Here is a 54981-nt window from a genome sequence, read left to right on the forward strand (position 1 = left end):
ATCCACATGCGCCCGAACGAGCCGTGCAGCGCCAGTCGCAGCACGCCGCTCGGCCCGCCGCCGGCATGCGCCGACGCTGCAGCCTCGGCCTCGTCGACCGCGGCCAGGATGGCGCGGACGCGGACGAGAAATTCCGAACCCGCCTCGGTCAGCGACACGCTGCGCGTCGTCCGGTGCAGCAGGCGCACGTCCAGCCGCTCCTCCAGCGAGGCAAGGCGCCGCGACAGGATGGTCGCGTCGCGGCCGATGCGTGCCGCCGCCCTGGTGAAGGAGCGTGCTTCGGCGATTGCCGCGAAGGCGGCCATTTCGGCCAATGCTGCCGGTTCGTGCGATTGCTGCATCAGGCGCAGAACTCAAATGTGAAAAGCAAGGATTATATACCAATAGCGCAGCAGCTAGCTTCACTCAATCCCGGCCCGTCAATCGGCCCATCAACCGGAGTGAGACATGAAAGCGATCGAACTGACTGCCCCGAGACTGGACGCGTTTCGCGCGGCCACCGTTCCCACGCCTGAACCGCAGCGCGGCGAAGTGCTGATCCGCCTGCGCGCCGCAAGCCTGAATTTCGTCGACATCGCGGTGGCGAGCGGCAACTACCCAGGTCCGAGCTTTCCGCTCATTCCCGTCGTCGACGGCGCCGGCGAGATCGTCGGCATTGGCGAGGGCGTGTCGAGGCTCGCCGTCAACGATCGCGTCATCGCCCATGCAAAACCGCGTTGGATCGGCGGCCGCCCGCGGCCCTATGAGACCACCGAGATGCGTGGCCTGACGCTGCCCGGCTCGCTCGCCGAATATGTGGCGCTGCCGGCCAATGCCGTCGTGCCGATGCCGGCGCATTTGTCCTTCGAAGCGGCGGCGACGCTGCCGATCGCCGGAACCACCGCATGGAATGCGATCCGCGTCGCCGATGCCGGGCCGGGATCGGTCGTCGTCCTGCTCGGCACCGGCGGTGTCTCGATACTGACCCTGCAGCTGGCCAAGGCAGCCGGTGCCACGGTCATCATCACCTCGTCGTCGGACGAAAAGCTGGCGCGCGCCAAGGCGCTCGGCGCCGATCACCTGATCAACTACCGCATGACACCGGACTGGGACGCCAAGGTGCTCGAGTTGACCAACGGCCTCGGCGCCGACCTGATCGTCGAAACCGGCGGCTCCGCCACTTTCGCCCGCTCCATCAATGCCGCGGCGCCGGGCGGCACGGTGTTCGTCATCGGCTTCGTCACCGGCACGGAGGCCACCGCAAACCTGCTGCCGATTATCATCAAGGCGCTCAAGGTGGTGGGCAACAACACCGGATCGGTATCCGACCTGCGCAATGCCGCGCGCGCTATCGGCGCCGCCCGTATCGATCCGGTCATCGACACGGTCTACAGCCAAGACCAGGCAACCGAGGCCTACGCGCATATGGCAGCCGGCGGCCGGCATTTCGGCAAGCTTGCATTTGCGCTGTCGTGGTGAGCCTGGAAAGGCAGAGCGCTGTCCGCAAAGCTGCCAATCTCCCCCCTCGTGGGGGAGTTGTCCGGCAGGACAGAGGAGGGGCGCTGTCCCGCCGACCTATCAACCGATCGTAGTTCGCATACCCGCGCAAAGCTCTCGGCTGACCACAAGTTGAACTGAACGCTGGCGATCCTTCACGCCCCCCCTCTGCCCTGCCGGGCATCTCCCCCACGAGGGGGGAGATTGGCAGCCTCACGGTCTGCCCCTAAATCAGCTTCTCCAGCGTGATCGGCAAATCTCGCACCCTTTTCCCAGTAGCGTGGAACACTGCGTTGGCGATCGCCGGCGCAACGCCGACGATGCCCAGTTCGCCGACCCCCTTGCCGCCAAGAACGGAGGAATGCGGGTCGGGAATACCGACCGAGATCACCTCGATGTCTGGAATGTCGGCATTGGTGGCGATGAGATAGTCGGCGAGGTTGTTGTTGACGATGCGGCCATGCCGGCGGTCGACCATGCCTTCCTCGAGCAGCGCCTGGCCGATGCCCATGATGATGCCGCCCTTCCACTGGCTTTCGGCGAGCTTGGGATTGTAGAGCCGGCCCGAATCCAGCGCCGACACCACGCGCGATACCCGAACCGTGCCGAAATCTTCGTCGACGCGCACCTCGATGAAATGCGCGCACCAGCTGTGGCGCGAATAGTCGCCTTCGGTATGCGGCAGCGCCATGGCAATGGTGGTGTAGTTCTTGTAGCGGTCCTCGACCGTCGAATTGGCCGGCATGGTGTCGCCCTTCGCCTCGATATGCTCGCGTCCGATGCTCCTGAGCAGTTCCGCGATGGAAACTTCAGGGCCGTCGCCGCGCGGTGAGGAAATGCGGCCGCCGGCGACGACAAGCGTGTTGGCCTGCAGCGCCTGGAACGGCGAATTTGGATCGCTGATGGCGAGCCCAACAAGCTGGTCGAGCGCGGCAGTCGCCGCCTTGTGCACGGCGCCGGTCATCACCCCGGCCAGCCGCGAACCGCCGGTGACGCCGGCGCGGGCATAGCGGGAGTCACCCAGCTTGACGACGACATTGTCCGCCGGCACGCCCAGCACTTCGGCGGCGGTCTGCGCCAGGATCGTATAGGTGCCCTGCCCCATGTCGATCGACGAGCTTTCGACCTCGACCGAGCCGTCGGCCAGGATGCGCACGACCGCTTCGCCATAGGCGCGCCGCACCGGATAGGTGCCAGCGGCAACGCCCCAGCCGATCAGCTGGTTGCCGTCGCGCATCGAGCGCGGCTCAGGGGTGCGCTTCGACCAACCGAAGGCTTCCGCACCGGCCGCGAAGGCCTCGCGCAGCTGCCGTGTCGACCACGGCTTCTTCGCCTCCGGATCCTGCTCGGCATAGTTCCTGAGCCGGATTTCCAGTGGATCGATGCCGACCTCGTAGGCGAGCTCGTCGATCGCGCTTTCGATGCCGAAGGCGCTCGGGTTCTCGCCCGGCGCGCGCAACGCCCCCGGCACCACCGTGTTGACCCGCACGACGTTCTGCCGCGACGAGAAATTCGGCGTCGCGTACATGACCGAGGTGACCGAGCCGAGCGGCTCGACCCACATGCCGTCGACCGAGGTCTCGTTGACACCGCGATGCACGATCGACTGGATCTGACCGTCTGCGTTGGCGCCGAGCGCCACCGTCTGGCGCGTCGCCGCCCGTCCGCCATAGGCGGTGAAGGTCTGCGGTCTGCTGACCGCCAGCTTCACCGGCTGTCCCAGCATTTTCGCGGCCACCGCCGCTACCGCGCCGTAGCCGTAGGCGAACGCCTTGGAGCCGAAGCCGCCGCCAATATAGGGCGAGACCAGGCGCACATTCTCGAACGGCACGCCAAACCATTCGGCATACGTCCGCGCCATGCCGTCGAGCCATTGGCTCGGCTCCCAGACCGTGAGTTGGTCGCCCTGCCACTTTGCGATCAGGCCATGCGGCTCCATCGGCGCCTGGTATTCGCGCGGCGTGTTGTAGGCATTGCAGATCCTGACCGGAGCCGCGGCGAACGCTGTCTCCGCCTCGCCCCATTCCTTGGTCATCGCATCGACCGGGATGCCGTCGCCGGCTTTCGGATCGCTGAGGTCGACGATCGCCGGCGCCTCGTCATAGGCGATCTTGACCAGCGCCGCGGCGGCGACCGCCTGCTCAAAACTCTCGGCGATGACCGCCGCGACATGCTGGCCGCTGAAGGTGACGTCGCGCGCCAGCGGGCAGTAGGTAACGTCCGGCGGCGGCGTGCCCAACCAGTCCGTTGCGGTTTTCAGCGGCAGGAAATTGTCGGGCGTCAGCACCAGAAGCACGCCGGGCGCCGCCTCGGCCGCTGCCGTGTCGATCGACCGCACCCGGCCGGCGGCAATCGTGCTCTGGACCAGCACCGCGTGGGTCAGCCCCTCGAGCTGCTGCTCGACGGCGTATTTGGCGGCACCGGTGATCTTGGCCGGTCCGTCGATGCGCGACAGCCGGCCGCCGACCTGATCCGCGAGGACGGCGCCGTCCGAAGCGTCGCCGCGTTTGGACTCACCGGGCCTTGTTCTCAACTCGTGAACGGTCATGCCGTTTCTCCCATTTTGAGGATGGCGCGTGCGACGACGCGCGGCGCCAGTTCGATCTTGTAGTGGTTGGCGCCATGGTCGACGGCGCCCTCGACGGCGAGCAGGCTGGCTTGCCTGACGACCTCCGGCTCGAGCACCTTGCCTTTCAGCGCCTCTTCGACGGCGCGGGCGCGCCATGGCTTGGTGGCGACGCCGCCGAGTGCGACGCGCAGACCACGGATCGTCCTTCCGTCGGCCTCGAATTCGATACCAACGGCAGCACTTGCCGCGGCGAATTCATAGGACTGGCGGTCGCGGACCTTGAGATAGGTCGAACGGCGGGCGGCGGCCGAAGCGGGAATGCTGATCGCGGTGATCATCTCGCCGGGCTCGATCGCATGTTCCCTTTCGGGCGTGCTGCCCGGCAGGAGGAAAAAATCATCGACGGCGACCTGGCGGTCGCCGAGATGGACGATTGCGTCGAAGGCGACGAGTGCAACGGCCAGGTCGCCGGGATAGGTGGCGATGCAGGCCTCGCTGGTGCCGAGCACGGCATGGCTGCGGGTGACGCCGCCGATCGCCGAGCAGCCGCTGCCGGGCGAGCGCTTGTTGCAGGCCGGGAAATTCGAGGGATCGCGGAAATAGGGGCAGCGTGTACGCTGCATCAAATTGCCGCCGATCGTCGCCATGTTGCGCAGCTGCGCTGATGCGGCCTGCCACAAAGCTTCCGAGACTGCGGGGAACCGGCTCTTGATATCGGCATGGTCGGCGACGCGGCTCATCCTGGCCAGCGCGCCGATCGTGGCGCCCCGGTCATCGACGGCAATCGTATCCAGTCCCTTGAGATGGGTGATGTCGACCACAGTGTCGGGTTCGATGACGCCGCATTTGGCGAGATCGATCAGCGTGGTGCCGCCGGCCAGGAGCATGGCGCCCGGAAGTGCTGCTGCCTGACGGGCCGCGTCGACGGATCCGGCCCGGAGATACGAAAAGTCCCTCATGATGCGGCCTCCACGGCCGCCTGGCGCACGGCGGCGACGATGTGCGGATAGGCGCCGCAGCGGCAGAGATTGCCGGCCATGTATTCGCGGATCTCCTCGTCGGAGCCGGCATGGCCTTCGCGGATGCAGGCGACCGCCGACATGATCTGGCCCGGCGTGCAATAGCCGCACTGGAATGCATCCTGTTCGAGGAAGGCGGCCTGCACCGCATTCAGCATGCCATCCTCCCCGGCAAGCCCTTCGATTGTGGTCACCGCCCTGCCTTCGACCTGCGCGGCAAGCGTCAGGCAGGCGAGCACCCGCTGGCCGTCGACATGCAGGGTGCAGGCGCCGCATTGGCCCTGGTCGCAGCCCTTCTTGGTGCCGGTCAGGCCGAGATGATCGCGCAAGGCGTCGAGCAGCGTCACGCGTGGCTCGACCTCCAGTTCATGTCGATGTCCGTTGATTTGAAGTTGGATTGGAGTTCGGGTTTTGCTTGTCATGGGGCGTCTGGCTCCAGTTGCTTGACGCGGGAGGGGATGATCCGGTGCCCGGCCGGCGAGCGGCAAGGTCAGCTTATGGCTAAGTGTGAACGGGCGAAGGCGGGGGTGACGGCCAATCTCCCTCCCTTGCGGGCCTCGCTAATCTCGGGATGCGGCTTGCGGAGTCGAAAGACGTGACATACCGGTTCCCCCGATTATATGATGAAGGCGCTCCACAAATCGGAGGCACCTCCGTTTGTTAGCTAGGAGCCTGCCCTGCCCTGTTCAAGCCCCGGATCGAAATTGATCGATGTTGGAGAAAAAGTGGCAGGGCAGCCAGCCGCGATGCTTGGAGACAAGGCGGAAGCCGCCGCGGCAACCGCTTGCGCGCCGACAGCGACTTCGAATTCAGCCGCGCCATTCAAACCAGAACGTCGGCGGTGCCGAGCAGAGCAACGAGCGGACCATTGGGGCGCCGAAGGGGCTGGCAAAGCACCACCGGCCGAAGCCGGTGGTGCTCCTGGACTGTCTGTAGGGGCAGGACAGTCCAATGATCCTGAGGGGATCGTGCTCAATGTCGGCTCATTTTTGCTTGGAGGCATCGGCCGAACAGATGAGGAGTGCCGGCCGCGAGGACATATTCTCCGTCGTCCTCCACCGGTCGTCCACCGGAGACGGGCAAGATACCTCGCTTGCCGGAACGCCGGCCCAGACTCGATTCTGTGACTATATTTACTTGTGATTATATTTGTCGGAGACGTAACGAAGGTGGAGGCGTCTCCGTTGTTGAAACGGGGCCTGCCCTGTTTCGCCTCGGATCAACACTGGAGAAAAAATTGGCCGCAGAGCCGCCCGTCGCACCTGGAGACAAGGCCGAAGCCGCCGCTGCAAAACCGCTGCGCGCCGACGCGCAGCGCAACCGCGACGCGCTGGTCGAGGTCGCCGCGAAGGCCTTTGCCGCACATGGCGTTGACGCCTCGCTGGAGGAGATTGCGCGTCAGGCCGGCGTCGGCATCGGCACGCTCTACCGGCATTTCCCAACCCGCGAGCATCTGGTCGAGGTGGTTTATCGGCGCGAAGTGGAAGGGCTGTGCCAGGCGGCCGACGAGTTCGCCCTCGATCATCCGCCCGACGTGGCGCTCGAACAATGGATGCAGCGCTTCGTCGACTACATCGCCACCAAGCGCGGGCTGTCGACAAGCCTGCGCATCCTGCTCACGACCAACTCCACCCTGTTCTCCGACGTTTCGGGCAGGGTGACGCTCGCCTTGCGGCGGCTGATCGATGCCGCGGTCGCCCACGGCTCGATCCGCAGCGACGTCGATGCCTCCGACGTGCTGCATGCGCTGGGCGGCATCTATTCGGCCCCCGACACCAAGGACTGGCGCGACCGCTCGCGTCGGCTGGTATCGCTGCTGATGGATGGGCTGCGGTTTGGGGCGGCGAAGGGTGATGGGTGAAGGCGATCAGCTTTGCCGCCTCCTGAAAGCGGACATTGTATGCGCGCCACAAACTGGATGGGACCGTGGATGCTGCGAGCGTTGCTCGGATACGCCAGGGTCAAAATGTCCGAGAAAAGCTTCCATGAGGCCGGCATAACGAAAGCCGGTGACAGGGTCGCGCCTGTATCCCTGGCCCCGGTAAAGCAGGGCGCTCGACTCTGCGGTCGAACGGCACTCCCTTACTTCACCGTGATGCTCATACCACTGAGATCGGCGTTGATTTGCAGGCCTACCTGCCTGCCTGTGAGTTCAAGCTGGGCACCCTTGTCATTGGTCATGACGATCACCTGAGCCCCTTTGCCGAGCGCGCCGCCACCGCCCGCTGCACCGTACACCCCCGTCACATCCCGGGCGCGGCGTATGTGGCGCACCGTACCTTTGAAATAGGTCTTGGAGGCACCGAAGGCGAGGCCGCCCGAGATGCCACCGACCGAGATGGGATATCGGTGACCATGGAAGGTCAGCGTGCCCTCGCCTCCGGCGCCACCGATGAAGAAGGCCGCCTTGTAGATGGCGAAGCGGATCGTACCGCTGTCAGCATGTGCGACGCTGGCAAAGCTAACTCCCGCGGCGGCGATGACGGCAACCGCGACTGAACGAAATCTGGACGAAATCTTCATGGTGAGAGACTCCTTAAGATCGCCGCATGCCCAGCTGGCCGGGCACGTCAGCGTCGTATCAAAGTCATAGCTGAACAGTCTCGCCCGTCATTGGTTCCAAACACGCGGCCTGAATCCGGCTGCGAGAAGACCGCCACGCAACGAGGCGGATGGCGAGCATAGTCTTGGCTGTGAGAACAGTGGCCGAATAGTGGGGACCTGTCGCCGCCGTTCCTACGAAAACGTAGGTGTTGAAGAGGAATGGTATTAGTCTGCGCTGTCTGGGGTTTTGGGAGCGCGGCAAAAGAATGGATTTGAGCTCGGGCCATGGCTACCTCCTCATCGGCGGCCTGATCCTGGTCGGTGCGGGGCTCCTGGTCCTTTCGCTGATCGTCAATCTTCGCGTGGCGCACAGTGTGCGCGACGACGTGCGCCATCGTGAAAAGCTGCTGGAATATTATCGCAACATCTTTTCGCAGCTTGGCGTGATCATGATCGGGATTGGCGTGTCCCTGTTCATCTTCTTTTTCCAGCAGAATTATCAGGACCAGCGCAAACGCGAAACGGAACTCCAGCAGGTTCTCGCCAAACTGGCGGCGCGTATTGCCCGCGGCAGCGCCGTCGTGGAGGCCCTCGGCGAATTCGATGCGCTGCTGGATGATGGCGGCGCCTATGTCAGTCCGGAACTCGGCGGCAACAATGCCGCCGTCAGCGCCCACGGTACAGAGGTCGCCAAGCAGGTCGCCCAGATCCTTCTGGTCGAGCGCGACGTCGATGTTCAGGGGTTCGATATCCTGAATTTGTCACGCGATTTCGAAGCATCGTTCGTCGTCAACGAGATCAACACCACGCTATGGTTCAACATCGTCCGGGACGAGAGCGACATCAAATATGCCACCACTCAGATCGCTCTGGACTACAAGGACCTGCAGGATGCGATCGGCGGCGAGCCGATCGAGGTTGCGATCGCCAATCCCGAAAAGGAGCGGAAGATCAAGCAGGAGGTGCTCGACATCTTTTATGATGCCGACCTCCTGCGCCAGCGCAGCAGGCGGTTTCTCGGCCGCGCGTGCTGGCTTTTCAGCAAGGGGCGCGGCTTCGTCAAGCTTGCACCGGCCAATGAGATCGAAGCCGACGCCAGGTCGCACCAGGAGTGGATCGATCGGTCAAAACCCCTGCTGACGCAGGCGACCTCGGGCAGCGGCGATTGCTTCAAATTGGTCCAGTTCGGCCCGGCGTCCTGAACAGGCAAAGGCCCCGCCCGCCGGTGGCTAGTCTCCCACGCGCTGCAGCGTGCCGAGATGATTGTCGTCGAGAAAGTCGATGGTCATGGTTGACGCCTCGCCGTCTGGGCCGACTGCAAAGCTTACGGCCGAGGGCCTGTCCGGCGTCTCGGCATCAGGGAAAGTCACGAAGAGGTCGCGGTCGAAATGCTTCAATGAATAGGACCGCGCACCGGCGGGCCCGACCTTAAGGACAAGAGCGTCTCCTTCGCCCGACACAACCGCATCGCCGATGAAGTCGTTGAAGTAACGGCCTGCATAGGCACTGGCCGGCCCGGCCGGACTTGCCGGAGAGGGCGGACTTGCCGGAGAGGGCGGCGCGGCATAGGTGGCCTTGGCCGCCGCAACCACCGGGCCGAACATGCCTGCATAGATATCATTCCATGCCTTTACCTTATCCTTGCCCAGCGTTCCGTCGAAGACGAGATCGGCGAAGCTGTCGGACAGCCCCTCCGGCACGCCTGTCGGAAAGGCGTTGGCGATGACGACGATGCCAAGCTTCTCCTCGGGGAAGAGCATCACCAGGCTGCGTGCGCCGGCGCTGAAGGCGCCCGCATGACCCCAGATCAGCCCGTGCCGGCCGAATTCGACATTCCAGCCGAGGCCGTAGAAGGCCTCGCCTCGGGAGACGGGGTTCTTGCCGCGAGCCGTCAGAGGAACATGCATCTGGTCCAGCGCATCGGCCTTAATGAGCGTCTGGCCGGCGTAGATGCCGTTGCCGAGCACAAGGCGCATCCATTGCGAGAGATCGCGTGCGGTGGAGCTGACGCCGCCTGCTGGCGCCTGCGCATCCGGATAGCGCTGGACCTTCGCTGCCCAGGCGCCATCGATTTTGGCGTGGAGCTCGGCGCGATTCGCGTGCTTGATGAAGTCCGAATGACGCGAGCTGGTCGAGGCCATTCCAAGCGGACGGTAGAGCTTCTCTTCGGCGACCTCTTCCCACGGCTTGCCCGTCGGCTTCGCGGCAGCGACTGCACCCTCGGTCAGTCCGAAATTACTGTAGGAATAGCCGGCACGAAAGCTCGATGACGGCGGCACGAACCGCAGGCGACGCAGGATCTCCGCACGATCATAGCCAATGTCCTCGAGGTCGTCGCCCGCGGTGCCGGGAAGTCCGCTGCGGTGCGCGAACAGATCGCGGACGGTGAGTTCGCTGGTCGGATAGGGCGCGGCGAGCCTGAAGGCCGGATCGAGGTCGGCGATCTTCGAATCCCACGAAGCAATTCCCTCGCTGACCAGCGCCGCCACGACGGTGGCGGAGACCGGTTTGGAGAGGGAGGCGATCTGGAACACCGTGTCGGCATCGACGGCCCCCGGCTTGCCGGCCTCGCGATGCCCGAACCCCTTGAGGAAGATCACCTCATCGCCATGCACGACCCCGATGGCGAGACCGGGTACGGCACCATCCGCGACGGCGCCTTCGGCGAGTAATTCGAGCTTCGCAAGGGCCGCGGCGATCCTGTCGGGTGGGATGGTATCGGCCGACGCCGCTTTCGGCGAAAGCACCATGACGATGATGAAGGCCAACATCCTCCAACGATGCAGATTCCGATCCAGCCGCATGCTCCAGCCTCCTCCATGTCGCCCGCATACACTATTGCAGCCTGACGCAGGGGAGGCCAGCCCTCACGAACGATCCGCCTCCATCAATGAATGTCCGATTCACACCAGTCGAAATTTAAACGGCCGCGCCTGAGCTACGATGCAGCGCGCAGGCGAAGGCGCCGCCTGCTGGCGCGGGCCTTCTCCGCCACCGTAGCGGTGATCTCGACCACGCCGTCTTCACGCGGTCTGGCGTTGGTGACCTTGTGGAGCCGCTCATAGGGCAACAGTTCCTTGACCCGGGCTTGAAGGGACGCGACTTCGGCTCGCAGATCCTCGCATTCCTGCCGCTGGACGTCGAACTGTATCTGTTCGGATGCCTGCTGCAGGGAAAGCTGCGAAAAATTCGCGCTGACCGCGGAAAGGTTCATCTTGTCGTGTTCGCTCTCCTTCATGAGAGCAGACAATTTTTCCTCGGCAATTTGCTTTTCGGCTACCGCGTCGCTCGCTTGAGCCTTGAGCCTGGCGATCTCGGTGACGGCTTCGCTGTTGTGGTTCGAGGCAAGCTCCAGTCGCGATCGAAGATCCTCGATTTCAGAACGCAAGCCGGTCATCTCCGCGACACCGCGTGCAAGCTCGGCTTCCCTGTCACCGTCCCTGATGCGGGCCGCTTCCGTCATTTCCGACAGCTTCGTCTGCGCCATATCGAGCGATTTCTGCAGCCGCATTTCCTCTTTCTCGCTCTTGCCAAGCGCGGCCAGCAGTTCCGAGACTTGCGCGGCGTCATTGGCATGGACAGTCGAGAGTTCGTCCAGCCTGTGCCGCGCCTCAGCCTCCCGTTTTTGCGCCTTGTCGAGGTCGATCGACAGGCTGACATGTTTCTCCCGCAGCGTCTCGTTCTCGCGCGAGCGTCTGTTGGCCTCGACCGCTCTGGCCGAGAGCGTTTTGACAAGCTCGCCGAACTCGGCTTCGCGTTTTGCGCTCGCATTGCCTGCCACGACGAGTTCCAGCCTGGCTGCAGCCAGCGCACCGCGAAGTGCTTCCTTGTCCTCGACCAGGCTCGCCTCGTGCTGCTGCAGGGCCTCGATAGCGCTGTCGCGCTCGCGTTGCTTTCTGGTTGCGTCGTGGAGCTGTTCGGACAGCACTCTTTGTTGCGCGGTCAGGCTGGTATTTGCCAGCTCCATTTCGTTGGCGCGAAGAATGTCGCCGTGGAGGAGCTTCAGGAATTCGCCTGTCAGATGATGCGAGGTCGCGATCTCCGACAGTTTCGCATTGATTTCCCCCAGATATTCCTGCGCGTCGTGAAAGAGCCCATCGACCGCACTTAGTGCAGCCAGCCGGGTTTGCGTATGGGGAGTCAACCGTCGCGCGGTCTCGAAAGCGTCCGCATTGTCCTCGAGTTGCGAGCTGTCATCCATTGCCGCGAGATTCTCATCCGACACAGTGAGGTTGTTCAACGGCGACTGATCGTCCACGTTGAGACATTCGCTAAACGCATCCGCCAAATCGGTTTCGAGCTCCTTGAACGCTCTCTCCACAGTCTCGGCACGCTTGATCAAACCTTTGAAATTCATGACCGAATATCCCTCTCGTGCAGCGCCGTTAGTGAGCGAACTTTCAACACTTGATCCTCGCCTCCCCCGAATACGGGTTTATCCCCCTGCCCGTGCGCGCTGGCCGCGTGAAATGACGGACTGTTGGCCCCGCTGCCGTGGTCCGGTCTCCTGCGCGCAGGAGGCCGACGCCACGCTAGGGAGAGGCTTGGCTACTGTCCTCGTGTGTTTGAATGACGCAAGGCCGTGTTCTGCCGCGCTCCGCACCTGAACCGTTGGCACCGCTGGCAAAATGCTAACCTCCGTTTCACCCGAAACGGCGCGAAACGGATATGAAGCAGCGCAAGCCTGACGACTGCCTGGCGATTGCCTGGCGATGGTTGTAACGACGCACCGGCAGCCTCGGTCGTCCGCGGCAGCTACCAAGTCACGGCCTCATACGACGCGTGTCACTGCCGGAAAGCCTGATCCAATAAATGATTGTGTTGAATACGTTTCACTGATTAGCTGCTCTGCATAAACCAGGGACAAAATCGACAAATGTTGTCCCGGGAGGACCGCGATGCCGGTGCTTGAGGTTCGCAACGTTTCCAAGAATTTCGGAGCTATCCAGGCCCTGACCGACGTCAGCTTCCAGGTGGAGCGAGGCGAAGTCGTGGGTCTGATGGGGGATAACGGCGCCGGCAAGTCGACGATAGTCAAGACCGTGGCCGGGAATTTTCCGCCGAGCGACGGCGAAATTGTCGTGGACGGCGAGGTTTGCCACTTCCACCAACCCGTCCAGGCCCGCGCCAAGGGGATCGAAGTCGTTTATCAGGACCTGGCGCTCGCCGATAATTTGACGGCCGCGCAGAACGTCTTTCTGGGCCGCGAGATCAAGAAAGGCGTCTGGCCGATCAGGATTCTTGACAAGCAGGCAATGATCGACCGCTCGGCAGCGCTGTTCAAGGAACTCAAGTCAGAAACCCGGCCGCGCGACCTTGTCAGGAAGATGTCGGGTGGGCAGCGCCAAGCGGTCGCCATCGCGCGGACCCGGCTTTCGAACGCCAAGCTGGTGTTGATGGATGAACCGACGGCTGCCATTTCCGTACGCCAGGTGGCGGAAGTACTCGAATTGATCCGACGCCTCAAGGCGCAAGGAGTTGGCGTCATGTTGATCAGCCACCGAATGCCTGACGTTTTCGCCGTCGCAGATCGTATCATCGTGCTCAGGCGAGGCTCGAAGGTGGCTGACAAGGACGCCGGCAACACCTCGCCCGAGGAAATCACCGGACTGATAACGGGGGCTATCCGTGGCGAATAGTGCTCGGGAGTCAGTTAGTGTTAGGGAGTCAGTCGGGGAAACCGGCCGGCCGGCCATGTCGGACTTCGTCTCGACCAAGGAACAGACGGCTCTCCAACGTGTGTTTTCGAGTCAGCCCTTCTGGGTGACGATCGCGCTCATCGCTCTCGTCATTTTGATGACAGCCATGGAACCGAGCTTCGGCACCTCCGAAAACGTCGCCAATGTGACGCGCAACTTCGCACCTTTCGGCATCATGGCCCTCGGCATGACGATCGTGATCATCACCGGTGGCATCGATCTGTCGGTCGGCTCGATCATGGGCCTGGTGGTCATCGTCGCCGGTCTGTTCCTCACTTGGCATTATCCCTGGTACGTCGCCTTCGCCATGGGCCTTTTCTCCGGTCTGGCCTGCGGCGCGGTCAACGGATTCTTTGTCGCCTATGTCGGAATGCCGTCCTTTGTGGTCACCCTCGGAATGCTGTCCGTCGCGCGCTCGCTGGCGGTGGTATTCTCGGCCAACCAGATGCTCTACCAGTTCGGGCCCGATGCTCCAATCGTGAAGGCGATCGGTCAGGCGAAATGGCCGCGGCATGGACCCGAGGATTGGGCACCGCACTGGATACCAGAACTGTCATCGCAGTTCTGGACCATGGTGATCCTGGCCCTGATTGTCGGCTTCGTGTTCAATTTTACTGCCTGGGCTCGGCATCTCTTCGCCATCGGCGGAAATGAGGAGGCGGCACGGCTCACCGGCGTTCCGGTCAATTGGATTAAATTCCAGGCCTATCTCTTCTCGGCTTTCACTGCCTCGCTCGCCTCGCTCCTGCTCCTCGGCTACAACGGCTCGGCCATCAATGCCATGGGCCAAGGCTATGAGCTGCGCGTGATCGCCGCGACAGTCATTGGCGGCGCCAGCCTCATGGGCGGCGCCGGCACGGCCTTCGGTGCGATCATCGGTTCGGCGTTCCTCGAGGTGATCAGGAATGCGCTGCTGATGGCCGGCATCGATTCAAATTGGCAGGGTGCCTTTGTCGGCGCCTTCATCGTTCTTGCGGTTCTTTTGGGCATGCAAACCGGCGGCAAATCGATTCTCGCCGCGTCGCTGGCAGTCTTGATGCCCAAAAAACGCCGCTAGAAACCCGCCGGCGGGAGGCCGGCGGGATCACACTCAGGAGGAGAACGTCACATGAAAAAACATCTGCTGACGGCCGCCGTGGCGCTTGGCGCAATGGTGCTCGCCGTTTCCGGCGCCCAGGCGAAATACACCTTCGCCCTGGTGCCGAAGAACATGAACAATCCTTTCTTCGACCAGGCACGCGATGGCTGCAAGAAGGCCGAAGCCGAATCCAATGGCGCCGTGGAGTGCATGTATATTGGCCCCGGCGAGCATGGCGGCGGCGACGAGCAGGTACAGATCGTGCAGGATCTCGTGGCCAAGAAGGTGGACGGCATCGCCGTATCGCCATCGAACGCCGCGGCGATGGCGGTTGCGCTGCAGGCCGCCAAGGAAGCCGGCATCCCGGTCCTCACCTGGGATTCCGATCTCCTTCCCGAGAACAAAGATCTTCGCGTCGCCTATATCGGCACGCACAATTATGAGATCGGCGTGAACCTTGCCAAGCTTGCCATGCAGATCAAGCCCAAAGGCGGCACGATCTGCATCCAGTCGGGCGGCGCGGCGGCGGCCAACCACAATGAACGCATGCAGGGCATTCGCGATACGCTTTCGGGCACCAAATCGGCAGCCTCGCCCGGGGACCGACTGACGGGCCAGAACGGTTGGACTGAAATCGAAGGCTGTCCGCTCTACACCAACGATGATTTTCCGCTTTCGGTGCAGCAGTTCGAGGACATCATGGCGAAAAACCCGAACCTCGACGCGTTCATCCCGACCGGCGGCTTCCCGCAATTCATCCCCGATGCCAACCGCGCCGCGGTCGGACCGTACAAGGACAAGATCGCCTCGAAAGCCCTCGCCCTCGTCGTCGCCGACACGCTTCCCGTTCAGATCGACCAGATGAAGGAAGGTTTCTCCCTTGGCCAGGTCGGCCAGCGGCCGTTCGAGATGGGCTATAAGACGATGATGGCGCTAAAGGACATGAAGGACGGCAAGGCTCCACCGGCCGACCCGACCTACACGGGCCTCGACGTTTGCACTCCGGAGACAGCGGATACCTGCGTCGCCAAATAGTGCTTTCGGGCGGGAGGAAACTCCCGCCCTTTTCACAAGAGTATCTCAATGTCGGAATTGTTCTCGCTCAAGGGCCGTGTCGCATTGGTCACGGGTGCTTCGCGTGGTCTCGGCTTCGCCATGGCCAAGGCACTTGCGGAAAACGGCGCGACGGTGATCGTCAATGCCCGCGACATGGGCGCCCTCTCCGCAGCGGCCGAAAGCATAGGTGCCGAAGCGCTGCCGTTCGATGTCACAGACGCTGCGATCTCAAGAGCGTCGCTCGAAGGAATCGTCGAACGCCACGGCCGCCTCGATATTCTGGTCAACAACGCTGGCATCCAGCATCGGAGACAGTTGACCGAATGGGAGGACGAGGATTTCGACCGTGTGATTGCCGTCAATCTTTCGGCATGCTTCCGCATGATGCGCGACGCGGTGCGGCTAATGCTGCCAAACAAATTCGGGCGTATAATAAACACCGGATCGGTTGCAGCGATCCTTGGCCGTCCCACCATTCACGCCTATGTGGCGGCAAAGGCGGGCCTGCATGGACTGACACGCTCCACTGCCGCTGAGATGGGCCGTCACGGCATCACCATCAACGCGATCGCCCCCGGCTATTTCGCTACCGAGCTCAATACCGCACTTACAAACGACGAGGCCTTTACCAAATGGGTAGAGGCACGAACCCCCGCAGGCCGCTGGGCCCAGCCTGAGGAACTCGGCGGGGCCGTGGTGTTTCTCGCCTCCGACGCTGCCGCCTACGTCAACGGACATGTGCTGGCCGTTGACGGTGGGCTATCGGTTTCCTTGTGACCGGCGAACCGCCTTTCAGGAAATTTCAACCGGGCGACAACTGTGCAGGCAGGGCGTGCCTGCTGGCCGCGTGAAACGACGAGCTGCTGAATCTGCTGCCGTGGCCCAGTCCCCTGCGTGCATGAGGCCGGCGCCACGCGTTTGAACGAGCGCCGTTCGACAGCCACCGACGGTTCGATTCGCAGCGCGCTATTTCGAAGTTTGACCGCATGGATGCTTGATGCCGCCAATATTTCATTCCACACACCGGTTACGATGAAGGACGACATATGGGATCAGCGCCGGGTATTCAGGTGGGCCTTGCCTGCCTCCCTTGTCCTGCATTTGCTCGCCGCCGCGCTTCTTTTATCCGCACTGCCGGTATCGCCCTCGCAGCCGCAGAAGGAGCAGGCCATCGGGGTGGATCTGGTGCCGCCACCCAAACCATCGGAGAAGGCCAAGGTCGAACCTCCGCCCCTCGCGGAACCGCCCAAGCCCGAAAAGCCGCGGGAAGCAAAGACGCCGGCGCCGACGAGCAAAGATGCTGCCCGGAATGCACCTCAGAGGCCTGTCTTCCAATTCGGCGAGAAGGACGCCGGTCCTCGCAAGTCTCTGGACGGCAACAGTGCGGAGGATGGTTCGCAACAACCGACGGCGCCGCAAGATCCCAATAAACAGGACCTTGCACAGGCGCCGGACGTGACCGCGGTCGACGGTAAAGACCCGGCTCCGTCGCCTGGCGCATCCGCGCCGCCTAAGCCGAAGCCAGCGGACGTCACCAAAGGGCAAAAGCTCTTGAAGCTTCAGCAAGCCAAGACGTTGTTCTCGGAAGCAGCAACCGGTGATCCGATAGCGACAATCGCAATGGCTGCTTTGCCGCGCGGCGAACGGGTCGGGCAGCTCTGCGCCACGGAACTCGGCGGGCAGTTGCTCCACGCCTCGCCCCCCTATTTTTTTGACAGCATTCCCAAGTATCGGTTGAAGGAGGGCACGGTCCTTAACGTCGCCAGTGCACCCTTTCCCGTCAACGGGCAGTGGTACGACCTGAGCTTTCGTTGCGAGGTCGATCCGGACGCGACGAAAGTCATTTCCTTCGGCTTCCGTGTCGGAGATCCGGTGCCGCGCAGCGAATTGAAACGTCGCGGGCTGCCGGCCGAATAACTAGCTGAGGCTAATCGAGGCCGACGCGGGGACATCAATCCGCGAAGCAACCCGGCATCCGTAAGTTAGCTTTCGCCAACGGCCGCCCCAAGGTGGGACGAATGCTCGCCCGCCTTGGCAATCGCTGTGTCGAGGTTTAGCTTATGCTAAGGGAGGGTTCGATGACTTCAAGTTTCAATGTTCACCATGCTGCCGGCTATGAGCAGCTCATGGGCCGCTGGAGCCAAAGACTCGCGCCGCTGTTCATCGACTTCGTGGGGCTTGCCGACGGCGAAAGATCCTCGACGTCGGATGCGGCACCGGCAGTCTGACCTTCGCGCTCGTCAAGGCCGCTGACCTCGGTGAGGTCGCGGCGATCGACTTTTCGGCCGTTTTCGTCGAGGAGGCAATCCGGCGCAACACCGATCCGCGGATAAAAATCCGTCAGGCGGATGCCTGCGCCCTGCACTTTGAGGATGGCGCGTTCGACCGTGCCCTAGCCCTGCTCGTGCTCCATTTCGTGCCCGAAGCCGGCAAGGCAGTCGCCGAGATGCGCCGCGTCGTGCGGCCGGGCGGCGTCGTCGCGGCGACGGTATGGGACCATCTCGGCGGCATGCCGGGGATGCGCATGATGATCGATACGGTGGCCGTGCTCAGTGAAGGCGGACGCCAGCTGCGTGCCCGCTATTGCACGCAGCCGATGATGCAGCCGGGCGAAATGAAACGGACCTTTGTCGACCAGGGTCTCCGCGACGTTACGGAGACTGAGCTGATGATCCGCATGGACTATCAAAACTTCGACGATTACTGGGCGCCGATTGCCGCCGGCGAAGGGCCGCTCGGCAAGTATGTGGCCACGCTCGACCCGGCAGAGCGGGCGCGCACCGACGCCGCCATGCGCGACGCCTATGAGGCCGGCCGGCCCGACGGCCCGAGGTCCTTTGCCAATGTCGCCTGGGCCTGCCGCGGTGTCGTTGCCTGACGTTGGCGCTAGCCGATCCCGTAGACCAGCCCGACGCGGTCGTCCGACAGCTGCTCGACCTTGCGCAGGTCGAGCCCATGACGACTTTTCGCGGTCCCAAACAGGGCCTTTCCTTCACCGGCGAGCAGCGGATAGACGATCAGCCTGAGTTCATCCACCAGCCCGGCATCGATAAGGCTTGCGGTAATTCGGGCGCCGCCCATAAGGTAGATGTCCTTGCCGGGCTGCTGTTTCAGTGCAGTGATATCCTCGAAATTCCGCACGAAGCGCGTCTTTGGCCAGGCCGCCGAAGTCATTGTGTTCGACAGCACATAATGCGGCGTCTGCGCGGCAAAGCGGGCCCATTCGAGCTCGGCCGGCTTCGGTAATTTGCCGGTCATCGGCAGCGGCTTGTCGGGCTCGTTCTGGATGGCGCTCCAGTAGCGCTCGTAGCCGGCATACATGACGCTGCCAAGCAGGCAGGCGTCGATTTGCGGCGTCAGGCCGTATTCCTCGGACCACGCCTCGACCCAATCGGCGTAACCCTCGGGTCCCTCCATCTTGCCGTCGACGGAAATTTTCATTCCAGTGATTAATTTACGCATGACTTCCTCCATCAGGCTTGCGGGATGCAAGCACGTTTCATCGGTTCATCGTTGCTTCGTGTGGCTGACGGCCCTCAGGGATGGCCGCCGCGAGTTACATCAGGCCGGCAGGCGGCGGTCGTATTCTTCCCGCAGGCGGTTCCAGCCGTCCCAGAACGAGGTCGGTGTCTTGCCCGCCAGGCGGGCGGCCAGCAGGTCGAGGTGCATGTGCCAGCCGGCGGTGATGTTGAGCTGGATTGCACGTTCCGGCAGCCGGCGATGGACAACGGTGAGCAGCACATCGTCATCCTTCGCCTCCAGCAAGAAGGAGACGCCGCCGGTGTTTCCCCAGGTGATGGAAAGCTTGCGTGGCGGATCGAGTTCGGTAATCCGGCTCTCCATCCGATGCTCCTCGGGGAAGCCCGCAGGGCGCTGGCCAGGCGGGTCGGTCAGCTCATCGTTACGCCAGACGAACTCGAACGAGCTGCCGGCCTTCATTTCCATCTGGCCCGCGGCCATCCATTGCCGGCGCAGGTCACTCTCGGTGAGATAGGCCCAGATGCGCTCGATTGGGCCGGGCAACAGGCGCTGGATGGTGAACGTGGCGGGCTCGCTCAGCTCGCCATAGGCGCCGATGGTTCTCATCTGGTTCATTGCTCGTCTCCTTCTTTCGGGTTGGGCGATTTCCTGGGCTCATCCTGGGCTTTGCGTGCGTCCTCTTCGCGAAGAAGGCGTTCGAGAACATCGAGACGGCCGGTCCAGAAGCGCTCGTAGAAGCTGAGCCACTGATGGGCGCTGGCCAGCGGTCCGGGGTCGAGACGGCACAGATGTGTGCGGCCCCGCACCTCTCGACGAATAAGCCCTGCATTCTCCAGCGCCTTGATGTGCTTGGAGGCAGCCGCGAGCGACATCGCGAAGGGTTCCGCTAGCTGGCTTACCGTTTTCTCGCCATCGGCGAGATCGCGAAGCATGTGCCGGCGGGTGGCATCGCCAAGGGCGTGAAAAACCGCGTCCATCTGAGGTGTCTCTAATTCAACCATATGGTTGAATATAGATGCGTGCTTTCCGATAGTCAACCGTTTGGTTGAATAATTTATGTGGAGTGCTGCGGGGCCGTTTGCGCGATCGAGGACGTCGACGTGACAGGAGATACGGACGCGCCCAGTACAGTGGAGGCGAGGCTCTTACTTGCCCTGGAAGAAAGTGTGGATCGCGGCTTCCAGCTTTTCGATAAGCTGAGGGTTGTGGCAGCCGGCAGCCCAGATCAGGGCGTTTAGCCTCATCTCCTTGTTGAGAAAACTCACTTTCCCAGAATCCAGCAGGTATTCCGCGATCGCGTAGTGCCGCCCCTTGATAGCCTCAATGAGCGCGTTGTTTCTTCCTGTCTTGTCGGTCAGATTTGCGTCCGCACCATTCTCCACGAGCAACTTGACGACTTCCAGATGCCCGTTCTTCGCAGCCTCGATAAGAGCCGTTCTGCCATAGTAGTCGGCTCGCGCGTTGATCTCTATTTGGGGATGTCTCACGAGGGCTAAGATACACGCGTAATGGCCCTTGGCCGAAGCAAGGCTCAAGGGCGTGCTCTTCCATTTATTTCTGGAATTCACATCGATTTCCGGGTGTTCGATCAACGCCTCGACTGCCGCTGTGCGGGCATTGAGGGCTGAAAGGTGAAGTGCAGACCAGCCGCCGTCGTCCGACTGATTGATATCGGCGCCAGCCGCCAGTTCTGATCGAACGGCCTCCGCATCGCCTTTTTCTGCCGCGACCAGCAGAGGCGACCAGTCTCTTGCCCCTTCGGCTTCCAAGCTTTTGGTCAACGCGGTCGCCTCCCCGGATAGTCGACAGAATACCACACAATCCGCGACAATGGGGGCTCCTGTGAACCCCTAGGGGTTCCGTGGGTCGAAAGTCGGAGCGCGGTCGGCTCCTGCGGAGATCGAGATCAGCGCTTCACGTGCGTCTCCTCACATTCTCCTGATATTGACTCGCTTTGGCGGCCGTCCAGACTAGATAGAGCGTGCGCTGGGCGGATGATGCAGAAGGACCTGAACATGCCTGAACAGATTACCCTGAATAGACCTGAACAGATCAGATTGAACGACGGCTCCGCCATTCCGCAAATCGGCCTTGGCGTTTGGCAGGTCGATCCGGCCATCACGGCCAAGGTGGTCAGCTGGGGAATCGAGGCCGGCTACAGGCTGATCGACACCGCCGAAGGCTATCAGAACGAGGAGGGTGTCGGGCAGGCAATCCGCTCGGCCGGCGTGCCGAGAAGCGAGTTGTTCATCACCTCGAAACTGCGCAACGGCGCGCATCAGCGCGACGCCGCCTTGCGCGCCTTCGACGAGACGATGAGCAAGCTCGGCATCGAACAGATCGACCTGTTCCTGATCCACTGGCCGGTGCCCAGCCAGGACAGATACGTCGAGGCCTGGAAGACGCTGATCGAACTCAGGCAATCAGGCCGGATCAAGTCGATCGGCGTTTCGAACTTCAACCAGGACCATCTCGAACGGATCATCGGCGAGACCGGCGTCACCCCCACCGTCAATCAGATCGAGCTCCACCCCCGCTTCCAGCAGCGTGACAAACGCGAATTTCACGACAGGCACAACATTGGTATCGAAAGCTGGAGCCCGCTGGGCAGCGGCCGGCTGTTGAGCGACCCGACGCTTGAAAGCATCGCCAGGAAACACGGCAAGTCGGTGGCGCAGACGATCGTCAGGTGGCATCTTCAGGAAGGGCTGATCGTCATACCAAAGTCGATCCACCAGGACCGGATCGCCGCTAATTTCGATGTCTTCGATTTCGAGTTGGAAGCGAAGGACCTCGAGCTTATTCGAGATATGGATTCGCCCGATGGCCGCACCGGGCCGAACCCCGCCACGGCTTCATTCCTGTTCTGACGAAGTGGGCGTCACCGCGCGTTGGCGTTCCCTCACGCCCCTCTCTGTCCTGCCGGACAGAGGGCGCGCTGTCCCGCCAGCCTATATTCCCGAGCCATCCACCAAAGGCACATCTTCCCCCTCCCAGGGACTCGGCATTGAACCCTTGCTGAGATTGGCCGACGGCAACGGCATCCAGCACTTCAGTTCCGGCTCGGCATATTCGACGATGCGCCCCGGGGAAGAATCGGAAGCGCGCCAGCCTTCGCTGCCGAACTGATCGGCGCGGGCCCAGTAAGCCATGTCGACTTCGGCCGGCCCCTGTTCGGACGGCCGGACCGTGACAAGGATTCTGCTGCCGTCCCTTGGCGCGCTCGACATGTGGCGCCACCGATCAGGCTCGTCCATTGCATTTCCTCCTACGACAGTCGTCTCGTACGGATAGTCGCTTCGCGTTCGGAAGCGGTCAACCCGAACTTTCAGGCTTGCCCCAAGGGTGGAAGACTAGGCCAAGACCGGGGCAAGACCCCTGCTCCGTCGCGCCACGGAACAAGTCATGGCGCACCGGGTTTGGCAAGGTTGCTGAAGGAAGCAAAAATGAGATCAGCGCCGCGATCGATCCCTACCATTGTTGCATGGCAGGCCGCGCCCTTCATTCGCAATCCGGTCCGATCGCAATGAGGCAGGCCGGTTCCGATCGTTCCACCCCACCGGAGGAGAGAAAAGGCGGCATAGGACGAACGCTCGGCCTCGGCCTGATAACAGGGGCGGCCGACGACGATTGTTCTGCGATAGGCACCTACGCCAGCGCCGGTGCCCGCTTCGGACCCGACCTACTTTGGACGGCTCCGGTGACCTTGCCGATGATGTACGCGGTCGTCTACCTGTCGTCGAAGCTTGGCCAGGTATCCGGGCGCGGATTGTTCCACGTCATCAAGGACTTCTACCCGCGGTGGCTGCTTTGGTCGGTGCTTTTGGGTGTGCTCATCGGAAACACCATCGAGGCGGCGGCGGATCTCGGCGGAATGGCCGCGGCGATCAACATATTCGTGCCGCTTCCCATTCCGCTGATCGTGCTGTTCGTCGCCGCCCTCATCTTCGCCCTCCAGGTGTTCGGCTCTTACACTTTGATCCGCAACATTTTTCGGTGGCTGGCGCTGGCGCTGCTCGCTTATGTCGGTGCCGCCATTCTGGCCAAGCCGGACGCCGCGGCGGTGCTGCGCGGAACGCTGCTTCCCAGAATCGAATTCAACCGCGAGTTCCTGTCGATCCTGGTCGCCATCATCGGCACGACGCTGTCCGCCTATCTCTATACGTGGCAGTCCAATGAGGAGGTCGAGGAGGAGATTACCCGAGGGCGAACGACGCTCAGGCAAAGGCAGGGCGCCACCGAGGGTGAACTCCGGCGCTCTCGCCGGGACATCCTCATCGGCATGATGTTTTCAAATCTCGTCATGTACTTCATCATCCTGTCGACAGGCGCTACGCTCTACGAGGTGGGCCACCACGATATCGACACGGCCGCACAGGCCGCGGAGGCGCTGCGCCCGCTCGCCGGCCAGGCCGCAAGCATCCTGTTCGCCGCAGGCGTGATCGGTGTGGGCTTCCTTGCGGTTCCTGTCATGACCACCGGCGCCGCCTATGATGTTGCACAAGCCGTCGGCTGGAAAAACAGCCTGCACGCCCGGGCTCGAGAGGCGCCCAAATTTTATCTCGCCATCGGCTTTTTTACGGCGATCGCCGCCGGCCTTAACTTTCTCGGCTTCAATCCGATGAAGGCGCTGGTCTGGTCCGGCATCGTTCAAGGCTTCTCGACGCCGCCCTTGCTGCTGCTCATCATGCTGATGACGAACAGCCGCAGGATCATGGGCGATCAGGTGAACAGCCGGAGCACCAACATACTCGGTTGGGCAACGACCGCCGCTATCTTCTCGGCGACGATCGGCCTGGTGGCAACCTGGTTCATGTGATCCGGCGGAACAAAGGAGCCCTGTCCGCCAGTTGGATTACCCCTTACCGCTTGCGGACTGTCCCAGCTTTGCCGATCTGGGAAATTCCACAACGTCTCCGCGTGGCCGCTTGTATTGCGCTGCGACAATTGCATCGATCAGGAGATCCAGAGCCGCACGAGCCGTGCGGCTCGTCTCGTCGTCACCGCTCAAATAATGGCAGGCTCGTTCAAGGTGGAGGTGTGCGGCGGCAAAGTCGCTTGTCATAGGCTTCTCCCTGTTGCCCGCCGGCCGGCAAGATGACCGCCTCGATTTACCCAAAAGCAAATATCCACAGCCGGATTTGAATCTAATTGGCCTGACTCACTGCATGCCGCGGAGCCACTCCAGCACCTTGGCCTGTGCCTCGCCCGCATCCTCTCCGAGGACCGCGAGGCCGTCGAGGATTGTGGTATCGGGACATAGTTCCTCGACGTCGCGCCGGGTGCGCCCGAGGCCGCTGACGATATAGGTGACGAACGGCGCAATGATCTTGCCCGACAGGTCATGACTGGCCAGGAAGCTGCGCACAGGCGGCGTCAGCCTGACGTTCCACAGCGGTGAGCCGACAAGGACGACGTCATGATTGCTGACGTCGATCTTCGTCCGCAGCGGCGGCAGGTAACCGGACCGCTGTTCCCTGACATTTTGCGCGACGAGCGCGTCATAGTCATCCGGATAGGGTTCCACTGTCTGGATCTCCACCAGGTCACCGCCAATCAGACTATGGATTTGGCGGGCGACGGTTCTGGTGTGGCCGGTGCGCGAATAGTAGACGATCAGGACCTTTCGTCCGGGAGAGCCTGCCGGCTGAGCCAGGATATTTGTCGGCATCAGCAAAAGTCCGCCTGCCACAAGCCCGGAGGAGCTGAGGAACTTCCGGCGCTTCATGTCGGGGCCACTCCAAGGCTGCAGCAGGCGATGAGCCCTGGAGACTTCGCCAGCCTGACAGTCAGGTCGGACAGGCTGTTCAGCGAGACGATACGCCCCCTGAGGAACTTGGCCATCGGTTGGATCTCCGCTTGCGCCCGCGCCGCTATCTTCTTGTTTGATCGCGATCTTTTCCAAACCGGCAAGGCCGGTTCGGGATCTCTACCGGCCTGTCATGTCCAATACCGCTTGCGGCAAGCGAGCGCCCTTCAGCGTGATCTGGGAGGCGGCTTGGTCAATGTCGTCGAGCTCTTCCCGGCTCAGATCGATCGCGACAGCCCCGAGGTTTTCCTCCAGCCGATGCAGCTTCGTGGTGCCGGGGATCGGCACGATCCAGGGTTTTTGGGCAAGCAGCCAGGCGAGAGCGATCTGAGCGGGCGTGGCGCCCTTCAGTTCGGCGACCTTGCGCAGCAGGTCGACCAGCGCGACGTTGGCCTTGAGCGCCTCTGGCGCAAAGCGTGGAACGGCGGCGCGGAAATCGGAGCTGTCGAACCTGGTGTTCTCATCCATCTTCCCTGTCAGGAAGCCTGCGCCCAGCGGACTGAAGGGAACGAAGCCGATGCCGAGTTCCTCCAGCGTCGGCAGGATCTCCGTCTCCGGGCCGCGGTACCACAGCGAATATTCGCTCTGCACCGCGGTCACCGGATGGACGGCGTGAGCGCGCCTGATCGTCTGCGCCGCGGCTTCCGACATTCCGAAATGCCTGACTTTGCCGCCATCGACCAGCTCCTTGATCGTGCCTGCGACATCCTCGATCGGCACATTCGGATCGACGCGATGCTGGTAGAACAGGTCGATGCGGTCGGTCCTGAGGCGCTTGAGCGAAGCTTCGGCAACCGCCTTGATATGGTCCGGCCGGCTGTTCAGGCCACCGCTGCGCTGGCCGGTCTCAAGGTCGATGTCGAAGCCGAACTTGGTGGCGATCGCCACTTTGTCGCGCAACGGCGCCAGCGCCTCGCCGACCAGCTCCTCACTGGCAAAAGGCCCGTACGCCTCGGCCGTGTCGAACAGCGTAACACCACGATCCACGGCCGTGCGGATGAGGGAGATCATGTCGCCCCTTGGCGGGGGCGTACCATAGACCGAAGTCATGCCCATGCAACCGAGCCCGAGGGCCGAAATTTCCAGGCCGCTATTGCCAAGTTTTCGTGTTTGCATTTTTCGTCTCCGCGACTGCAACCCGGTATGCCGTCTCAAGGATTTGAAACCGGCTGTCGAGGTGGCGTTTGATTGAAGATATTGCTCCAGTTCGGCCGCCGCTCAGCGACCGACCCGTGCCTGCAGATGGGCTGGGTAGCGGTCTCCTTGCACCGCAATTCTCGAGACGGCAGCTTCGATGTCGCCAAGATCATTGGCGGTCAGCTCCATCTCGGCGGCGCCGATGTTTTCCTCAAGCCGATGCAGCTTTGTCGTCGCGGGGATCGGCACTATCATGGCTTCTGCGCCAGCAGCCAGGCCAGCGCGATCTGCGCGGGCGTGACCTTTTTGCCGGTCGCGATTTCGCCCAGCACGTCGACCAGGGCCTGGTTCGCCTTGCGCGCCTCGGGCGCAAAGCGCGGCACGATGTTGCGGAAGTCGCTTGCGTCGAACCTCGTGTTCTCGCTGATCGCGCCGGTGAGAAAGCCCTTGCCCAGCGGGCTGAAGGGAACGAAGCCGATGCCGAGTTCCTCGAGCGTCGGCAGGATCTCCTTTTCCGTTTCCCGCCACCACAGCGAATGCTCGCTCTGCAGTGCTGCGACCGGTTGCACGGCATGGGCACGGCGGATCGTCTGGGCGCCGGCTTCCGACATCCCGAAATGCCTGACCTTGCCTTCGCCGATCAGCTCCTTGACGGTGCCGGCAACGTCCTCGATCGGCACATTCGGATCGACGCGGTGCTGGTAGAACAGATCGATGTGGTCGGTCCTGAGCCGCTTGAGCGAAGCCTCGGCAACCGCCTTGATATGCTGCGGCCGGCTGTTCAGGCCACCGCTGCGCTGGCCGGTCTCAAGGTCGATGTCGAAGCCGAACTTGGTGGCGATCACCACTTTGTCCCGCAACGGCGCCAGCGCCTCGCCGAGCAGCTCCTCGTTCTTGTAGGGGCCGTAGGCCTCGGCGGTGTCGAAGAAGGTGACGCCGCGCTCATAGGCCGAGCGGATCAGCGTGATCGCGTCCGTCTTGTCGGTGGCTGGACCATAGCCGAAGCTCAGCCCCATGCAGCCCAAGCCGAGCGCCGAGACTTCCAGATCGCTGTTCCGAGTTTGCGCTTTTGCATCGGGTTTCTCCTCTAGGTTCGACCGCCGACGGCGGCCGGCAAAACGGCGGCGCTTGCACCCGGCAGGGCGGCGCTTTCCGCAACTTGGGCTTCCGGACCGGCCTTGACCGTCCGGCGGGCGATCAGCATGGCGGCGATCGCCAGTGCCAGTGCCAGCATCACCGTGCCGGCAGTCAGCGCAGATGTGACCTGATGGACGAGCAGGTTCCTGCCGTCGAGCGCACCGGCGCCGAAGGCCGACACTGCGACCAGGATTCCGAGGCCGAGCGAATTGCCCAATTGATGTGCGACGTTGACGACGCCGGAGGCTGCGCCCGCATCCTCGGCGCTGACCCCGGCGACGCCGGAGGCAGTGAGCGGGCTCAATGCAAACCCCTGCCCTGCCCCGACCAGCATCATCGGCAGAGCGACCCCGGTCACATAGGACGTGTCGGGCGAGACGCGGCTCAGCCAGGCCATGCCGATCAGCGACATGGTGAGGCCGCCGGCGAGCAGCCGACCGTTGCCGAACCGCTTCGTCAGCTGCGGCACCGTCATCGCGACGGCGAAGTTCACCAGGGTAGCCGGCAAGAATGCCAGACCGGTGAGCGCGGCGCTGTAGCCGACGACGCCTTGCAGGAACTGGGTGGTGAAGAAAAAGAAGCCGATCATCGCGCCGAGAAAGAGGACGCGCGCCGCATACGCGCCGGCCCGCACCCGGCTGGCGAAAAGACGCAGCGGCATGATCGGCTGCTTTGCTCGCGTCTCGTTGACGATGAACAGGGCAAGCAGCGCGGCCGCGGCGACAAGGGCTGCGATCGTCAGCGGGTCGCTCCAGCCGGCGCTTGCGGAGCGGACCAGGCCATAGACAAGCGCGCTCATGCCGATGGTCGAGGTGAGCGCGCCGGCAACGTCGAACTGGCCGGATCGCCGCTCCGTTTCCGGCAGGTAGCGCCATGAGGCGACAATCATGGCGATGCCGATGGGTAGATTGACGAGGAAACCGACGCGCCAGGAAAGCCAGTCGGCCAGCACGCCGTCAAGGACGAGGCCGACGCTGGCGGCCACCCCGGCAACGGCGCTGTAATAGGAGACCGCGCGGGTGCGTTCAGGGCCCTCGGAGAAGTTCGTCTGCAGCAGGGCGAGCGTCGAGGGCGCGAGGATCGCCGAGCCGAGACCCTGGACCGCGCGCGCCGCAAGCATCCATGCCGGCGACTGTGCCAGGCCGATCGCCAGCGATGCCGCCGTGAACAGCGCCAGGCCGAGGATCAGCATGAGGCGGCGGCCGAGTATGTCGCCGGCGCGGGCGCCGATCAGCAGGAAGCCGCCGAAGGTCAGCGTATAGGCGCTTTGCACCCAGGACAGCTCGGCACTGGTGAAATTGAGGTCGTGGTGGATCTTCGGCAGTCCGGTGAGGACGACCGAAATGTCGAGCACGATCATCACATAGCTGACCAGGATGATTGTCAGAACGGCCGTCTTGCTGGGTATGGAAGGAGCGGTCATCGTCATACGTGCTCCGCCTTGGCTTGATCTCGATATTGCTCGTCGCTGACATGCTCCATCCAGTCGACGGCCTTGCCGTCGAGCGCTTCCTGGACGGCGATATGCGTCATGGCGGTGGCAGGCGCGGCACCATGCCAGTGCTTCTCGCCGGGTTCGAACCAGACCACGTCGCCGGGACGGATTTCCTCTGTCGGGCCGCCCCAGCGCTGGACGCGACCGCAGCCCGAAGTCACGATCAGGACCTGCCCCAGCGGATGCGTATGCCAGGCAGTGCGCGCACCCGGTTCGAACGTCACGGCATTGCCGGCCGCACGCGCCGGAGCGTTGGCTGCAAACAGCGGATCGATACGGACCGTTCCGGTAAACCATTCGGCCGGCCCCTTGCCGGACGGCTGCGCGCCGCTACGCTTGATTTCCATTATCTTGGCTTCTTTGCTGGGCTGACGGAAAATGTCCGTCGCGCGATTGCCGATGGCGGGAATCTAGGCAGTGTAGCGGCATGCAATTAGATGCTATAATTGGCATGAAGCTATGAGATGGATTCATGAATGCGGCAAGGTAGCGTCAACGATCTGCTCGCCTTTCTGGCTGTCGCGAGGGAGCGAAGTTTTACCAGGGCGGCCGCGAAACTCGGCGTTTCGCAGTCGGCTCTCAGCCACACAATCCGCGGACTTGAGGAGCGGCTCGGCGTCCGGCTGCTGACCCGGACCACCCGCAGCGTCTCGCCAACGGAGGCCGGCGAGCGCCTGCTTCAGACCGTTGGCCCGCATTTCGAGGGCATCGAGACGGAGCTCGCCGCGCTCAGCGAGCTGCGCGACAAGCCCGCCGGCACCATCCGCATCACCGCGGGCGAGCATGCGGCTGACGCGATCCTGTGGCCCGCGCTCGCAAAGCTGCTGCCCGCCTACCCCGACATAAAGGTCGAGATCATCATCGACTACGGCCTGACCGATATCGTCGCCGAACGCTATGATGCAGGCATCCGTCTCGGCGAGCAGGTCGCCAAGGACATGATTGCGGTCCGCATAGGCCCCGATATGCGCATGGCGGTGGTCGGCGCGCCGTCCTATTTCGCCCGCCGCAAGCGGCCGCAGACGCCGCTCGAGCTGACCGATCACGCTTGCATCAATCTGCGCCTGCCGACCTATGGCGGCATCTATGCCTGGGAGTTCGAGAAAGCCGGCCGCGAGCTCAAGGTGCGGGTCGAGGGGCAATTGGTGTTCAACAATATCGGGCTGCGAATGAACGCGGTGCTGGCCGGCCTCGGGCTCGCCTACCTGCCCGAGGACCAGATACGCACGCAGCTTGCCGACGGGCGGCTGGTCAGGGTGCTGGCCGACTGGTGCCCGCCCTTTCCTGGTTACCATCTCTATTACCCGAGCCGCCGGCAACCTTCGGCCGCCTTCGCCTTGCTGGTCGATGCGCTGCGCTATCGCCGCTGAGGCGATGTTTCGGATGTTTCAGCGCGGTACGCCGCGTTGAATGAACCAATTACGGGCGGTGTTCCGCAAACTCTGTCCACTCACCGCGCTGCTTTTGAAATTTTCTCGCTCTTTTAATTCTACAAACTCTCTAGACTTAACATAGATCGCTAGGCCTAGAATAGAGCGCTTGAGAGGAGCCAGGAATGTCGAAAAAGCTCGTGGTGGGGCTGTCGGGCAATTTGACCCGGCCGTCGAAGACCAAGGCGTTCGTCAGCCACATCGTCGGGCAGGCCGCCGAAAGCATTGCCGCGGCCTCGGCCGTCTTCGACATTGAGGATCTCGGCGCGTCCCTGCCGCAGGCAAGGCGCATTGGCGATCTGGACCCGGCGGCGCGCAACATTGTCGAACGGCTGCTGGGCGCCGACATCCTGGTGGCCGGCTCGCCGACTTTCAAAGGCAGCTACACCGGGCTTTTCAAGCACTTCTTCGACCTGCTCGACCCGTCATCGCTGAGGAGCAAGCCGGTCATCCTCGCCGCAACCGGCGGCGGCGAGCGTCACTCGCTGATCGTCGAGCACCAGCTGCGGCCGCTGTTCGGCTTCTTCGAGGCACTCACCATGCCGACCGCGATCTACGCCTCCGACAAGGATTTTGCCAATGGCGTGCTGGTGTCGGAAGCCATCGACGCCCGCGCCCGGCAGGCGGTCGCCGAGGCATGCCGGGTAACCGGATTGCCCTACGGCGTCGGCCTTGCCGCCTGAACGCGCCACTGATCCGAGATCCCCCTTCCCGACCCATTCAGGAGCACGCGGCGATGACCCGATCCACAAAATCCAGGCAAATCAAACTGGGCGCTTTCCTGCCCGGCGGCGGACAGCATATTGCCGCCTGGCGCCATCCCGATGCGCCGGCCGACGGCGCGACCAATTTCGAGTTCCACAAGCAGCTTGCCCTGACCGCCGAGCGCGGCCTGTTCGATGCCTATTTCCTCGCCGACAATCTGACGGTCGGCCTCGGCGCCCGCGAAGGCGGCAACGCCAAGATCGCCGGCTTCGAGCCGGTGACGCTGTTTGCAGCACTTGCGCCGCTCACCACGCATCTCGGCTTCATCGCCACCGCCTCGACCACCTATGAGGAGCCCTACACGCTGGCTCGCAAATTCGCCTCGCTCGACCTGCTGTCGAATGGCCGGGCCGGCTGGAACGTCGTCACCTCGGCCGGCGACGAAACCGCGCGCAATTTCAATCGCAATACCCAGCCCAATCATGCCGACCGTTACGCGCGGGCCCATGAGCATGTCGAGACGGTCAAGGCGCTGTGGGACAGCTGGGAGGGCGATGCCTTCATCCGCGACAAGAAATCGGGCCGCTTCTACGACAAGGACAAGCTCCACGACATCGATCACAAGGGGCAGCACTTCAGCGTCAAGGGCCCGCTCAACGTGCCGCGCCCCGTGCAGGGGCACCCGGTGGTGGTGCAGGCCGGGCAGTCGGAAGACGGCCGCAAGCTCGCCGCCCATTCGGCGGAAGTCATCTTCACCGCCCATCAGAACCTGGCGTCGGCGCAGGAATTCTACCGCGACATCAAGGCGCGCGTGATTGCCGCCGGCCGCGATCCCGAGCAGGTGCTGATCATGCCGGGCGTAGCACCCTTCGTCGGCCGCACCGAAGAGGAAGCGCGCGCCAAATACCAGCAGCTGAACGATCTCATCCTGCCTGAGGATGGCGTCGCCCTGCTCAATGGACTGGCCGGGCAGACGCTCGACATCAGGGGCTACCCGCTCGACGGCCCGCTGCCGCCAAGCAAGGAAACCGAAGGCATGAAGAGCCGCCAGGCGCTGATCCGCCAGATCGCCGACGAGCACAACTTCACCATCCGCCAGCTCTACCAGTGGGTAGCAACGGCCCGCGGCCACTACACCGTCATCGGCAGCGCCGTGCAGGTTGCCGACCAGATGGAGGAGTGGTTCGGCAACGAAGCTGCCGACGGCTTCAACATCCTGCCGCCCTGGTTGCCCGGCGCGCTCGACGATTTCGTCGAGCTGGTGATCCCGGAGCTGCAGCGCCGTGGCCTGTTCCGCACCGCCTATGAAGGCAAGACCCTGCGCGCGAACCTCGGCCTGAAGCGGCCGGAAAATCCCTGGACCGCCGCCCGCTCGGCCGTGCTGGCCGCCGAATAGCTCCCTGTCGCAAGAGGCAAGACGATGAGTTTGCAGCACATCGAACAGCCGGTCGTCATCGACAGGCGTGATAGCGAGACCAGCCTTGGCTCGGACTTCCTGCGTCTCGGTCGCCGGACAGGAATTCGCTTCCTGTCGCGCTATGGCGTCCTGATCGCTTTCCTCGCACTCTGGCAGGTGTCGAGCAGCGCCGGGTGGGTCAACACGGCGGTGCTGCCGCCGATCGATACGATTGTCGCGGCACTTTGGAAGGGGCTGGCCGGCGGCACTCTGCTCGGTGACATCGCCATCAGCCTGCAGCGCGCCGGTCTCGCCTTCGCGGCCGCCGTGCTGGTCGCGATCCCGCTTGGTCTGTTCATGGGCCAGGTGCGCACCGTCGAAACCGCGCTCGATCCCATCCTGCAGGTTTTCCGTCAGACCTCGGCGCTGGCGCTCTATCCGGTGTTCATCCTGCTGCTTGGGCTGGGCGAAGCCTCCAAGGTATTCGTCATTTTCTGGGCGACGCTGTTCCCGCTGCTGCTCAACACCATCAGCGGCGTCAAGCAAGTCGATCCGAAACTGCTGGAGATGGCCCGCGTCTACGGCGCCGGGCAAATCACCGTTTTCCGCCGCGTCGTGCTGCCCGGCGCCGTGCCCTCGATCTTCGTTGGGCTGAGGCTCAGCGCCACCACGGCGCTATTGCTTTTGATCGCCTCCGAAATGATCGGCGCCAACAAGGGCATCGGCTTCCAGGTGATGAACGCGCAGTACAACTTCCAGATACCGCTGATGTTCGCCGCAATCGTCATCCTCGCCGGCCTCGGCCTGATCGCCAACCAGGCGCTGGTCAGCCTGCAGCGGCGGCTCTGCCGCTGGAGCAATGCCGTCGACTGACCACTCGTTGCCATCCTTCAAACCAGGCCCAAACCAGGCCAGAATAAAGGAAGACCGGATCATGAAAATTACCCGCCGTTCCCTGCTTGCCGGCGCACCCTTCGCCGCCGGTCTTCTCTCCGCCGGCCTGCCCCGCTTCGCCTTTGCTGAAGCGGCACAAGTCAAGTTCCGCTACCTCGCCAGCCGCGGCAGCATCTCTCCGCATGAGCTGGCCGACGAGCTCGGCTATTTCAAAGGCCTCGGCGTCGAACTGGAGAATGTCGGCTATTCCGGCGGCGGCCCGGAATCGCTGTTCGCGCTGGCCTCCGGCAGCGTCGATCTCGGCTCGGCCGCAACCGCTGCCGTGATCAATTCGATCTCCGGCGGCAACGACTTCGTCGCCGCCTATCCGAGCAACGGCATCAACAATAAGGTGCGCAGCGTCTTCTACGTGCTCGACGACAGCCCGATCAAATCGATCGCCGACATTGCCGGCAAGACCATCGCCGTCAACACGCTCGGCGCCCATCTCGACTACACGGTGCGCGAGGCGCTGCACAGCGTCGGCCTGGCGCCCGACGCCGCCAATCTCGTCGTGGTGCCCGGACCGCAGCTCGAACAGACCTTGCGTTCCCGCCAGGTCGACATCGCGGCGCTGGGCTACTGGCAGGCGACGTTTGCCGGCGCCCTGGTCGACAATGGCGGCGTGCGTGGCGTGTTCAACGACACCGACGTGCTCGGCGAGCTAGCCGGCGGCTTCGTCGTGCTCAGGCGCGACTTCATCGCCGCGCATCCGGACGCCGCTCGCAACTTCGTCGAGCAATCCGCCCGTGCCTCGGACTGGTCGCTGCAGAACCCGGACGAAGCGCGCAAGGTGCTCGCGAACATCCTCGACAAGCGCGGCGAAAACGGCGAATTGGCGCGCTACTGGACCGGCTTTGGGCTGCGCCAGGGCGCCAAGGCAACCGACCGCGATATCGACTTCTGGGTCAGCGTGCTCGAGCGCGACGGCCGCCTGCCCAAAGGCAAACTGAAGGCGGTGGACATCCTCTACCGGCCGGGCGAAACCAAGACCAACTGACGAAACGGCCGGAGACAAGCGCGATGAGCAGCACAAGCGGCGGTGAGGTCAGCATACGCGACCTGTCCAAATCCTTCAGCATCGGTGGGCGCCCGCTTGCCGTGCTGAGAGCGCTCAACCTCGACATCTGCTCGGGTGAATGCCTGGTCATCGTCGGCGCCAGCGGATCGGGCAAGACCACGCTGCTGCGCATCCTAGCCGGGCTGGAGGCCGCCGACAGCGGCGGCGTCGCCATCGATGGCAAGCCGGTGCATGGCGTCGGCGCCGAGCGCGCGGTGATTTTCCAGGAACCGCGCCTGCTGCCCTGGCTGACCGTGCTCGGCAACGTCGCCTTCGGCCTCGAGGTGCGGGGCGTGCCTAAGGCCGAGGCCGACGAAAGGGCGCGCTTCTATATCGCGCTCGTCGGCCTCGCCGAATTCAGCGATGCTTTCCCAAGGCAGCTATCGGGTGGCATGGCGCAGCGCGTCGGCATCGCCCGCGCCTTGACCGTGCAGCCTGAAATCCTGCTGCTCGACGAGCCGCTGGGGGCGCTCGACGCCATGACCAAGATCGGCATGCAGGAGGAACTGGCGCGCATCTGGAGCGAGGAGAACGTCACCATGGTGATGGTGACTCATGACCTCGAGGAAGCGATCTACCTCGCCGACAGGGTACTGATCCTGCCCAAGGAGAAAGGCGGCGCGGCGCGGCTGATCGAGATCGACCTGCCCCGCCCGCGCGAGCGCAGCGAAAGCCGCTTCGTACGCTATCGCGAAGACCTGCTGCGCGAGTTCGGCCTGCACTGAAGGGCGGACTATGCCGTGGACCCACGGCGGCGGCAAAGTGCCGCTCGGTTCCGTCCGCGACCTTTGAAAACCTTGGGTTCCTCGCCCCGCAGAGCGGGGAGAGGTGGCTCGGCGAAGCCGAGACGGAGAGGGGCCTTCCGGCATCGCAGACCGTCCCTCAAGCGCCACCCACCTGCCCTCCCCGGGTTCTTTTCTGGAACCGGATTCCACGCCCCGCATTTTCTAACCGGGAGGCGAAGGAGCGCGGCATGAAAGCTTTGTTCGCAATCTTCGGCGGCTTCGTCCTGACGCTCGCCGTATTCGCCAGCGGTCTGGCCTTCGCCACCTGGCTTCTGATAGCCAAGCCGGTGTCGCCGGCCGCCCCGGTCTCCAGCGTCGCCGAATTGTGGACCAGGGATCCGCGCCCGGTGAACCCGGCCTCGCAGCGCCTGGAGCGCCTTCCCGCCCGCGCGGTCCCGGCTGATCGCACCTCGAAACCCGCCGATGCCGCAGCGTCGGCGCCCGACACCACCGTGACCGGCTCTATCCAACCGGCAGCGGAAGAGCAGCAGACGCTGCCTGTCGCCCATGTCGAATGGTGCGCAAGCCGCTACCGCTCCTACAGACCGGACGACAACCACTACACATCCTACAGCGGCCAACAGCGCCCCTGCATCTCGCCCTATCTCGACGCCGGCGATGACGGCAGCTACGTCGAGGCGAGCGACACGTCGTCTATCGAGGGCTCCGTCCCATCGGATGAAACCGACGGCGCCGAGCTCTCATCCGACCACCTGCAATACTGCTTCAGCCGCTACCGCTCGTACCGACCGGAAGACAACACGTATCAGCCGTATTCCGGCGGGCCGCGCCGGCAGTGCGAGTAGGCGGGCGGGGGCGGGCTGGCGGCCGCAGTACATGGCGCCTTGTGCGACCCCACCCAACGATCACGCAGATTTCTTGGATCGTTCGGGTTGGCGCGGCGTTCATCCGATACCCAAAGGAGAAATCAACATGGGCGACGACCGGGAAGACAAGATTCGTGAGCGCGCATACCAGATCTGGGAACGTGAAGGCCGGATCCATGGCGATCCCGAGCGGCACTGGCACCGGGCCGAGGCCGAGATCGACAGGGAGGCAGCCCTGCCACTGACGGCAGGCGATGCTCTGCCGGAAACCCGCGAGGTCGCGAGCTCCGACGTCTTGACGGTCGAGGCCCTGGCTGTGCGCACCGGCATATCGGGCGAACAGGCGCAGGAGCTGATCGATAGGCTGGGCAACGACCGAGCGGCGATCGAGCAAGCCGCGCGCAACCTCAAGGGGAAGCACCGGCTCGGGGAGTGACAGATGATCAGAAAACTCAAAGACGGAAAATACCGCCTCTATTCGCGCAAGAAGGACGAAAAGACCGGCAAGCGCCGCAATCTCGGGACGTTTGACAGCCGCGAGGCTGCGGAAAAGCACGAACGCGAGGTGCAGTATTTCAAGAGGCATTGAGGGGCGTGCCGTCGCTTGCCAGGCAGCCGCGCCGGATGCCTGACGGAACCTGAATTCCAGCCCGCAACAAGCCGTCGCGAAGCCACTACCGCTCCCACAGGCCAAGCGACGACCACTACACATCCTACAGCGAAGGGCAGCGCCCCTGCATCTCGCCCTATCTCGACGCCGCCGATGACGGCAGCTACGTCGAGGCGAGCGATACGTCGTCGGTGGAGGGCTACCCGCCATCGGATGAACCCGGCGGCGCAGAGCTGTCATCCGACCACATGCAATACTGCTTCAGCCGCTACCGGTCATATCGACCGGAAGACAACACCTATCAGCCCTATTCCGGGGGGGCCGCGCCGGCAGTGCGAGTAGGTGGGGCGTCGCGGACACGATGGTGAGGTGAGGGCACGCCTGGAATAGGAACACGGCCCGCGCCCACGGCACCTGACCGACTTCGAATCCAGCTCCTTGCCGAGTGGCCGAGACTGCAGCATGGCAATCCTGAAACGAACATCGCGGCGAGATCAGCGGGTTCGGCACCGCACACCGGATCGATTAGAGTCCGTTTTGAAATTCAAGGATGAGCGTTTCGGCGGATGAGGTTTGCGCCCATTGCGACGAGGATCATTGCGTGAGAGACGTCGATGCGCTGCTCGTAGTCGCGCACGAGGCGGCGCCATCTTGTCATCCAGCCGAAGGTCCGCTCGACGACCCAGCGTCGGGGCAAGACTTCGAAGCCCTTCTGGTCATCGGATCGGCGGATGACCTCGACCACGAAGTCCAGATAGGCGGCCTTGTCCATGAGCATTAGCCGATCATAGGCGCCGTCGGCGAACAGATGCTTCACCCAGGGCCAGCGCTGGCGGATACCATCCAAGATCGCCTGAGCGCCGGCGCTGTCGGAGATATCGGCCGGCGTCAAGTTGACCATCAACAGCCGCCCATCCGTATCGACTGCGATATGGCGCTTGCGTCCGACGATCTTCTTGCCGGCGTCGTAACCCCTTGTTCTTGCTTGCGGAGCCTTGACCGACTGGCTGTCGATCACCGCCGCCGACGGGCTCGCCTCGCGCCCGGCCCGCTCACGATCCAGCATCAGCGCCACGTCGTGGATGGTCTGGAACAAAAATCGCCGCGCCAGCTCTCGAAACCAGCCATAGACCGTCTGCCAGGGTCCCAAGTGGATCGGCAGCATCCGCCAGCCGCAACCCGAACGGACCAGGTAGCGCACCGCATTGATCACCTCGCGAAAATCAACCTCGCGCGGACGGCCACGCCGCCCAGGCTTGGGCATCAGCGGCGCGAACTGCTCCCACTCCTCATCCGTCAAATCAGACGGGTAGCGCTTGGTCTTCTTGGCGATCTGGGCCATCCGGCCACGGCTCTGCTTTGTCCACATCCACAGCTTGAATCATAACCCAGCCTCAGACGAAACCCCAGTAAGCCGATTTTCAAAACGGCCTCTTAGCGCTCACACACGCGCCGATCAAACGTGCTCGGCTCTATCGAGATTTTAACGTACGCTTCTCATGCAATTCTGTATGTCAATAGGACGTCAGCGGACAAGCCGCTTTAAGGCATTGATTTCACGGGGATAATTTTCGTATATAATGTCTTGCATACAGACTTCTACCCGGCATCACTATACACATTGAAACATTGCAGAAGAGCATGGGATCATAACTCGCTGTAACAAAAGCATTTTATCTCAGACAATATCAGATATCCACAGACATGTAGAAAACTTCAACGTCGGCGCGTTGACATTGAACGACGGCGACGATACAGCTTTAGATTGTCGCGATAGGGATGGTGCTGAAATGGCTGATAATGAAGGGCTGGAGCAGTTCACACTGACGCTAAAGGGGAATGGGGTCGAGATCAAGCGTGAGATCAGCCCAGATCAATTTGCTGCGATCATGAGCGTGGTTATTGGCAGAGATATGTCTGCCAGTAATACTTCGACCGCATCCACGGGAGCGCCGGTAGAGCTAGCAGTTAAAATCTCGCTCAGAGAATTTCTCGACGAGGTCAAAGCAGTGCGTAAGCCGGATCAAATTGTGGCAATAGGTCATTATATTGGCCTTCATGAGGGTCAGCCCACCTTCTCCCGTGAGGACATAAAGGACCGCTTTGCTGCTGCGAGAGAACCTATGCCCTCGAATTTCCCGCGAGATTTCGGGGTGGCCATCAAAGCTGGGGCAATCGCCGGGGCACATCAAAAGGCGGGCCACTACTACGTGACCAAAACCGGAATACAGGCTGTTGATCGGCACTTCGGGGCCGACGCGAAGAAGTAAGAGGATACGCATCCATGGCTCTCAAGGATTTGGTTGCGGATCGTGGCAAGATCACGGAGGAGATGATCGAGAAGATCATAGCCGATTATATCCGGTATGATCCAGGAACCTACGAAATCGTATTTACCCGGGCCGGCATGGCATTGGGGAACGACGCCAAAGTTCTAGTAATGCTTGTTGCGATTGTGGGCTGGAAGTACGTGACCGACGAAACTCGCTCGGCCGACACGCGACCTGCTGCTTTGGAAGCGCTTACTGGCATCCATGGCGGCTCTTTGCGCCCCACGCTCAAGAAATTGAAAGATTCCCGCCTTCTTGCAGTTGTTGATGGCCATTATTCGGTCAAGGTAGCCAACCTCGAGGCAATTGCGAGCACGGTTGCGGGGGAGAAGGCGTTGGCTCCCGCCAAGCGCACTGCCGGTAAAGCTGACAAGATAGCGAAAACGCTTTCGCCAGATGAACAGGCGACCATCCAGACTGGTCAAACAAGCAGGCGGAAATCGGTTGTGCCGATCCGGGCATCGCTAGACCGGTTAGTAAAAGATGACTTCTTCTCAGAGGTGCGGACTTTGCCACAAGTCTTGGCTGAGCTACATGAGCGCGCAATTATAGCCAAGACAACATCCCTATCTGGACCCATCGCCGATCTGGTTCGAAACGGCAAGTTGAAGCGCAAAAAGGTCATCAACGGAAACAAGGAAATATGGGGCTATAGGGCGGCTTAACATGCGCGACACCATCATCGCGAACCTGTCCGCACATATCCAACCCTGCTGGTAACTGAACTGGTCGACGCTTACGAGCAATTATTAGCAAAACATCGCGCTGGAGACTTGGAGGGCGCGCTGGTGAAAGGCGGCCGGCTCGTCGAGCAGGTGTTTCGGACGATCGAACATCTCCGTACGGGCACCACGCCCGTCGAGATAAAACAGGTCGCCCAAACTATGAAGCAGATAGAAAACGACACGTCACTTTCGGATTCGCTGCGATTCCTCATACCTCGTGCCGCTTATGGCATGATCTACGACCTCCGCAGCAAGCGAAACGCCGTGCACGTGAAGGAAATTGATCCAACTTCCATTGACGTATCCCTAGCGGTGGCAGGGGCGAGTTGGATCATCGCAGAGTTCCTACGGCTCTATCATGTCAGTGATGACAAAGCTGTAGCCCAGGCGATGCTTGCGCTGACGCGAACTTCGATCCCATTGATCGAGGCCATCGATGGAGAAGTGTTTGTGGGTAAACCCGTCGCGGCAAAGTATGAGCTGCTGTTACTACTGGCCCATGCAAGGCCGGCAGGATTGACGCGCACCGAATTAGGTACCGCTGTCAAGTGCAGTCAGCCCTCGGTCAGCAACGGACTTAAAGACCTAGTCAAGAAACGCTATGTTCATTTGTCTTCAACAGGCCAGTATTTCGTAACCAGTGCCGGCGAACAAATGTTAGCGGAGTGGCTCATTTCTGTTCAGTGAAGGTTGAGCGGCACCCTTCTAGCCTCTCACCCGGCGCGCTCCCTCCACCCGCGTCAAGCCGCTCCTGCAGATGCCCATTGAGCACAATCATCTCCTTCAGCGCCTTAACCGCATCTCCCTTATGCAATGCAATGAACTTGTCAGCGATGGCCTGCAGCGCTACCTCCTGGCGGCTGTCCAGTGTCACAATGTGGTCCATGGCGGCGCCTCCGATCGTGCCTGTTGAATTGAACAAAACGGGAACAAAAATGTCAAGAGCGAGTTGACTCAGCGAGGAATGCCTTCCTATTTGTCAGCAGGCGGGGCGGTTGCTCACAAATCGAGGAGAGCCGCGATGGGCAGACGAAAAAGCCGGTTTGACAGGCTGTCGGCAAGGGATGCGGAGGCGCTCATCAGGGACGCTTTGAGCCTGCGCAGGACTGTGCAGTCGTCGCAGTTGCATCTCAAGGCGCATGGCGAGCTGTTCTGGCAGCTTTGCGGGCTTGTCGAGAAATTGCACGAGGTGCTGGCCAGCGTCGCGGAGAAGCAGCCCGATTATCGGATGGCGCACCTTGGCCTGCTTCCCCTCCCCGAGGATTACTCGACCCGGAAGTGACCCATGGCCGGGCCGATGGACAGCGTTGGGCGTGCCGCCAAGGCCAACATGCTGCTCATCGTGGAGTGCGGCCATTGCTACCATGTCGGACGCTTCAAGGCCAATGATGTCGCCCAGGTGGTGGGCTGGAACAAGCCGCTGGAAGCGATCAGGTTCAGGTGCAAGCGATGCAGCCGGAAGGACACGACGGTGAAGACGCAGTTCATCGACCAGGATCATCCGCCCAAGGGCTACATCTGGGTGCTGCAGAAGGTCAAGCGCTAGAACAATGAGCCTTGCGCCGGCGCCTGCTGCGGAAACTTGATCTGCGTCGCCGGTTTTTCGACGATCACCAGCGCATCACCGGGCGCCGGGCGCTGCAGGTGCCTTGCCTCCGACCACGGCGCGGTGAGCCATGTCTCGGTTTCTTCCGGCGTGGTCAGGATCACCGGCATTGCCTTTTCGTGGATCGGCGCGATCAGCGCGTTGGGCCTGGTCGTCATGAAGCCATAGACCTGGTGATCGGCGGGGCCGTCCTTGACCTTGCGAATGCCCTGCCAGCGCGTCCACAGGCCGGCGAAGAAGAACAGTGGGCGGTGCTCGCCGAGTGCAAACCAGTAGTTGCGCTGAATGCCGGTCTCGGGGTCCTTGTCGCCGGGCGTCGGGCTCGGCTCGGCGAAACTGGTGACGGGCACCACGCAGCGGTTCTCGATACCGAGATATTGCTGCCAATGGCCGTATTGCGGGTTGCGGATATTGGTGGTGCCGTAGTCGGCCTTGCCCTTGACCCGCTCCAGCGGCGTCGGCATGCCCCACAGCAGATTGGCCAATTCGCGTTCCCCGTCCGGCGCGTTCCGCACCACCGGGCCTGGCTGGTTGGGATAGATGTCGATGGAGGGTTCGAGATTGCCGAGGATGTCGCGCAAGGCGCGGGTCCACTGGCGGATGGCCTCCTGGCTGGTCGTGATGTTGTAGAGATTGCACATTCCGAGCCGTTCCCAAATGCTCAGGCATCTTGTTGGAAACGGCCCGGAATTTCCAGCGCTGTCCGCCCGGTTGCTGACACGGCCGGCCGTGTCAGCAATGGCTTTTCAATGAGACCTACCGCGCCGATTGTCTCATAGCTTGTGCGGCGACTGCCGCGAGGAAGGCTCTCGCCGCGGCATCGCACGCCGCTCGGGATGGGCCTTTGGCAAAGAGAAGAAGCTCGGCGGCTCGAATGTTGAGGCCGTGCTTGTTCGCGAATGTGGCTAGATCGTAGGGCTTGCTGTCGTACGGCTCGTTGTCGTAGTCGATCGTCAGATCGTAGTTTTCTCTCATTTTTCTTCCTCCCGTTAGCGATCTTCCCCCTCCTGTCGCTAACGCAAAGTTAACGTCGAGGGCGGCGAGCGAGTCCACCAATCAGGGATTGTATAAAACCGGTACCGTGCGAGGTTTTCTCGGAACCGAGGCCCTCAGCCGTCCAGCGCCTCGTGCTGGTAGAGCTCGTCCATGCTGAGCGTCGCCAGCGCCGCGAAGGGCGCCTGCTTTTGCACACGGCCGTGGCTCAGGATCACAACGTCGTCGCAGAACGAGATGGTGCTGCGGTGATGGCTGATAACGATGGTGGTACGGCGGCCGGCCCGCGACTTGAGCGTCTCGACGATCGCCGCTTCCGACAGGCCGTCGACTGCATTGGTGGCTTCGTCCAGGATGAGGATATCGGGATCGCGCACCAGGGCTCTGGCCAGTGCGATCCGCTGCCGCTGTCCCGCCGAGAGATTGACACCGCGGTAGCCGACGACCGTCCTGTAGCCCTGCGGCAGTTGCTCGATAAACCCATGCGCTTCGGCCAGTCTTGCGGCGCGCTCGGCGTCGGCGGTGGAGGCCGCGTCCTGCCCGTAGATTATGTTTTCAAAAATCGTGCCGTCGACCAGTTCCAGCTCCTGGCTGGCGAGCGCGATATGCTTTCGCCATTGGCTGGGGTCGATCCGGTCGAGAGGCGATCCATCGACGAGAATCCTGCCGCTATCCGGTTCGACGAAGCGGCACAGGAGATTGACGATCGTTGTCTTGCCCGCGCCCGACCGGCCAATCAGCGCGGTCGAGCGGCCGCTGCGGAGGTCGAAACTCGCCGCATGCAGCACCACCGCGCGCTGCTCCGAGCCGGAATAGGTAAAGGTAACGTCTTCGAACTTGATGCCTTGGCTGAGCCCGGGGAATGGCCTGTTGCCTTGCGGCGGCTGGGGCTTGTCGGACGGGTCCAGCATCCACGTCACCTCTTCCAGCGATCCGCTCAGGCCTTGCAGCTGGCTCCAGGCCATTTGCAAAGACCGCATATAGGGCTGCAGCCTATACAGCAGGATGACGAAGGCGACGATCAGCGGGAAGCTGACATTGGCGAACCAGGCGCCGATCACCACCGCCAGGAACAGCATGGCGTGCAGGACCTCGGTCAGCGGCGGCAACGCTCCCTGGCGCGTCAGCAGGACGAAGGCAGCCCGGCGCACCGCATCCGACGCCTGGTCGAATGCCGCCTTCTCGCGTTGCTCCTGGCCGAAAATGCGGATCAGCCGTCCGGCATGCACCAGATGCAGCATCTGCGATGCGAGCTGGCTGTTGCGGGAGGCGACGCTGCGGCTCGGCGCCTTCAGATTGGCCGACAGCATGGCGTGCGCGACCTGGACGAGGGCCAGCCCCAGCGTGACCAGCAGCGTCATCTGCCACGATAAAAGCAGCAGGAAAGCCAGAAGGATGATCGCGGCCGATGCATTGACGATTGCCCCCAACGTGATCTGGATGGCATCCGAGGCCCGCCAGGATTCGTTGGAGATGATGTTGAGCAGCCGTCCGGGGCTTTGCTGCAGGAAGAACGGGTAGCCCACCCGCAGCAGCTGCTCCGACAGCGCGCTGCGGATCGAATGGCTTGCCTTGCCGTAGATGAAGGTGGTCAGCAGCGTGTTGGCGAAGGCGAAAAGGTTCTTCAGGAGGATGGAGCCGAGGATGGCGACCGAAATGACGATCAGCCGGTCGCGCTCGCTCAAGCTCGACCCGACATGCTGGAAGACGGCGGAAAAGCCGGCCATGCCGGTCTGCCCCTGCTGGCCCATGATTATGTTCAGCAACGGGATGATCAGGCCGATGCCGAAGCCTTCAAGCGCCGCGCTGAGCAGCCCGAGCACCACCACGGCAGGAAGCAGGCGCAACTGCTTTCTTCCAAGCGCGCGGCGCAGCATCGGCAGGCTAGGCGGCATTATTCGCATAGTGGCGGATCACCTCGCCTCGGCATTTGCCTGTTGCTCCTGTCGCATCTGCGCCGGCTGCGGCGATTTCGCCAGCAAAAGCACCGCGAATTTGGCTGCGCCGAGCAGATTCATGCCGACGATCGGCCAGTGCGACAGCTTGAGTTCATGGTCGAACGGGGGACCATTCACCAGTTCGCGGAAGGCCGCCCTCGTCGACCAGTAGAAATGCCGAAGCAGCCACGGTGCATGGCGAATATGCTTCAGGCAAAGCCCGCCATTGCCCATACTGTAGTCGCGGTGCAGCTTTTCGATGGCCTTGCGGTCGCGCCGGCCGTGATGGTGGTAAATCGTCATGTCCGGCACATACTCGACCGGGATGCCGAGCAGCACCGCCCGCACCAGATAATCCGTATCCTCCGCCGAGCGCAGCGGACCGCCGGCACCGAACCGTTCGTCGAAACGCCCGATGCGGGCGGCAACATCGCGGTGCATCGTCATGTTGCAGCCGAGCACGAAGCCGCCGGGATGGACATCGGGGGTAAGCCGCTCGCGCACCGGCGACCGTTTGATCGTGAACGGCAGGTCCCGGGGATCGCCGATCTCGACGCGCCCGCCCCTGATGACCCGTTCGCCGGCCGCATAGTGCCGCTGCAGATCGCGCAAATAATCCTTGTGGACTGCGCAATCATCGTCGACGAAGACCAGCACGCGGCCCCGCGCGCGCTCCAAGCCGGCATTGCGCGCAGCCGCCAGTCCGGGTCGTGGCTCACAAATAGCGGTGAGCGGGATGTCCGACAGTTCGGCGATGCTGGCCAGCCGTTCTGCCGTGCTGTCGGTCGAGCCGTTGTCGACAACCACCAGTTCGGCGGCAAAAGCGGTATGGGCGCGACAGGCGGCCTGAATCGACCTGATGCAGGGCTCGAGCACGGCGACGCGGTCGCGCGTGCAGACAATGAAGCTGACCGCCGGCGCCGGCCCGTGCTGCGGCCGGGGCGACATGGCCGCCGGCACCGTCGAGCGGCCGCGTTGCTGGAGCTGGTGCGATTTGACGAACATGCGCTGCTAGCTCAACTGGTTCGAAGGCAAAACCGCCGCGGCCGGCACGGATTGCAGATACCGTGACAAGGCATCGACCTGCCTGGTGATCGACATCGAGACGAGACTGAAACGCGGCGCGAAGGCACCGGTCCGAAACACGTACTGCTCGCGGCGCCGGATGAGTTTCCATTTCGCCGTCCGCGTCAGGAATTCGTGCATCAGCAACGGCTGCCTTTCCCCCGCTATGAGCTGGTAGAGGAAATAGAACAGGTTCAGCGTGCCGGCCTGATAGCTCGGCCTCGTCTCGGCCGGCAGCCCGGCTATCCTTTCTTCCAGCGCGAGGATCCATTCGGCGACACGGCGAACCGTGTCCATCGACAGGACCTCACCGATGGCGCGGAGGTCTTGCGTTTCTTCCGCGAGCCCTTCGCGCTCGAGGTTCTCGGCCACGATCTTCAAATGCGTCCTGCGCATTTCCCGCTTGTGCCTGTTGGTCACGCTGTCGTCATGGATACGATAGGCGATCAGGCTTTCGGGGATCATGGCTGCCGGATAACGATCGGTCAGCCGTCTGAACAGATCGAAATCCTCGGCGTGCTTGTAGCTTTCGTCATAGTATAGAACGCGGTCTTCGATGATCCTCCTGTTATATACCACCGTCGAATGCATGAAGATCGTGAAGAACATCGACAATACTCGCAGGATATTGTCCTGGAATACCGGGTCGGGCATACCCCTGACGATGCGGTTGCCAAGCAAGGTATCGAAGCTTGCGCCGCATAGAGCGAGGTCAGGCTGCTGGTTGAACAGCGCGACCTGACGCGACAGGCGCGAGGGATAGGCAATGTCGTCGGCGTCCATCCGGGCGACCAGATCGCCGCGGGCCACGGCCAAGCCTTCGTTCAGCGTTGCGATCAGGCCGCGGTTTTCGCGTGAGATGATCGAGATGCGGTTGTCGGCCTGGCGGTATTTCTGCAGGACCTGCAGCGAGTTGTCGGTCGAGCCGTCATCGATGGCGATGACCTCCAGGCGATCGTAATCCTGGCGCAGGATGCTGCCCAGCGCAGCGGCCAGATAAGGTCCCGCATTGTAGATCGGCAGCAGAACGGACACCAACGGCGCAGCCATGATCAGCCCCGATCGGTTCGTTGCAGATTGCGTGGCAAGCGTGATGTGCCATCAACCGGCGTACCCAGATACGCTCCTGCCGCGAGCCATCCGGCATTGGTCGTGTTGACGCCTGTCGGGAAGCCGGCGCGGCCGCTTCGAGCAACATAGGGGAAGTGGCGCTTCAGGCTGTTGAGCGGCTTTTCGAAAAGCAGCCACGAGACTGAAGCCAGCATGAGGGTCGCCGTTCCCGCCACCAGGAACCGCCCCGGCCCTTGCTCCGAGACGTTGAGCGGCACCCAAGGCTGCGACTTGACGACCAGCGCCAGCACTATGGGATGGTAGAGATAGACGCCGTAGCTGATGCGGCCAAAACCGAGTAGCGGCGGCAGTTCGAGAAGTTTTCCGGCGCGACCGCCAATGCCCGTCGAACAGCTTGCGACGATGACCACCAGCGGCGCGACAGGCAGGATCTGCAACAGCAGCCAGAGGCCCCATTCCTGCACGGGATTTGCCGGCGTCGGCGCAAACCACTGCAGAACGAAAAACGCCGCCGCGAGCCCCGGCCAGCCAACTCGAAGCCATTGCGGCAAGCCAGAAGCTCTTGACCGGTAGGCAGCAAGCAGCGCGCCTGACGCCAGTGCATCCATCGACGCCGGCGGCAGCAGGTCGCGCGCTAGGCTGGGCGTTCCAGCGATCGGCCAGTAAAAGCGATAGGCCAGCGACAACAGGATAACGCCGACGCAGATCGCCTCGAGGCGCCGGCGCGGCGCCAGCAAAACGATCAGCGGCCAGGCAATATAGAACTGCTCCTCGATGCTCAGGCTCCAGAAATGGCAGAGCAGCCAGGGCGTCCATTCATTCTGCGATGCGTACCAGAAATTCGACAGATAGAGCGCATGCCAGATCAGCGATCCCCTGGACTGCTCCAGGTCCACCAGCCAGACGAAACCCAACACGGCGAAATAGGGCGGGAATATCCGCAGCGCCCGCCTGATATAGAAGGATTTCAGCGCCGGCGCGGCTTCGAATTCGGCGGCCGAGCGGGCTTCCAGCAGCAGGCGGGTGATCAGAAAGCCGCTCAGCACGAAGAACAGGCGCACGCCGATATGGCCCCAGAACGAGGACCCTCCGGCCGCGAAGAAATGAGAGTACAGCACCATCGTCACGGCGATGGCCCTCAGCGCGTCCAATTGCGTGTCGCGCGCGTTTCCCATCAGCGGCGTGCGCCGGCGGGACGGCGAAACTGCCAATTGGTCAACATGGCGGCGTCGTTCACGGCGCATTCCAATCGGAAGCGCCCCCCTCAGGCAGAATAGGGCGAACATTGTGCAACGCAACACAAAAAGTTGACACATTTGAAACAGGCACGTGAGGCGTGGCTAATAAAGGCTCAAAAAACAGCAGGAAACAGCCTGAATTGTCCACTTTTGACGATTATCGCGCGCTGCCTGGCGCGCCGATATCGGCGGCAGATGTGCTGCGATGCAGCATACTCGCCGCCTTCACGGGCGCAAAATTCGTCTGGGGATAGGTTGGCCCAGCGGGCCCGCTGTTGCTGTGCCGGCTGCAACTCCGTTCGCGGCAGCGGTGGGTATGCGGTCGCGACCGACAGAGCCGGCGACAGAAAAGCCCCCGGAAGCGGCGTGTTGAAGCGGGACCCGCTTCGCGGCACCCACGCGAGCTTTCCGCCTCCGAGCGACATTCCGCCTCCTTGCTCGCATTCGCGAGCACCACTGTGCGACGCTCCGGGAGCCCCATTCCAACGAGCGCGCCGGCGAGCGAGAGCAGAGCGGAGACGCCGATTGCTGACGCGAAGCCGTCGCTGAAGGCAGTTGTGGACTCGAAGCTTCCCGTCCCGGCGAACACCGCACCGGCGATGGCGATCCCTGACACGCCGCCGAGGAAGCGGAACGTGTTGAACGTGCCGGCAGCCTTGCCGACCTCCGGCCGCGCGACCGCATTGAGGACCGCGTTCTGCGCGGCAGGCATGGCCATCGATACGCCGGCGCCCGTAATGATCAGTGGGGCGACTAGCTGGATGTAGGGCAGATCAGGTGCTGCGATCTGCGCCAGCCAAGCCATTCCAGCCGCTTGCAGGATCAATCCGGCCACGACAAGCCAGCGCTCGCCGACGCGGTTGATCAGGCTGCCGGAGATCGGTGCGACCACGAAAAGCGTGGCAGTCCAGGGCAGCAATCCCATACCGGCGCCGAGCGGCCCACGGCTCTGGGCAAACTGCAGAAACTGCGGCAACAGGAACACGAGCCCGTACATGGCGGCGCAAAGCAGGAAGTTCGCGCCGACGCCCGAGGAGAATGCGCGTGCCCGAAAGAACCGCAAAGGCAGCATAGGCTCACGGGTACGCAACTGCCAAAGGACGAATGCGATGGCGAGAAGCAGCCCGGCAGTCAGCGCCGTCAGCACTTCAGAGCTGCTCCAGCCCACGATGTTGCCGCGCATCAGACCCCAGACCACTCCAAATGACGCCGCAGTTACCAGCACGACGCCGAGGACATCGATTGCCGTGCCCGGCCCGTAACTCTCCGGAATCCGACGCAGCACCAGCGGGATGAGAACGATGCCGACCGGGACATTAAGCCAGAAGATCCAGTGCCAGGAGAGGCCTTCGGAGATCGCACCGCCCGCCATCGGACCGATGATCAGGGCCAGGCCGGTGATGCTGCTGAAGATCCCCAGCGCCTTGCCTCGTTCCTCCGGGGGGAAAGCGACGCTCAGCAACGCCATGGCCAGCGGCATGACCATTGCGGCACCTGCGCCCTGAACCGCACGGGCCGCAATCAGCAATCCGGCACTACCAGCGAGCGCGCAGGCAACCGACGCTGCGACGAACAGCGCCAACCCGGCGACGAGCGTACGGCGGCGGCCGAACCTGTCACCGAGCGCTGCCCCGGTCATGAGCAAAACGGCAAAACTCAAATTGTAGGCGTTCATCGTCCATTGCAGCGTCTCCAGCGAGGCATCGAGCTCGATCCGCATCGTACTCAATGCGGTCGCGACGACCATCGCATCGAGAACGACCATCAAAGAGCCTATCGACGTGAGGGCGAGAACCCAGACCTTCGTTGATCCCGCACTTTGCTTGCTCATGATTGTAGCGCCTCCGGATTGGACAGAGGGCCCGGTAGTTCACGAGCCCACGTTCCAGAGACGCGTAGGGACCATCAAAGGATTCCAGCTAAAGAAAGTTTTTTCGACCGAATCCTTTTGCCATCGTCGAGCGTCTACAAGACGCTTCGCCCGATGACGGGCGCGTCTGCCCTGGGAGATACGCTTGAAATCGATCCTTGTGCGATGACCGGATCCGCAACCGGCACGCCGGAAGGACGGGAGCCATTTGACCGGCTGCTCGGCGAATTGCGGCCGAAACTGCACCGCTATTGTGCCCGCATGACCGGTTCGGTGATCGATGCCGAGGATGTCGTCCAAGAAGCTACGGTCAAGGCCCTCGAGGCGTTCCCCGGGACCGGGCCGATAGCCAATGTCGAGGGCTGGCTGTTCCGCATCGCGCACAATGCCGCGCTCGACCATCTACGCCGTCGTGCCAGGTTGGATGCCGCGCATGTCGTTGAGGATATCGATATGATACCTGACCCCGGTATGTCGGCCGAGAGTCGTCACACTGCAGCCGCAAGCCTGCAAACCTTTATGCGCCTGCCCGCCGCGCAGCGTAGCAGCGTCATCCTTATGGATGTGCTCGGCTATACGATCGAAGAAATCGGCAACATTATCGACAGCAGCGTTCCGGCGGTGAAAGCCGCACTCCATCGCGGCCGTCTGCGCCTGCGCGAGATCGCCGGCGAGCCTGACGACCGGCCTGTGCCGGTGTTGGCCGAGCCCGAGCGGGCGCGTCTGGCAGAATACGTGGAGCGGTTCAACGCCCGCGACTTCGATACCATCCGCGACATGCTGGCCGACGACGTGCGGCTTGACCTCGTCAACCGGCTCCGGGCGAGTGGCCGCACAAATGTGGGCCGGTACTTCCACAATTACGCGGGTATCCACGATTGGCGGCTGCTTCCAGGCCTGGTCGATCGGCACCCAGCCATTCTTGTGATCGATCCGGATGACTCGGCCGGAGGGCCAAAATACTTTATCCTGCTGGAATGGGCGGACGACAGATTGGTGAGAATTCGCGATTTCCGCTATGCGCGCTACACGCTTGATGGCGCCGAGGTGGTGCCTCTGCGAGCGTAGCAATTCTCTTTTCAGAATATCGAACCGAGCACTGGCCAGACCGCTTCCCGGGACCGCACCAGCTATTTTGGATCGCGACCGCTTGCCTCCAAGCGGCCGCCCTTTTTCGCCGATCCTGCTTTAAGCCGGTTGCAACTCCCTGCGCGGCAGCGGCGGGAAGGCGATCGCAATCGCCATCGCGCCAAGCCCGACAAGGGCCGAGCCGATGAACAGCCAGGAATAGCTGGCATAGGCATCGAACACCATGCCGCCGGCGAGCGGGCCGAAAGCCATGCCGAGGCTGGACAGCATGGTTACGGCACCGAACACCGTGCCGAGGATGCGCTGGCCGAAATATTCGCGCGCCAGCACCGCATAGAGCGGCATGACGCCGCCATAGGTGGCGCCGAAGATGACGGCGAGCGTGTAGAATTGACCAAGCTCACTGACCGCAAGATAGGCTGCGATGACCACGGCCTGTATGGCCAGCCCGGTGATCAGCACCGGCTTGACGCCCAGCCGATCGGCGAGCACGCCGTAAAGGAGCCGGCCACCCAGCCCTGCCAAGCCCTCGATGCTGTAGATGCTGACCGCCGCCATCGGGGCTATGCCGCACAGCATCGCATAGCTCACCATATGGAAGATTGGCCCCGAATGCGCGGCGCAGCAGGCAAAGAAGGTCAGTCCCAACACGATGAATTGCGGCGAGCGCAGCGCCTGCGGGACCGTCATGCCGGCACCCTCCGCTGCAACGCTTGGGGTGGCGCCGTCAGCAGCGGGCTTGGGCGGCTGGCGCACCAGCAAGGCGGCTGGTAGAAGCAGCACCCACGCCGTGATGCCGATGTCGAACATCGCGGTGCGCCAGTCATAGGCCGAAATCAGCCAGCGCGCGAAGGGCGAAATGGTCATTGGCGCCACGCCCATGCCGGCCGAGACCAGTGAGACGGCAAGGCTGCGGTTCTTGTCGAACCAGGCGGAGGTCAGCGCGATCATCGGCGCGAAGAAGGCGCTTGCCGCGAGGCCGACGAGCACGCCATAGGTCAATTGGAAAACGAGCAGCGAGCCGGTGCGGCTGGCCAGGACCAGCGCCAGGCCGAGCAGCACGGCGCCAACCATGACGACGATGCGGGCGCCGAAGCGATCGTAAATGGCGCCCCAGGCGAAGCCGCCGAGGCCCATCACCAGGAAGTTCAGCGTCATCGCACTCGATATGCCGGCGCGCGACCATTGTGTGTCGAGCGCCATCGGTTCGAGGAAGATCGCCAGCGAGAACATCGCCCCGAGGGCGACACAGGTCATCAGCGCGCCAGCCGCGACGATAACCCAACGATAGGGAAGGCTCATTTCACTTTTCTCCCGTGCCGGAAGCGTTGATACGGCACGACCTTTTCGAGCTTCGCCGAGCCGCTTGCGTCCGAAGGACGTTGGAGATGTTTTGAATCCGACAATCCGGTTGCATTTTTTATCCAGTCGGCGCGACGGCGCGGGTCCACGGCTTTGCTGCCCATTCCACGGCTTTGCTGGATTGACCGCGCACCATTCGAAGCGAGATTTCCAACCGGCGATCAGGAGCTGTCAAGCATGGCAAATCAGGAACTTCATCGCGGCCGTCTCATCGACCACCTCCAACTGGTGGTCAGGGATCTTGCGGCCAGCCGCCGTTTCTATGAGGCGGTTCTCAACGTGCTCGGCATACCGATTGGTGGCGCCGGCGATGATTATTTCTGGGCCGACGAGCTGTTCGTCTCCAGCCCCGACAGCCGGGCGGCCAGGGGACAGCTGACCGGCCGCCATCACCTGGCCTTCCAGGCAAAGGACCGCGCCATGGTCGACGCATTCTACAGGGCCGGCCTTGGTGCCGGCGGCACCGACAATGGCGCGCCGGGCGAACGATCCTACCATCCCGGCTATTACGCCGCCTTCCTGCTCGACCCCGACGGCAATAACATCGAGGCCGTCCATCACGGCCCGGCCAACCGCAGCGCCGATTCAGTGAAGATCACCTTCTAGCTTTGGGTAAGGGTGGTTCGCTGCGCAGAAGCCGGCACGGTTGGTCTCTGCCAGAAGCTGGGTGTTGCGTCATAGACCATGCGTCTGCGCTATCGCATCAGCATCGCCATTTGGCCCGCAAGGAAGTCGACGAACAGCCGCGCGCGGACCGGCAATTGCCTGCCGAACGCATGGACGATGTGAACCGGCATGGTCGGCATCGCCACCTCGGGCAGAATGCGGACCAGCCGGCCGGCGTCGAGATCGTCCTGCACGGCAAACCGCATCAGATGCGCGATGCCGGCGCCGGCAAGTGCTGCATTGCGGATGGCGCCGCCATCATCGGTGTCGAGCCGCCCATCCGGCACAATCATGGTGCCGTCGGCAAAGGTGACGGGATAGGGCCGGCCGGCCATCTGGTAGCGGATGAAGTCATGGTTTGCCAGATCCTCGATCGAAGCCGGACGGCCGCGCCGTTCGACATAGGCGGGCGAGGCCACCAGCACGATCGGCAGATTGGCGATCTTGCGCGCGACGAGCCCAGTGTCTGAGAGCGGTCCCATGCGCACGGCAACGTCATAGCCTTCGCGGATCAGATCGGCGTGGCGGTCGGTGACGCTGAGCTCAAGTTTCACTTCGCCATGTTGCGAAAGGAACGCTTGCGCCCATGCGGCGATCAGGCCGCGACCGAGTTCGACCGGCGCTGTAACGCGCAGCAGGCCGCGCGCCGTATCGGCCATCTGGACGATGTCTTCGGCATCGTCCAGCGCCCTGAGCAGCGGCGCCACCCGCTCGTAATAGGCGATGCCTTCGCTGGTCAGCCCGAGCCGGCGCGTCGAGCGCTGGATCAGCCTGACGCCGAGCCGGCGCTCGAGCCGCGCCACACTTTTCGATACCGCCGACGGGCTGGAGCCGACCAGCCGGCTGGCGGCGTGAAACGAGCCGGCGTCGACCGTGCGCACGAAGGCGACGAGGCCGGCGGTCTTTTCGAGGATCGTGGTCATTACGGAATTCCAGGCACGAAAGAATGGATCAGGCCGATCCTAATACGCTTTTTGATCGTCATTAAATACCGCTCATCATCGATAATCGATAGAGGAGAGATTTGATGAGCAAGCTGAACGGCAAGGTCGCCATCGTCACTGGCGCCTCCAAGGGCATCGGCGCCGCCATCGCCAAAGGTTTTGCAGCGGCTGGTGCCGCCGTGGTGGTCAATTATGCCTCTTCGCGAGAAGGCGCCGAGCGGATCGTCGCCGAGATCGAGGACCGTGGCGGCCGCGCCGTCGCCGTCCAGGGCGACGTATCGCAAGCGGCCGACGTGCGTCGTCTTTTCGAAGCGGCAAAATCGGAGTTTGGCGGGCTCGACATACTGGTCAACAATGCCGGCGTCTTCGCATTCGAGCCGCTGGAAGCGGTGACCGAGGCCGAGTTCCACCGCGAGTTCGACATCAATGTGCTGGGTATCATCCTGACCATCCGGGAAGCGGTGAAGCATTTCGGCCCGGGCGGCGGCAGCATCATCAACATCAGCTCGATCGCCAGCCGCAATCCGCAGCCGAACTCGCTCGTCTACGCCGCCACCAAGGGCGCGGTGGACACGATCACGCTGTCGATGTCGAGAGAACTCGGCGCCCGCAATATCCGCGTCAACGCCATCGCGCCCGGTGGCGTCGACACCGAAGGCCTCGAGCGCATCGGCATCGTCGGCAGCGACTTCGAAAAGCAGATCATCGCCATGACCCCGCTCGGCCGCTTCGGCCAGCCCGACGACGTCGCCGGCGTCGCGGTGTTCCTCGCCTCCGACGACGCGTCATGGCTGACCGGCGAGCGCATCACCGCCTCGGGCGGCTGGCGATAAGCGTAGAGGGCGCGGACCTGCCGTTTCACGCACCATGCCACACGCAGCGCGACGTCGATGAAACACTGCAATCGATGACGAGAGCGATCTAAGCCCTATGTTGCTGCGAGGGAGGAGCGCGGTGCGGTATCGATGACGGCGAGAAGCTAGGGAGGTAAGGATGACGGGCGACGAAAGAGCAATCCGAAAGCTGGTCGAGACGTGGATGGATGCGAGCAAGCGTGGAGACATCGCGACCGTCCTCAGCTTGATGACGGACGACGCTATCTTCATGGTTCCCGGCCGGGATCCCTTCGACAAGGAGATCTTCGCGGCAGCCGCGCAGGAGACGGCCGACGTTCATATCGACGGCACGAGCGATATCGTGGAACTACAGCTTCTCGGCAGTTGGGCCTTCATCCGCAGCCGCATCGACATGACCGCGACCCCGCCGAATGGCGAGCCGGTCCATCGATCGGGATATGCGCTGACGCTCCTGCGCAAGGAGGCGGATGGTGAGTGGCGGCTCGCGCGCGACGCAAACCTGCTGACCCTGCAAGGCTAGAGCCGGTCTCCGGCATCTCTGCATCGGAAGGCGCGCCAGGGGAGCGACCAGGGGGGAGCGATAAGATGGCGAAGATGCGATGCAGGTCGCCCTGAACAGCGTTCCGCTCCTCTACCCGATCACACCGGCAAAAGCGCGTTCGGCTTGACATCGGCGATGGAGGCGAAAGTGTGCGTTTCGCGCACGCCGGGCAGTGGCAGGATGACCCGCTGCAGGAAATCCTGGAACACCGCCATATCGGCGATCCGCGCCTTGACCAGATAATCGAAACCGCCAACCACCATATGGCACTCCAGAACCTCCGGAGCTTTCGCCACGGCTTCGGCGAAGCGGTCAAAGACATGCGGCGCCGTGTGGTCAAGCCGGACCTCGATGAACACCAGCGTTCCCCGGCCGACCTTGCGCGGATCAAGCACGGCCCTGACCGCGGTGATGAACCCGTCGCGGAACAGGCGCTTCACCC

At 62.8% G+C, this 54981-nt stretch carries 57 protein-coding genes and 3 pseudogenes (1 of these 60 only partly in view); 30 read left to right on the top strand and 30 right to left on the bottom strand.

Features of this window, described 5'->3' with window-relative positions; translation table 11 throughout:
* Window positions 1-341 (bottom strand): LysR family transcriptional regulator (locus NKJ08_RS16195; protein WP_352782316.1); only part of this gene is annotated, 341 nt, incomplete at its 3' end.
* Window positions 342-447: 106 nt separating this feature from the next.
* Here NKJ08_RS16195 and NKJ08_RS16200 point away from each other — a divergent pair.
* A complete protein-coding gene (locus NKJ08_RS16200; RefSeq protein ID WP_352523980.1) occupies window positions 448-1458 on the top strand; it encodes a zinc-dependent alcohol dehydrogenase family protein in 1011 nt (336 codons plus the stop codon).
* 244 nt (window positions 1459-1702) lie between these two features.
* Here NKJ08_RS16200 and NKJ08_RS16205 read toward each other — a convergent pair whose 3' ends face one another.
* The 3 genes from NKJ08_RS16205 to NKJ08_RS16215 are packed head-to-tail and all read right to left on the bottom strand — an operon-like array spanning window position 1703 to window position 5486.
* On the bottom strand, window positions 1703-4024 hold the full coding sequence (locus NKJ08_RS16205) for a xanthine dehydrogenase family protein molybdopterin-binding subunit (RefSeq protein ID WP_352523978.1): 2322 nt from the start codon (window positions 4022-4024) through the stop codon (window positions 1703-1705).
* Window positions 4021-5004: an FAD binding domain-containing protein gene (locus NKJ08_RS16210; RefSeq protein ID WP_352523976.1), complete on the bottom strand. Its 984-nt coding sequence runs from the start codon at window positions 5002-5004 to the stop codon at window positions 4021-4023. The genes NKJ08_RS16205 and NKJ08_RS16210 overlap by 4 nt, the downstream gene beginning before the upstream one ends.
* The gene (locus NKJ08_RS16215) at window positions 5001-5486 is read right to left on the bottom strand and encodes a (2Fe-2S)-binding protein (protein WP_352777493.1); all 486 of its coding nucleotides are present in this window, start codon (window positions 5484-5486) and stop codon (window positions 5001-5003) included. Before NKJ08_RS16215 ends, NKJ08_RS16210 begins: the two co-directional genes overlap by 4 nt.
* An 815-nt stretch (window positions 5487-6301) precedes the next feature.
* Here NKJ08_RS16215 and NKJ08_RS16220 point away from each other — a divergent pair.
* Entirely contained in the window at window positions 6302-6925 is a 624-nt protein-coding gene (locus tag NKJ08_RS16220; RefSeq protein WP_352523972.1) for a TetR/AcrR family transcriptional regulator, read from the top strand.
* 221 nt (window positions 6926-7146) lie between these two features.
* Here NKJ08_RS16220 and NKJ08_RS16225 read toward each other — a convergent pair whose 3' ends face one another.
* Entirely contained in the window at window positions 7147-7587 is a 441-nt protein-coding gene (locus tag NKJ08_RS16225) for a lipid-binding SYLF domain-containing protein (protein ID WP_352523970.1), read from the bottom strand.
* A gap of 287 nt (window positions 7588-7874) precedes the next feature.
* Between NKJ08_RS16225 and NKJ08_RS16230 the strand changes: the two genes are divergently transcribed.
* A complete protein-coding gene (locus NKJ08_RS16230; RefSeq protein ID WP_352777495.1) occupies window positions 7875-8810 on the top strand; it encodes a hypothetical protein in 936 nt (311 codons plus the stop codon).
* A 27-nt stretch (window positions 8811-8837) separates the two neighbouring features.
* On the opposite strand, the gene NKJ08_RS16235 is transcribed toward NKJ08_RS16230, so the two are convergent.
* Together NKJ08_RS16235 and NKJ08_RS16240 are read right to left on the bottom strand one after the other, a co-directional pair.
* Complete coding sequence (locus NKJ08_RS16235; RefSeq protein ID WP_352777498.1) at window positions 8838-10412, bottom strand: serine hydrolase; 1575 nt, start codon at window positions 10410-10412, stop codon at window positions 8838-8840.
* 134 nt (window positions 10413-10546) lie between these two features.
* Window positions 10547-11965 carry a coiled-coil domain-containing protein gene (locus NKJ08_RS16240; protein WP_352523966.1) on the bottom strand — a complete coding sequence of 473 codons (1419 nt, stop codon included), beginning with the start codon at window positions 11963-11965 and terminating at the stop codon, window positions 10547-10549.
* 541 nt (window positions 11966-12506) lie between these two features.
* Here NKJ08_RS16240 and NKJ08_RS16245 point away from each other — a divergent pair.
* The 6 genes and pseudogenes from NKJ08_RS16245 to NKJ08_RS16270 all read left to right on the top strand — a co-directional run bounded on the left by NKJ08_RS16245 (window position 12507) and on the right by NKJ08_RS16270 (window position 18319).
* Complete coding sequence (locus NKJ08_RS16245) at window positions 12507-13247, top strand: ATP-binding cassette domain-containing protein (protein WP_352782320.1); 741 nt, start codon at window positions 12507-12509, stop codon at window positions 13245-13247.
* A 55-nt stretch (window positions 13248-13302) separates the two neighbouring features.
* Window positions 13303-14364, top strand: coding sequence for an ABC transporter permease (locus NKJ08_RS16250; protein WP_352523964.1), 1062 nt, complete (start codon window positions 13303-13305; stop codon window positions 14362-14364).
* Between the two features lie 51 nt (window positions 14365-14415).
* Window positions 14416-15420 carry a sugar-binding protein gene (locus tag NKJ08_RS16255; protein ID WP_352523962.1) on the top strand — a complete coding sequence of 335 codons (1005 nt, stop codon included), beginning with the start codon at window positions 14416-14418 and terminating at the stop codon, window positions 15418-15420.
* Window positions 15421-15468: 48 nt separating this feature from the next.
* Window positions 15469-16218: a glucose 1-dehydrogenase gene (locus tag NKJ08_RS16260; RefSeq protein ID WP_352523960.1), complete on the top strand. Its 750-nt coding sequence runs from the start codon at window positions 15469-15471 to the stop codon at window positions 16216-16218.
* Window positions 16219-16359: 141 nt separating this feature from the next.
* Window positions 16360-17358, top strand: coding sequence for a DUF930 domain-containing protein (locus NKJ08_RS16265; protein WP_352782323.1), 999 nt, complete (start codon window positions 16360-16362; stop codon window positions 17356-17358).
* A 161-nt stretch (window positions 17359-17519) separates the two neighbouring features.
* A pseudogene (locus tag NKJ08_RS16270) lies at window positions 17520-18319 on the top strand (class I SAM-dependent methyltransferase).
* 8 nt (window positions 18320-18327) lie between these two features.
* On the opposite strand, the gene NKJ08_RS16275 reads toward NKJ08_RS16270, so the two are convergent.
* The 4 genes from NKJ08_RS16275 to NKJ08_RS16290 form a co-directional block, all read right to left on the bottom strand.
* Window positions 18328-18903 carry a dihydrofolate reductase family protein gene (locus NKJ08_RS16275; protein WP_352523957.1) on the bottom strand — a complete coding sequence of 192 codons (576 nt, stop codon included), beginning with the start codon at window positions 18901-18903 and terminating at the stop codon, window positions 18328-18330.
* A 99-nt stretch (window positions 18904-19002) separates the two neighbouring features.
* A complete protein-coding gene (locus tag NKJ08_RS16280) occupies window positions 19003-19536 on the bottom strand; it encodes an SRPBCC family protein (protein ID WP_352780412.1) in 534 nt (177 codons plus the stop codon).
* Window positions 19533-19922: an ArsR/SmtB family transcription factor gene (locus tag NKJ08_RS16285; protein WP_352524205.1), complete on the bottom strand. Its 390-nt coding sequence runs from the start codon at window positions 19920-19922 to the stop codon at window positions 19533-19535. The genes NKJ08_RS16280 and NKJ08_RS16285 overlap by 4 nt, the downstream gene beginning before the upstream one ends.
* Before the next feature lie 144 nt (window positions 19923-20066).
* Window positions 20067-20702 (bottom strand): ankyrin repeat domain-containing protein, encoded by a 636-nt coding sequence (locus tag NKJ08_RS16290; RefSeq protein WP_352523954.1) that lies wholly within the window; start codon window positions 20700-20702, stop codon window positions 20067-20069.
* A gap of 234 nt (window positions 20703-20936) precedes the next feature.
* Between NKJ08_RS16290 and NKJ08_RS16295 the strand changes: the two genes are divergently transcribed.
* Window positions 20937-21791 carry an aldo/keto reductase gene (locus NKJ08_RS16295; RefSeq protein ID WP_352523953.1) on the top strand — a complete coding sequence of 285 codons (855 nt, stop codon included), beginning with the start codon at window positions 20937-20939 and terminating at the stop codon, window positions 21789-21791.
* Between the two features lie 81 nt (window positions 21792-21872).
* Here NKJ08_RS16295 and NKJ08_RS16300 read toward each other — a convergent pair whose 3' ends face one another.
* A complete protein-coding gene (locus NKJ08_RS16300) occupies window positions 21873-22178 on the bottom strand; it encodes a hypothetical protein (RefSeq protein ID WP_352523951.1) in 306 nt (101 codons plus the stop codon).
* Between the two features lie 269 nt (window positions 22179-22447).
* Between NKJ08_RS16300 and NKJ08_RS16305 the strand changes: the two genes are divergently transcribed.
* A complete protein-coding gene (locus NKJ08_RS16305; RefSeq protein ID WP_352523950.1) occupies window positions 22448-23740 on the top strand; it encodes an Nramp family divalent metal transporter in 1293 nt (430 codons plus the stop codon).
* Window positions 23741-24082: 342 nt separating this feature from the next.
* Here NKJ08_RS16305 and NKJ08_RS16315 read toward each other — a convergent pair whose 3' ends face one another.
* From NKJ08_RS16315 to NKJ08_RS16335, 5 genes and pseudogenes are all read right to left on the bottom strand, one after another.
* Window positions 24083-24592 (bottom strand): flavodoxin, encoded by a 510-nt coding sequence (locus tag NKJ08_RS16315; RefSeq protein WP_352780416.1) that lies wholly within the window; start codon window positions 24590-24592, stop codon window positions 24083-24085.
* A gap of 258 nt (window positions 24593-24850) precedes the next feature.
* The gene (locus NKJ08_RS16320) at window positions 24851-25846 is read right to left on the bottom strand and encodes an aldo/keto reductase (protein WP_352523946.1); all 996 of its coding nucleotides are present in this window, start codon (window positions 25844-25846) and stop codon (window positions 24851-24853) included.
* Window positions 25847-25948: 102 nt separating this feature from the next.
* A pseudogene (locus tag NKJ08_RS16325) lies at window positions 25949-26942 on the bottom strand (aldo/keto reductase).
* Between the two features lie 12 nt (window positions 26943-26954).
* Window positions 26955-28433 carry an MFS transporter gene (locus NKJ08_RS16330; RefSeq protein WP_352780418.1) on the bottom strand — a complete coding sequence of 493 codons (1479 nt, stop codon included), beginning with the start codon at window positions 28431-28433 and terminating at the stop codon, window positions 26955-26957.
* Window positions 28430-28846, bottom strand: a complete 417-nt coding sequence (locus NKJ08_RS16335) for a (R)-mandelonitrile lyase (protein WP_352523943.1) — start codon at window positions 28844-28846, stop codon at window positions 28430-28432. The genes NKJ08_RS16330 and NKJ08_RS16335 overlap by 4 nt, the downstream gene beginning before the upstream one ends.
* 129 nt (window positions 28847-28975) lie before the next feature.
* Here NKJ08_RS16335 and NKJ08_RS16340 point away from each other — a divergent pair, with 129 nt between their 5' ends.
* The 10 genes and pseudogenes from NKJ08_RS16340 to NKJ08_RS16385 all read left to right on the top strand — a co-directional run.
* Window positions 28976-29869: a LysR family transcriptional regulator gene (locus tag NKJ08_RS16340; protein WP_352523941.1), complete on the top strand. Its 894-nt coding sequence runs from the start codon at window positions 28976-28978 to the stop codon at window positions 29867-29869.
* A gap of 185 nt (window positions 29870-30054) precedes the next feature.
* A complete protein-coding gene (gene msuE, locus NKJ08_RS16345) occupies window positions 30055-30612 on the top strand; it encodes an FMN reductase (RefSeq protein WP_352780421.1) in 558 nt (185 codons plus the stop codon).
* Between the two features lie 53 nt (window positions 30613-30665).
* Window positions 30666-32030 carry an LLM class flavin-dependent oxidoreductase gene (locus NKJ08_RS16350; RefSeq protein ID WP_352523940.1) on the top strand — a complete coding sequence of 455 codons (1365 nt, stop codon included), beginning with the start codon at window positions 30666-30668 and terminating at the stop codon, window positions 32028-32030.
* Window positions 32031-32054: 24 nt separating this feature from the next.
* Window positions 32055-32903: an ABC transporter permease gene (locus NKJ08_RS16355; RefSeq protein WP_352523938.1), complete on the top strand. Its 849-nt coding sequence runs from the start codon at window positions 32055-32057 to the stop codon at window positions 32901-32903.
* 61 nt (window positions 32904-32964) lie between these two features.
* Window positions 32965-33963, top strand: a complete 999-nt coding sequence (locus NKJ08_RS16360; RefSeq protein WP_352523936.1) for an ABC transporter substrate-binding protein — start codon at window positions 32965-32967, stop codon at window positions 33961-33963.
* A gap of 23 nt (window positions 33964-33986) precedes the next feature.
* Entirely contained in the window at window positions 33987-34748 is a 762-nt protein-coding gene (locus NKJ08_RS16365; protein ID WP_352780425.1) for an ABC transporter ATP-binding protein, read from the top strand.
* A 248-nt stretch (window positions 34749-34996) separates the two neighbouring features.
* The gene (locus NKJ08_RS16370; protein WP_352523932.1) at window positions 34997-35614 is read left to right on the top strand and encodes a BA14K family protein; all 618 of its coding nucleotides are present in this window, start codon (window positions 34997-34999) and stop codon (window positions 35612-35614) included.
* Between the two features lie 127 nt (window positions 35615-35741).
* Window positions 35742-36071 (top strand): DUF2934 domain-containing protein, encoded by a 330-nt coding sequence (locus NKJ08_RS16375; RefSeq protein ID WP_352523931.1) that lies wholly within the window; start codon window positions 35742-35744, stop codon window positions 36069-36071.
* 3 nt (window positions 36072-36074) lie between these two features.
* Complete coding sequence (locus NKJ08_RS16380) at window positions 36075-36224, top strand: hypothetical protein (RefSeq protein WP_127204769.1); 150 nt, start codon at window positions 36075-36077, stop codon at window positions 36222-36224.
* A gap of 266 nt (window positions 36225-36490) precedes the next feature.
* Window positions 36491-36587: pseudogene (locus NKJ08_RS16385) on the top strand (BA14K family protein); the annotation flags it as partial.
* 202 nt (window positions 36588-36789) lie between these two features.
* Here NKJ08_RS16385 and NKJ08_RS16390 read toward each other — a convergent pair.
* Complete coding sequence (locus NKJ08_RS16390; RefSeq protein ID WP_352782330.1) at window positions 36790-37614, bottom strand: IS5 family transposase; 825 nt, start codon at window positions 37612-37614, stop codon at window positions 36790-36792.
* 367 nt (window positions 37615-37981) lie between these two features.
* On the opposite strand from NKJ08_RS16390, the gene NKJ08_RS16395 reads away from it, so the two are divergent.
* From NKJ08_RS16395 to NKJ08_RS16405, 3 genes are all read left to right on the top strand, one after another.
* On the top strand, window positions 37982-38515 hold the full coding sequence (locus NKJ08_RS16395; RefSeq protein WP_352523929.1) for a hypothetical protein: 534 nt from the start codon (window positions 37982-37984) through the stop codon (window positions 38513-38515).
* A gap of 14 nt (window positions 38516-38529) precedes the next feature.
* Entirely contained in the window at window positions 38530-39240 is a 711-nt protein-coding gene (locus NKJ08_RS16400) for a hypothetical protein (RefSeq protein WP_352523927.1), read from the top strand.
* A gap of 108 nt (window positions 39241-39348) precedes the next feature.
* On the top strand, window positions 39349-39987 hold the full coding sequence (locus NKJ08_RS16405) for a hypothetical protein (protein ID WP_352523926.1): 639 nt from the start codon (window positions 39349-39351) through the stop codon (window positions 39985-39987).
* On the opposite strand, the gene NKJ08_RS16410 is transcribed toward NKJ08_RS16405, so the two are convergent.
* Window positions 39971-40186, bottom strand: a complete 216-nt coding sequence (locus NKJ08_RS16410; protein WP_352523924.1) for a hypothetical protein — start codon at window positions 40184-40186, stop codon at window positions 39971-39973. The genes NKJ08_RS16405 and NKJ08_RS16410 overlap by 17 nt on opposite strands.
* Before the next feature lie 135 nt (window positions 40187-40321).
* Here NKJ08_RS16410 and NKJ08_RS16415 point away from each other — a divergent pair, with 135 nt between their 5' ends.
* Both NKJ08_RS16415 and NKJ08_RS16420 read left to right on the top strand, forming a co-directional pair.
* The gene (locus NKJ08_RS16415) at window positions 40322-40582 is read left to right on the top strand and encodes a hypothetical protein (protein WP_352523922.1); all 261 of its coding nucleotides are present in this window, start codon (window positions 40322-40324) and stop codon (window positions 40580-40582) included.
* Window positions 40583-40585: 3 nt separating this feature from the next.
* Window positions 40586-40846, top strand: coding sequence for a hypothetical protein (locus NKJ08_RS16420; RefSeq protein ID WP_352523921.1), 261 nt, complete (start codon window positions 40586-40588; stop codon window positions 40844-40846).
* On the opposite strand, the gene NKJ08_RS16425 is transcribed toward NKJ08_RS16420, so the two are convergent.
* From NKJ08_RS16425 to NKJ08_RS16455, 7 genes are all read right to left on the bottom strand, one after another.
* Window positions 40843-41547 carry an SOS response-associated peptidase gene (locus NKJ08_RS16425; protein WP_352523920.1) on the bottom strand — a complete coding sequence of 235 codons (705 nt, stop codon included), beginning with the start codon at window positions 41545-41547 and terminating at the stop codon, window positions 40843-40845. The two genes, NKJ08_RS16420 and NKJ08_RS16425, sit on opposite strands and share 4 nt — an antisense overlap.
* A gap of 115 nt (window positions 41548-41662) precedes the next feature.
* Window positions 41663-41881, bottom strand: coding sequence for a hypothetical protein (locus NKJ08_RS16430; protein WP_352523919.1), 219 nt, complete (start codon window positions 41879-41881; stop codon window positions 41663-41665).
* 134 nt (window positions 41882-42015) lie between these two features.
* The gene (locus NKJ08_RS16435; RefSeq protein ID WP_352523917.1) at window positions 42016-43803 is read right to left on the bottom strand and encodes an ABC transporter ATP-binding protein; all 1788 of its coding nucleotides are present in this window, start codon (window positions 43801-43803) and stop codon (window positions 42016-42018) included.
* A gap of 9 nt (window positions 43804-43812) precedes the next feature.
* Window positions 43813-44841 (bottom strand): glycosyltransferase family 2 protein, encoded by a 1029-nt coding sequence (locus tag NKJ08_RS16440; protein WP_502896172.1) that lies wholly within the window; start codon window positions 44839-44841, stop codon window positions 43813-43815.
* 6 nt (window positions 44842-44847) lie between these two features.
* Window positions 44848-45951, bottom strand: coding sequence for a glycosyltransferase family 2 protein (locus tag NKJ08_RS16445; RefSeq protein WP_352523915.1), 1104 nt, complete (start codon window positions 45949-45951; stop codon window positions 44848-44850).
* Between the two features lie 2 nt (window positions 45952-45953).
* A complete protein-coding gene (locus NKJ08_RS16450; protein WP_352523913.1) occupies window positions 45954-47147 on the bottom strand; it encodes an acyltransferase family protein in 1194 nt (397 codons plus the stop codon).
* 220 nt (window positions 47148-47367) lie between these two features.
* Window positions 47368-49041 carry an MFS transporter gene (locus NKJ08_RS16455; RefSeq protein ID WP_352782334.1) on the bottom strand — a complete coding sequence of 558 codons (1674 nt, stop codon included), beginning with the start codon at window positions 49039-49041 and terminating at the stop codon, window positions 47368-47370.
* A 204-nt stretch (window positions 49042-49245) separates the two neighbouring features.
* Between NKJ08_RS16455 and NKJ08_RS16460 the strand changes: the two genes are divergently transcribed.
* Window positions 49246-50148, top strand: coding sequence for a sigma-70 family RNA polymerase sigma factor (locus NKJ08_RS16460; protein WP_352782343.1), 903 nt, complete (start codon window positions 49246-49248; stop codon window positions 50146-50148).
* 120 nt (window positions 50149-50268) lie between these two features.
* Here NKJ08_RS16460 and NKJ08_RS16465 read toward each other — a convergent pair whose 3' ends face one another.
* Together NKJ08_RS16465 and NKJ08_RS16470 are read right to left on the bottom strand one after the other, a co-directional pair.
* A complete protein-coding gene (locus NKJ08_RS16465) occupies window positions 50269-51471 on the bottom strand; it encodes an MFS transporter (protein ID WP_352523910.1) in 1203 nt (400 codons plus the stop codon).
* Window positions 51468-51635, bottom strand: a complete 168-nt coding sequence (locus tag NKJ08_RS16470; RefSeq protein ID WP_352523908.1) for a hypothetical protein — start codon at window positions 51633-51635, stop codon at window positions 51468-51470. Before NKJ08_RS16470 ends, NKJ08_RS16465 begins: the two co-directional genes overlap by 4 nt.
* Window positions 51636-51708: 73 nt before the next feature.
* On the opposite strand from NKJ08_RS16470, the gene NKJ08_RS16475 reads away from it, so the two are divergent.
* Complete coding sequence (locus NKJ08_RS16475) at window positions 51709-52137, top strand: VOC family protein (RefSeq protein ID WP_352523907.1); 429 nt, start codon at window positions 51709-51711, stop codon at window positions 52135-52137.
* A gap of 89 nt (window positions 52138-52226) precedes the next feature.
* On the opposite strand, the gene NKJ08_RS16480 is transcribed toward NKJ08_RS16475, so the two are convergent.
* Entirely contained in the window at window positions 52227-53120 is an 894-nt protein-coding gene (locus NKJ08_RS16480) for a LysR family transcriptional regulator (RefSeq protein ID WP_352523905.1), read from the bottom strand.
* Between the two features lie 104 nt (window positions 53121-53224).
* Between NKJ08_RS16480 and NKJ08_RS16485 the strand changes: the two genes are divergently transcribed.
* On the top strand, window positions 53225-53974 hold the full coding sequence (locus tag NKJ08_RS16485) for a glucose 1-dehydrogenase (RefSeq protein ID WP_352523904.1): 750 nt from the start codon (window positions 53225-53227) through the stop codon (window positions 53972-53974).
* A 160-nt stretch (window positions 53975-54134) separates the two neighbouring features.
* Entirely contained in the window at window positions 54135-54518 is a 384-nt protein-coding gene (locus NKJ08_RS16490) for a YybH family protein (RefSeq protein WP_352523902.1), read from the top strand.
* Window positions 54519-54637: 119 nt separating this feature from the next.
* On the opposite strand, the gene NKJ08_RS16495 is transcribed toward NKJ08_RS16490, so the two are convergent.
* Window positions 54638-54981 carry the 3' portion of an Lrp/AsnC family transcriptional regulator gene (locus tag NKJ08_RS16495; protein WP_352523900.1) on the bottom strand. 118 nt of this gene lie beyond the right edge of the window, so 344 of the gene's 462 nt are visible here — the last part of the coding sequence; its start codon lies beyond the right edge, outside the window; the stop codon is at window positions 54638-54640.

It is taken from the genome of Mesorhizobium sp. M0244, assembly GCF_040321795.1.
Lineage (GTDB): Bacteria > Pseudomonadota > Alphaproteobacteria > Rhizobiales > Rhizobiaceae > Mesorhizobium.

Bases quoted from the DNA above. Each gene is read 5' to 3' on its own strand.
- NKJ08_RS16200 (WP_352523980.1), top strand. From the start codon at position 448: ATGAAAGCGATCGAACTGACTGCCCCGAGACTGGACGCGTTTCGCGCG.
- NKJ08_RS16205 (WP_352523978.1), bottom strand. From the start codon at position 4,024: ATGACCGTTCACGAGTTGAGAACAAGGCCCGGTGAGTCCAAACGCGGC.
- NKJ08_RS16210 (WP_352523976.1), bottom strand. From the start codon at position 5,004: ATGAGGGACTTTTCGTATCTCCGGGCCGGATCCGTCGACGCGGCCCGT.
- NKJ08_RS16215 (WP_352777493.1), bottom strand. From the start codon at position 5,486: ATGACAAGCAAAACCCGAACTCCAATCCAACTTCAAATCAACGGACAT.
- NKJ08_RS16225 (WP_352523970.1), bottom strand. From the start codon at position 7,587: ATGAAGATTTCGTCCAGATTTCGTTCAGTCGCGGTTGCCGTCATCGCC.
- NKJ08_RS16230 (WP_352777495.1), top strand. From the start codon at position 7,875: ATGGATTTGAGCTCGGGCCATGGCTACCTCCTCATCGGCGGCCTGATC.
- NKJ08_RS16235 (WP_352777498.1), bottom strand. From the start codon at position 10,412: ATGCGGCTGGATCGGAATCTGCATCGTTGGAGGATGTTGGCCTTCATC.
- NKJ08_RS16240 (WP_352523966.1), bottom strand. From the start codon at position 11,965: ATGAATTTCAAAGGTTTGATCAAGCGTGCCGAGACTGTGGAGAGAGCG.
- NKJ08_RS16245 (WP_352782320.1), top strand. From the start codon at position 12,507: ATGCCGGTGCTTGAGGTTCGCAACGTTTCCAAGAATTTCGGAGCTATC.
- NKJ08_RS16250 (WP_352523964.1), top strand. From the start codon at position 13,303: ATGTCGGACTTCGTCTCGACCAAGGAACAGACGGCTCTCCAACGTGTG.
- NKJ08_RS16255 (WP_352523962.1), top strand. From the start codon at position 14,416: ATGAAAAAACATCTGCTGACGGCCGCCGTGGCGCTTGGCGCAATGGTG.
- NKJ08_RS16260 (WP_352523960.1), top strand. From the start codon at position 15,469: ATGTCGGAATTGTTCTCGCTCAAGGGCCGTGTCGCATTGGTCACGGGT.
- NKJ08_RS16275 (WP_352523957.1), bottom strand. From the start codon at position 18,903: ATGCGTAAATTAATCACTGGAATGAAAATTTCCGTCGACGGCAAGATG.
- NKJ08_RS16280 (WP_352780412.1), bottom strand. From the start codon at position 19,536: ATGAACCAGATGAGAACCATCGGCGCCTATGGCGAGCTGAGCGAGCCC.
- NKJ08_RS16285 (WP_352524205.1), bottom strand. From the start codon at position 19,922: ATGGTTGAATTAGAGACACCTCAGATGGACGCGGTTTTTCACGCCCTT.
- NKJ08_RS16295 (WP_352523953.1), top strand. From the start codon at position 20,937: ATGCCTGAACAGATTACCCTGAATAGACCTGAACAGATCAGATTGAAC.
- NKJ08_RS16300 (WP_352523951.1), bottom strand. From the start codon at position 22,178: ATGGACGAGCCTGATCGGTGGCGCCACATGTCGAGCGCGCCAAGGGAC.
- NKJ08_RS16305 (WP_352523950.1), top strand. From the start codon at position 22,448: ATGAGGCAGGCCGGTTCCGATCGTTCCACCCCACCGGAGGAGAGAAAA.
- NKJ08_RS16315 (WP_352780416.1), bottom strand. From the start codon at position 24,592: ATGCCGACAAATATCCTGGCTCAGCCGGCAGGCTCTCCCGGACGAAAG.
- NKJ08_RS16320 (WP_352523946.1), bottom strand. From the start codon at position 25,846: ATGCAAACACGAAAACTTGGCAATAGCGGCCTGGAAATTTCGGCCCTC.
- NKJ08_RS16330 (WP_352780418.1), bottom strand. From the start codon at position 28,433: ATGACGATGACCGCTCCTTCCATACCCAGCAAGACGGCCGTTCTGACA.
- NKJ08_RS16335 (WP_352523943.1), bottom strand. From the start codon at position 28,846: ATGGAAATCAAGCGTAGCGGCGCGCAGCCGTCCGGCAAGGGGCCGGCC.
- NKJ08_RS16340 (WP_352523941.1), top strand. From the start codon at position 28,976: ATGCGGCAAGGTAGCGTCAACGATCTGCTCGCCTTTCTGGCTGTCGCG.
- msuE (WP_352780421.1), top strand. From the start codon at position 30,055: ATGTCGAAAAAGCTCGTGGTGGGGCTGTCGGGCAATTTGACCCGGCCG.
- NKJ08_RS16350 (WP_352523940.1), top strand. From the start codon at position 30,666: ATGACCCGATCCACAAAATCCAGGCAAATCAAACTGGGCGCTTTCCTG.
- NKJ08_RS16355 (WP_352523938.1), top strand. From the start codon at position 32,055: ATGAGTTTGCAGCACATCGAACAGCCGGTCGTCATCGACAGGCGTGAT.
- NKJ08_RS16360 (WP_352523936.1), top strand. From the start codon at position 32,965: ATGAAAATTACCCGCCGTTCCCTGCTTGCCGGCGCACCCTTCGCCGCC.
- NKJ08_RS16365 (WP_352780425.1), top strand. From the start codon at position 33,987: ATGAGCAGCACAAGCGGCGGTGAGGTCAGCATACGCGACCTGTCCAAA.
- NKJ08_RS16370 (WP_352523932.1), top strand. From the start codon at position 34,997: ATGAAAGCTTTGTTCGCAATCTTCGGCGGCTTCGTCCTGACGCTCGCC.
- NKJ08_RS16375 (WP_352523931.1), top strand. From the start codon at position 35,742: ATGGGCGACGACCGGGAAGACAAGATTCGTGAGCGCGCATACCAGATC.
- NKJ08_RS16380 (WP_127204769.1), top strand. From the start codon at position 36,075: ATGATCAGAAAACTCAAAGACGGAAAATACCGCCTCTATTCGCGCAAG.
- NKJ08_RS16390 (WP_352782330.1), bottom strand. From the start codon at position 37,614: ATGTGGACAAAGCAGAGCCGTGGCCGGATGGCCCAGATCGCCAAGAAG.
- NKJ08_RS16400 (WP_352523927.1), top strand. From the start codon at position 38,530: ATGGCTCTCAAGGATTTGGTTGCGGATCGTGGCAAGATCACGGAGGAG.
- NKJ08_RS16410 (WP_352523924.1), bottom strand. From the start codon at position 40,186: ATGGACCACATTGTGACACTGGACAGCCGCCAGGAGGTAGCGCTGCAG.
- NKJ08_RS16415 (WP_352523922.1), top strand. From the start codon at position 40,322: ATGGGCAGACGAAAAAGCCGGTTTGACAGGCTGTCGGCAAGGGATGCG.
- NKJ08_RS16420 (WP_352523921.1), top strand. From the start codon at position 40,586: ATGGCCGGGCCGATGGACAGCGTTGGGCGTGCCGCCAAGGCCAACATG.
- NKJ08_RS16425 (WP_352523920.1), bottom strand. From the start codon at position 41,547: ATGTGCAATCTCTACAACATCACGACCAGCCAGGAGGCCATCCGCCAG.
- NKJ08_RS16430 (WP_352523919.1), bottom strand. From the start codon at position 41,881: ATGAGAGAAAACTACGATCTGACGATCGACTACGACAACGAGCCGTAC.
- NKJ08_RS16435 (WP_352523917.1), bottom strand. From the start codon at position 43,803: ATGCGAATAATGCCGCCTAGCCTGCCGATGCTGCGCCGCGCGCTTGGA.
- NKJ08_RS16440 (WP_502896172.1), bottom strand. From the start codon at position 44,841: ATGTTCGTCAAATCGCACCAGCTCCAGCAACGCGGCCGCTCGACGGTG.
- NKJ08_RS16445 (WP_352523915.1), bottom strand. From the start codon at position 45,951: ATGGCTGCGCCGTTGGTGTCCGTTCTGCTGCCGATCTACAATGCGGGA.
- NKJ08_RS16450 (WP_352523913.1), bottom strand. From the start codon at position 47,147: ATGGGAAACGCGCGCGACACGCAATTGGACGCGCTGAGGGCCATCGCC.
- NKJ08_RS16455 (WP_352782334.1), bottom strand. From the start codon at position 49,041: ATGAGCAAGCAAAGTGCGGGATCAACGAAGGTCTGGGTTCTCGCCCTC.
- NKJ08_RS16460 (WP_352782343.1), top strand. From the start codon at position 49,246: ATGACCGGATCCGCAACCGGCACGCCGGAAGGACGGGAGCCATTTGAC.
- NKJ08_RS16465 (WP_352523910.1), bottom strand. From the start codon at position 51,471: ATGAGCCTTCCCTATCGTTGGGTTATCGTCGCGGCTGGCGCGCTGATG.
- NKJ08_RS16470 (WP_352523908.1), bottom strand. From the start codon at position 51,635: ATGGGCAGCAAAGCCGTGGACCCGCGCCGTCGCGCCGACTGGATAAAA.
- NKJ08_RS16475 (WP_352523907.1), top strand. From the start codon at position 51,709: ATGGCAAATCAGGAACTTCATCGCGGCCGTCTCATCGACCACCTCCAA.
- NKJ08_RS16480 (WP_352523905.1), bottom strand. From the start codon at position 53,120: ATGACCACGATCCTCGAAAAGACCGCCGGCCTCGTCGCCTTCGTGCGC.
- NKJ08_RS16485 (WP_352523904.1), top strand. From the start codon at position 53,225: ATGAGCAAGCTGAACGGCAAGGTCGCCATCGTCACTGGCGCCTCCAAG.
- NKJ08_RS16490 (WP_352523902.1), top strand. From the start codon at position 54,135: ATGACGGGCGACGAAAGAGCAATCCGAAAGCTGGTCGAGACGTGGATG.